This window comes from Nocardia sp. BMG111209 (assembly GCF_000381925.1).
Lineage (GTDB): Bacteria > Actinomycetota > Actinomycetes > Mycobacteriales > Mycobacteriaceae > Nocardia.
This window is the reverse complement of the sequence record NZ_KB907307.1, coordinates 4,647,820-4,705,490: the sequence shown is the minus strand read 5'-3', so window position 1 is coordinate 4,705,490 and position 57,671 is coordinate 4,647,820. Positions and strand designations below refer to the sequence as shown.

The window sequence follows — 57,671 nt, the reverse complement described above, 5'->3', positions numbered from 1 at the left end:
ACCCCCTTGCTGGAGCTGTACGTGATGTACCACGAGGTGGCGCGGATCCTGCACGGTCACGGTGTGCAGATCGCCCGCTCCCTCGTCGGCCCGTACATCACGTCGCTGGACATGGCCGGCTGCTCGGTCACCCTGACCCGGGTGGACGACGAACTACTGGACCTGTGGGACGCGCCGGTACGAACACCGGCCCTGCGCTGGGGAGTGTGAACCGTGGTGACAGAAGCGAACTCGGCGCTCGACCCGATCGCCTGGCTACGCGAATTCGCCGCACTGATCGACGAGAACGCCGATCGCCTCACCGCACTCGACGCCGCCATCGGCGACGCCGACCACGGCAGCAATATGCGTCGCGGCACCGCCGCCGTCACCGCGGCTTTCACCGACACACCCCCGGCGACCGCCGCCGAGGCGCTGAAACAGGCGGGCATGGTGCTGATCCGCTCGGTCGGCGGCGCGAGCGGACCCCTGTACGGCACCTTCTTCCTACGCGCCGCCGCCGCTGTCCCCGGCGAAAAAGCCCTGGACGCAACAGTTTTCGCCGAGGCCTTCCGCGCCGGCCTGGCCGGTGTCGCCGCCCGAGGCAAGGCCGAACCCGGCGACAAGACCATGCTCGACGCCCTGACCCCCGCCGCCGACGCCCTCACCGAATCCCTCGCCGCCGGCGCCACCCTGCCCGCCGCCCTGGACGCGGCACTGGCCGCCGCCGAATCCGGCCGCGACGCCACGATCCCACTACAAGCCCGCAAGGGCCGCGCCTCATACCTCGGCGAACGCAGCGTGGGCCACCAGGATCCAGGCGCCACCAGCGCAACCCTCCTCCTCCGCGCCGCCCGGCAGGCACTCGGATGAGCGGGGAGACGCGGGTGATCGGTCCGCCGCCGCAGGTCCGGATGTGTTGTGGTGGTTCGGATATGCCCGGTGCGATAGTGACGGTTCGCCGGATCGGGCGGCTGGAGGCGGCACGGTGATAGGCGTCGTCGTCTCGCACAGCCGCGCCCTGGGACGCGCGGCCGTGGCACTGGCGTCGGAGATGGTGCCCGGCAGCGGGATTCGCATCGAGATCGCGGCCGGATTGGACGAGCAGACGTTCGGCACCGATGCCGTCGCGGTGGCGGAAGCGATCGGCGCGGCCGACACCGGCGACGGTGTGTTGGTGCTGATGGACCTGGGCAGCGCGGTGTTGTCGGCCGAACTCGCTCTCGAGCTGCTGGAGACGCCGCACGAGGTGCGGTTGTGCGCCGCGCCGATCGTCGAGGGGCTGGTCGCGGCCGCTGTCGCGGCGGCCGGCGGCGCGGATCTGGCGGAGGCGGCCGCCGAGGCGGAGCACTCGCTGCTGGCCAAATCTACTCAGCTGAGTCCGGCCTCGCCTGATCGAGGTGACGAAAACACAAGCGAGACAGCCCTTCCGGCGGCGGGGGTGCGGGAGGTTCCGTCGGAGGTTCGGGAGCCTGCGGCGGTGAGGGCGGGGGAAGTTGTTGCGCAGAGGGAGCGGGCGGTTGGGGGTGCGGAGGTGCGGGGCGTTTTCGTGGTTACCAATCCGCACGGGTTGCATGCGCGGCCTGCGGCGCGCTTGGTCGCCGAAGTGCGCACGTTGGACGCCATCGTCGACCTGCGCAATCTCACCACCGGTGCCGGTCCGGTACCGGGACGGAGTCTCAGCCGGGTGGCCGCTCTCGGTGCGCTGTCCGGCCACTGGATCGAGGTGGTCGCGACCGGGCCCGAGGCCGAGGCGGCTGTGTATCGGTTACGGGAGTTGGCGGAACGGCGCTTCGATGAGGGGGCGGACGTCGCGGTATCCGGGATGGGGGAACCGATCGCTGCCGCTACGGCAACCTCGCATTCGAGTCGACCGGCCGGTGCCTCCCCGGCGATCTCGCATGGGAGTCCACCGGCCGGTGCGGTTGCGACGGTATCGGCCGGTGGCATGGGTGATCGATCCGAAGGCGGGCGTGCAGTGCTTGCGGTGCCCGGTTCCACCGGAGAGCAAGTGGCGGAGAGTATTTCGGCCGATCGGAGCGCCGGGTCGGCCGGGGGTGGCTTCGACAGAGTGAGCAGGGGTCCGTTGCCGGCCTCGGGTGGGATCGCGATCGGGCCGGTGTGGCATGCCGGGGTGGGGGAGTTCGTGCTGCCGGCGAAACCCGAGGGGTCGCCGGAGGCCGAGTGGGAGCGGCTGGTGGTGGCGATTGCCGCGGTGCGCAGGCGAATCGAGGCCATCGTGGCGCAGACGGGGCCGGCGGAGGCGGCGATCTTCCGGGCCCACCTGTTACTGCTGGACGACGATGAACTGGTCGGGGTGGCGCGGCAGCGGATCGGGGCGGGTGCGCACGCGGCGTCGGCGTGGTCGATCGAATCGAGCCGGGCGGCAGCGGATCTGGCGCGTTTGCCCGACGACTATCAGCGTGCGCGGGCCGCGGATCTGGTGGCCGTGCGCGATCAGGTGCTCGGTGAACTGCTCGGTAGCAGTACCGAGATCGTCAGCCGTCCGGGCATTCTCGTGGCCGTTGAGCTCACACCCGCACAGGTTGCCGCGCTGGATCGGTCGCTGGTGACCGGAATGGTGCTGACGCAGGGGAGTCCGACCGCGCACAGTGCGATCCTGGCCCGCTCCAGAGGTATTCCGGCGGTGGTGGCGGCCGGATCGGATCTGCTGACGGTGCCGGAGGGCACCACCGTGGCGTTCGACGGCGGCAACGGGCAGTTGGTCGTCGATCCGGGGCCCGCGATGCTGGCCGAATTCGCCGCGCGCGCAGCGGGACAGCGCGCGCGGCAGCGGGCCGCCGAGGCGGCGGCGAACCGGCCCGCCGTCACCATCGACGGGGTGACCGTCGAGGTCGCGGGCAATGTGGGCAGCCTCGTGGATGCGGTCGAGGCGGTCGCGCACGGCGCCGATTCGGCGGGACTGGTCCGCACCGAATTCCTGTTCCTGGACCGGGATCACGCGCCGACGGTCGCGGAACAGGAGCAGGTGTACCGGGAGATCGCGAAGGCGTTCGACGGTCGCCGAATCGTGTTGCGCACCTTGGATGCCGGGGGTGACAAGCCGCTGCCGTACCTCGCGCGGCCGCCGGAGGCGAATCCGTTCCTCGGGGTACGTGGCATCCGGCTGGCGGCGGGCCACGCGGATCTGCTGCGCGATCAGTTGCAGGCGATGGCCGCCGTCGCCGCCGATCACCCGGTGCGCGTGATGTTCCCGATGGTGAGCACCGTGGACGAGGTGCGCGCGGCGCGAGCGATAGTGAAAGAGGTTGCGCCGCAGGATCTTCGGATCGAGGTGGGGATCATGGTGGAGGTGCCCGCCACCGCGGCCAAGGCGGCCGCGTTCGCCGGGCACGTCGATTTCTTCTGCATCGGCACCAACGATCTCACCCAGTACGCGCTGGCCGCCGAGCGCGGCAACGACGCCCTCGCCGCTCTCGCGGATCCGCTGGATCCCGGGGTGCTGCGCCTGATCGACCTGGTGTGCCGGGGTGCGGGCGGGCTCCCGGTGGCCGTGTGCGGCGAGATCGCCTCGGATCCGGTGGCGGTTCCGGTGCTGCTCGGGCTGGGTGTCACCGAGTTGAGCGTGGCGGTGCCCATGATCGCACTGGTCAAAGCCGTAATTCGGGAGCTGGATCTGGCGCATTGCCGGGCCCTGTCCATTGCGGCACTCGGCGCCGAGTCGGCAGCGGCGGTCCGTGCGATGGTCACCGGTGGTTCCTGAAGAACATTGCCGCGCAATACCTTCGATCATGACGGATACGGCCGCGCACTCTCGACCACGTCAGCGTCCGCTGCCTACCCACCCGAATACGCACCGGCGGCCGAGCGATAACGCTCGGCCGCCGGGCTCTCGGGAAGGTATCGGTGCCTATCCGACCGGTCCGGTCGCCAGCTTCACCCGCGCGGACTGGTTGCTGCCGGACTGGTCGACCCAGCTCAGCGAGACCGTATCGCCCGGGTGGTGCAGGTCCATGGTGTTGGTCAGGCCGGTCGCGGAGCCGACCGCGCGGCCGTCCACCCCGGTGATCACATCACCGGAGGCGAGGCCCGCGTCCTCCGCCGGACCGCCGCTGACCAGGTTGCGGATCAGCGCGCCGCCACCGTTGTTGGCATCGCTGACCGAGACGCCGAGGAATGCCGACGCACCGATGTGCACCAGCTCGGAGGCCTGGCCGGTCTGGATCTGCTTCGCGATGGTGAGCGCCTGGTCGATCGGGATGGCGAAGCCCACGCCGCCGCCGCTGCCCATCCGGAAGCCCTGGGAGGCAGCGGTATCCATGCCGATCACCTGTCCGACCGAATTCACCAGCGGGCCACCGGAATCGCCGGGCTGGATATTCGCCGCGATCTGGATCAGGCCGGTGAGCTGCTCGGAACTGCCGGACGCGTCGTCGCTGGCGGTGATGGAGCGGTTCAGCGCGGTGACCCGGCCGCTGGCGGCCGTCGGGCTGCCGGTGCCGCCGGCGTTGCCGACGCCGACCACGTTGTCGCCCACCGCGACCAGGTTGGAATCACCGAGCGGCGCGGTGGTCAGTCCCGAGGCGCCGGACAGGTGCACGACCGCGACATCCTCCTGGCGGTCGTAGCCGACGACGGTGCCGGGGTAGGTGCGGCCGTTGCCGAGGTCGGTGACGGAGATCTTCGTGGCGCCCTCCACCACGTGGTTGTTGGTGAGAATGTCGCCGGTGGAGGTGAGGACGATCCCGGTTCCGGCGCCTTGGCCGTTCTGCAGCCCGAGTTGGGTGTTCACGATCGCGATACTCGGTATGACCGAATTCGCGGCGTCGTTGAGGTCGGCAGGCGAGAGATGCGAGCTCACCGGCTGGCCGTATCCGCCGGGGGACTGTGCGACCGGATGGCCCGGGGACCCGCCGTTCGGCGACAGCAATCGTGTCCCTACCAGGCCGATCACGACGGCCAGGACGGCCACGAGCGCGGCGACCGCGGTGAAGGACAACCCGTGCCGCGGCGGGCGGCTGGGCGGGGGTCCGTACGGTCGTGCCGGTTGCCCCGGCCAGCTGGTCGAATTCGGGTACACGATCATCACGTCCTCATCAGGCTCGAGACTGCTCTTATCAGCATTACCCGCCTTTCTGAGAGCGTGCTGGGTGAATTCCGTGTTGTGACCGAGTCCTCTTCCGATCGGGATCCGATGCGGCCGATCGGAACCCGCTGCGGGTGGCCCGGCCGGGGGTGTTCCGGCGGTGACGAATCCGTGACGTCCCGTTCCACCGGGATTCCCGCGCATACGCGCGCGCAGTACGCTCGCGATATGGCCGAGTCTGGACTGCGGGCGGCGTGCGGTGTGGTGTCCGCGGGGCTGGCGCTGGGAATTGCCGAACTGGTGGCGTTGCCGATCGGGACCGAGAGCACGCCTCTGGCGGCACTGGGATCCACGGTCGTGGACCGGACGCCCGACGGCGTCCGGGAACAGGTGATCCGGCTGGTCGGCACCGACGACAAACTGCTGCTGTTCGTCCTCATGGGTGTGGTCGCCTTCGTCGTGGCGACGGTCGTCGGCCGGGTGGAACGGGTCGGGCGGCCGATCGGCAGCGCCGTACTGGCCGCGTTCGGCGTCCTCGCGGCGCTGGCGGCGGTGACCCGGCCGGCGGCGGCGTGGACCTGGGCGCTGCCCACACTGCTCGGTGTCGCGGCCGGAATTCTCGTGCTGCGCATGCTGATTCGGCGGCTGGAGGTCGGATCGCCGCATCCCGCAACGGAAGAGGAGCAGGGCCCGGCGGTTCGCGCACTACCGGTCCTGTTCGGCACCGCCGCGGCGACGACGGCGCTGCGCAGGCGGATCCGGCCCGTACCGGTCGGCGCGGGTGCCCGGGTGGGTGGCTCGCCGCCCCCGCCGGATATCGCCGGAATGCCTGGGCCCGAGCCGGATTCGGAACCGACGCCCGAATCCGGGGTCGATCGCCGGACCATGGTGCGCGGCATCGTGGGCATCGGGATCCTGGCCGTGGTGACGGGAGTCGCGGGCCGATTGCTCGGCCTGAAGGCGCACAACGTCTCCGGCGAGCGGGCCGCCGTGCGCCTGCCGGCGCCGAATTCCGTGGAGCCGCCGGTGGATCCGTCCGCGGATCTGCGAATCCCCGGGCTCACTCCGTATGTCACGGCCAACAACGACTTCTACCGGATCGATACCGCCCTGCTGGTGCCGCAGGTGAGCACCGCGACCTGGTCGCTGCGCATCCACGGCCTGGTCGATCGCGAGATGCGCTACAGCTGGTCGGATCTCGCGGCCCGGCCGGTGATCGAGCGGCTGGTGACCCTCACCTGTGTCTCGAATCCGGTCGGTGGCGATCTGATCGGCAACGCGCGCTGGCTGGGCTACAGTCTCGCCGATCTGATCGCCGAGGCCGGGCCGCATCCGGACGCCGATATGGTGCTCTCCCGCAGTATCGACGGCTTCACCGCGGGCAGCCCGCTGGCCACCCTGCTCGACGGCCGGGACGCGATGCTGGCCATCGGCATGAACGGTGAGCCGCTGCCGGTGGAGCACGGCTATCCGGCCCGGCTGGTCGTGCCGGGCCTGTACGGCTACGTCTCGGCCACCAAATGGGTCACCGAACTGGAGATCACCCGCTTCGATCGCGCCCAGGCGTTCTGGACCCAGCGCGGCTGGGCGCCGCGCGGGCCGATCAAGACCGGCACCCGCATCGACACCCCGAGCGACGACGGCAAGGTGAAGCACGGCCGGACCGTCGTCGCCGGGGTCGCGTGGGCGCAGCATCGCGGGATCGGCCGCGTCGAGGTGCAGATCGACAACGGCCCGTGGCAGCCCGCGCGGCTGGCCGCCGAACCATCGATCGACACGTGGCGGCAGTGGGCCTTCGACTGGGACGCCGCCGCCGGTAAACACCTCATCCGGGCCCGGGCCACCGACGGGGCGGGTGCCACCCAGTCCGGCTCGTACGAGGACGTGCTCCCGGACGGGGCCGAGGGCTATCCGTCGATCATCGTCGACGTGGCCTGATCACACACTCGCACTGCGCGGGAATCCGCTTGCCCGGTCACTGTTCCACGCCGTATATTCGGCGTGGAATATTTGACGCGGGATATGTCCGGGGCCGGAGCTACGCTCTCCCCCGTGACGAGCGGTACGAAGGAGGGGCCGGCGATGTCGAAGCAGTCGGGTGCGGTGCTGACGCCATTGGCGCTGGCGGTGCTCGCGCTGCTGGAAGAGCGTCCGATGCATCCCTACGAGATGTATCAACTGCTGCTCAGCCGCAGGGAGGAGTACTTCGTCAAGATCAGGCCCGGCTCGCTGTACCACACCGTGGACCGGCTGGCCGAGCAGGGACTGGTCCGGGCCGAGGGCACCGATCGGGCCGGTAACCGGCCGGAGCGTACGACCTATCGCATCACCAAGCCGGGCACCGCCGCGCTGCGTACCCGGCTGACGGAGATCCTCCGCAAACCGATCCGCGAATACCCGATCTTCCCGCAGGCCCTCTCGGAGGCGCACAACCTGCCCAAGGAAGAGGTCATCGCCCTGCTCACCGAGCGTATCCGCTGGCTGGAGATGGACGTCACCGAACTCGACGCCCTCCAGGAGTGGGCCACCGCCCGCCGGGTGCCGCGCCGGTACTGGATGGTGCTCGAATACCTGCGCGCGCAGACCCACACCGAGGCCACCTGGCTGCGGCGCATCGTGGCCGAACTGGCCGACGGCAGCCTGATCTGGCACGAGTTCGGCCCCGACGGCAGTTTGATACCCCACCACACCGACGACGAGGGCATCGGGCACGACTGGGGGACCGAGGTCACCGACGACGTGCTCGCCTCACTGAAGAGGGGCGGTGCCACTCCTGCCGACCAGTGACCGCCGGCGGTCCCCGGACCGCGGCCTGCCCTCCACCCGACTACCCGCCGGCCGCTCGCCGCGGCCGGGACATTGCGAACGGAAACGAAAGTTATGACGACACAACGTAATCCGTGGCTGGCGCTGGGCGCGCTGGTCGTCGGATTCTTCATGATCCTGCTGGACATGACCATCGTCGCGGTGGCCAATCCGGCGATCATGACCGATCTGCACACCGACATCAACAAGGTCATCTGGGTCACCAGCGCCTACCTGCTCGCCTACGCGGTACCGCTGCTGATCACCGGCCGGCTCGGCGATCGTGTCGGCCCGAAGAACGTCTACCTCATGGGCCTGGTGGTCTTCACCCTGTCCTCGCTGTGGTGCGGTCTGTCCGGCAACATCGAGATGCTCATCGCCGCCCGCGCGGTGCAGGGCCTCGGCGCGGCGCTGATGACCCCGCAGACCATGGCGGTGATCACCCGGACCTTCCCGGCGCATCAGCGCGGCGCGGCCATGGGCGCGTGGGGCGGCGTCGCCGGCCTGGCCACCCTGGTCGGCCCGATCCTCGGCGGCGTGCTGGTCGACGGCCTGGGCTGGAACTGGATCTTCTACATCAACGTGCCGATCGGCGTGATCGCCTTCGCCATGGCCTGGGCGCTGGTACCGAAGCTGGAGACCCACCGGCACAAGTTCGACCTCACCGGCGTCGTCCTGTCGGCCGCCGGCATGCTGCTGCTGGTGTTCGGTATCCAGGAGGGCAACGACCGGCACTGGGATGCCACGATCTGGGGCCTGATCATCGGCGGCGTGGTGGTACTGGGCGTATTCCTCTACACCCAGGCCCGCAACACCGGTGAGCCGCTGGTACCGCTGAGTTTGTTCGGCGACCGCAACTTCGCGCTGGCCAACCTCGGCATCGCGGCGATGGGCGCCACCATGACCACCCTGATGGTGCCCGCCTACTTCTGGCTGGAGGCGGTGCGCGGCTACACCCCGTCGCAGTCGGGTCTGGTGTTCGCGCCGATGGCCGTCGCAACCGGTGTCTTCGGCCCGATCGTCGGCAAGATCTCCGACCGGATGAACCCGAAGATCCTGCCCACCGTCGGCTTCGCGGTGTTCTCGGCGGTCGTGTTCACCTACGCCGCGATGATGACCCCGCACAGCCCGATCGCGCTGTTCATGATCATCGGAGTGGCCTCCGGCTTCGCCAACGCCTGCATCTGGGCCCCGCTGGCCTCGACCGCCACCCGCAACCTGCCGATCCAGCAGGCCGGCGCCGCGGCGGGCGTCTACAACACCACCCGCCAGATCGGCTCGGTACTCGGCAGCGCCGCGATCAGCGCCCTGGTGTCGTCCCGGGTCAGCGCGCAGGGCCTGGTCACCGGCAAGATGTCCGAAGGCGCCGGCGCCCACATCCCGCCCGCCATCGCCGACAAGTTCAGCACCGCACTGAGCCAGTCGATGCTGCTCCCCGGTTTCATCCTGCTGATCGGCGTGGCCGCCTCCATCGGCTTCGTCCGCTCCAAGTCCGCCCCGGCCGGCGCCCCCGCGCCGACCACCGCGGTCCCGGTCGACGCCGGCCACTGAGCCGCACCGACCGCGCAGGCCCGGATGAGTTCGCCCATCCGGGCCCGCACGGGCTGACCTTCATCCCGTACGCCCCGGGCCGCCCTGCTTCTGCATGCCACCCGGGGCATTTCCCTGTCCAGCAAGGTCGACGGGCAGGACCCGGAATGCCTTGTGCGCGCTTGCGCGGTCAGGAAACGACCCGGGCCGGGACGCTCGGTGAGCGTCCCGGCCCGGGATCGGACTGCGGAGGGATCAGGCGGTCGGGGCGAAGGCCTCGCCGACGATCTCCGCCTGTTCGACGGCGTGCACCTTGCCGGAGCCCGAGGACGGGGCCGACATGGCGCGGCGCGAGATGCGGCGGAGCTTGCCGAAGCGTTCCGGCAGGATCTCCGGCAGGTTCAGGCCGAAGAACGGCCAGGCGCCCTGGTTGGCCGGCTCCTCCTGCACCCACACCAGGTCGGTGGCGTTGGGGTAGGTGGCCAGCTTCTCGTTGAGGCGGTACGACGGGATCGGGTACAGCTGCTCGATCCGGACGATCGCCACGTCGTCACGGTTCTTCTTGGCCTTCTCGGCGGCCAGCTCGTAGTAGAGCTTGCCGGAGGTCAGCAGGATCCGCTTCACCTTCGAACGGTCGCCGTCGCCGGTCTCGTAGGTCGGCTCCTCGAGCACCGAGCGGAACTTGTTGTCGGTGAAGTCCTCGATATCGGAGACCACGGCCTTGTTGCGCAGCATCGACTTCGGGGTGAAGACGATCAGCGGGCGGCGGATGCCGTCGAGCACGTGCCGGCGCAGCAGGTGGAAGTAGTTCGACGGGGTGGACGGGACCGCCACCGTCATCGAACCCTCGGCGCACAGCTGCAGGAACCGCTCGATGCGGCCGGAGGTGTGGTCCGGGCCCTGACCCTCGTGACCGTGCGGCAGCAGCAGCACGACCTCCGACAGCTGACCCCACTTGGCCTCACCGGAGGAGATGAACTCGTCGATGATCGACTGGGCGCCGTTGACGAAGTCGCCGAACTGCGCCTCCCAGAGCACCAGCGCTTCCGGATTGCCCAGGGAGTAGCCGTATTCGAAGCCGACCGCGGCGTACTCGGACAGCGCCGAGTCGTGCACCGCGAACCAGCCCGGGTTGGCGCTGCCGATGTTGTGCAGCGGGGTGTACTCGGCGCCGGACTTACGGTCGATGACCACCGAATGCCGCTGCGAGAAGGTGCCGCGGCGGGAGTCCTGACCGGTCAGCCGCACCGCGCGGCCCTCGTCGACCAGGGTGCCGAACGCCAGCAGCTCGCCGAACGCCCAGTCCACCTTGCCCTCGTAGGCCATCTCGCGGCGCTTCTCCAGCACCGGCTTCACGCGCGGATGCACGGAGAAGCCCTCGGGCACGTTCAGGAAGGCGTCGCCGATGCGCTGCAGCACGGTCTTGTCGACGGCGGTGACGACCGTCGTCGGGACGGTCTGCTCCGTCTCGACCGAGTGGCTCGGGGACGGCGGGTACTTCTCCAGTTCGCGGACCTCGTTGAACACCCGCTCCAGCTGGCCCTGGTAGTCGCGCAGCGCGTCCTCGGCCTCCTTCATGGAGATGTCACCACGGCCGATCAGGGCCTCGGTGTAGGACTTGCGGACGCTGCGCTTGGTGTCGATGACGTCGTACATGTACGGCTGGGTCATCGACGGGTCGTCGCCCTCGTTGTGGCCGCGGCGGCGGTAGCAGATGAGGTCGATCACCACGTCCTTGTGGAACTGCTCGCGGAAGTCGACCGCCAGCTGCGCCACCCAGACACACGCCTCCGGATCGTCGCCGTTGACGTGGAACACCGGCGCGCCGATGAACTTGGCGATATCGGTGGAGTATTCGGTGGACCGGCTGTTCTCCGGCGCGGTGGTGAAACCGATCTGGTTGTTCACCACGATGTGCACGGTGCCGCCGACCCGATAGCCGCGCAGGCCACCGAGATTCAGCGTCTCGGCGACCACACCCTGGCCCGCGAAGGCCGCGTCGCCGTGCAGCATCATCGGCACGACGGAGAAGGTGCGCGCCTCCTCACCCTTGGTGATCAGGTCTTCCTTGGTGAGCAGGTCCTGCTTGGCGCGGACCAGACCCTCCACGACCGGGTCGACCGCCTCCAGATGCGACGGATTCGCGGTCAGCGACACCTTGATGTCGTTGTCGCCGAACATCTGGATGTAGGTGCCCTCGGCGCCGAGGTGGTACTTCACGTCGCCGGAGCCGTGGGTGGCGGCCGGGTTCATGTTGCCCTCGAACTCGGTGAAGATCTGCGAGTAGGGCTTGCCGACGATATTGGCCAGCACGTTCAGGCGGCCGCGGTGCGGCATACCGATGACGACCTCGTCGAGCGCGTGCTCGGCGCACTGGTCGATGACCGCGTCCATCATCGGGATGGTGGTCTCGGCGCCCTCCAGCGAGAAGCGCTTCTGGCCGACGTACTTGGTCTGCAGGAAGGTCTCGAAGGCCTCGGCCGCGTTCAGCCGGGACAGGATGTACTTCTGCTGTGCGACGGTCGGCTTGTCGTGCTTCTGCTCGACCCGGTCCTGGATCCACTTGCGCTGCTCGGGATCGAGGATGTGGGTGTACTCGACACCGACGTGCCGGCAGTACGCGTCGCGCAGGATGGACAGCACGTCGCGCAGTTTCATGCGCTCCTGGCCGTGGAAGCCCGCGACGTTGAACTCGCGGTCCAGATCCCACAGGGTCAGGCCGTGCTGGGTGACGTCGAGGTCCGGGTGGCTGCGGAACTTGTCCTTGACCAGCCGCAGCGGATCGGTGTCGGCCATCAGGTGACCGCGGTCGCGATAGGCGGCGATCATCTCCTGGACGCGCACGCTCTTGTCGACGCCGCGTTCCTTGATGTCCTTGCGCCACCGCACCGGCTCGTACGGCACACCCATCGTGTGGAAGACCTCGTCGTAGAACTCGTCCGCGATGAGGAGCTGATGGATGGTGCGCAGGAAGTCGCCGGACTCCGCGCCCTGGATGATGCGATGATCGTAGGTCGAGGTCAGCGTCATCAGCTTGCCGACGCCGATCTCGGCGAGCTGTTCGTCGCTCATACCCTGGAATTCGGCCGGGTACTCCATCGCGCCGGCGCCGACGATGGCGCCCTGGCCCGGCATCAGCCGCGGCACCGAATGATTGGTGCCGATGGTGCCCGGGTTGGTCAGCGAGATGGTGACCCCGGTGAAGTCCTCGGTGGTCAGCTTGCCGTCACGGGCGCGGCGGACGATGTCCTCGTAGGCGGAGTGGAACTGCCCGAAGGTCATGGTCTCGGTGTTCTTGATGGCCGCGACCACGAGCGTGCGGCTGCCGTTCTTCCCGGGTAGGTCGATGGCCAGGCCGAGATTGGTGTGCGCGGGGGTGACCGCGTTCGGCTTGCCGTCGATCTCGGCGAAGTGCCGGTTCATGTTCGGGAACGACTTGACCGCCTGCACGATCGCGTAACCGAGCAGATGGGTGAACGAGATCTTGCCGCCGCGGGTGCGGGCCAGATGGTTGTTGATGACCACCCGGTTGTCGATCATCAGTTTCGCCGGGAGGGCCCGCACGCTGGTCGCGGTCGGGATGGTCAGCGAGGCCGACATGTTCTTCACGATGGCGGCGGCCGGGCCGCGCAGCACCTGCGACTCGTCGGCGGCCGGCTCGGCGGGCTTCGGGGTGGTGGTCGGCGCGGCGGCCGCGGCGGGCTGCGCGGTGCGCGCCTGCGGCGGCGCGGCGGCGGTCGAGGCCGGGGCGGCGATCTTCGGAGCGGGCACCGCGGACGCGGCGGGGGCCACGGGTGCGGCGGGTGCGGCGGCTGGCTTGGGGGCCGAAGCGGCGGCGGGCTTGGGGGCCGGGGCGGCGGCAGGCTTCGGGGCCGGGGTGGAGGCGGCGGGCGCGGCAGCGGGCTTCGGCGCCGGGGCGGGCGCGGCGGTCGCCGGGGCGGCGACAGCGGACTGCCCGTTGGCCGTGGTGTCGGCCGTGGCATCCGGGGTGTAGTCGGCCAGAAACTCGTGCCAGCTCTCATCGACGGACGAGGGGTCTTGTTTGTACCTTTGGTACATCTCGTCGACGAGCCACTGGTTCTGTCCGAACTGGGATGTTGAGCTGCTCACAGCAGGTGTTCGCCTCATTTCGTTCTTCGCGCTGCGACGTTTTTGACGTGCTCGGCACGGGTAATCGGCATGCTGCGCGCCGATGCGCCCTTCTGAGGATAGGCCCAGCCCCGACTCCGAGGTCACCGACCACCGGATGGATCCAGCCTCATTGGTGACGACTCGTCCGCAGACGAGAATATTCCTCAGCTCTGCTGTGCAGCGAGCCACATGCGGGAATAGTGACCGCGCGCCGACAGGAGCTCCTGGTGGGTGCCGATTTCGACAATTCGGCCACGGTCGACGACGGCGATCCGGTCGGCGCGGGCGGCGGTCGCCAGCCGGTGCGCGACGATCACCGAGGTCCGGCCGCGCATCACCGAACGGCCCGCGGCCAGCACTTTCTCCTCGGTTTCCGGGTCGAGTACCGCGGTCGCCTCGTCGAGCAGCAGCAGATCCGGGTCGACCAGTTCGGCCCGGGCCAGCGCGATCAGCTGCCGCTGACCGGCCGACAGGCCGCGACCGCCCTCGCCGACCGGGTGCCGCATGCCCGTCGGCAGCCCGGCGATCAGCTCCAGCGCACCCACCGCCGCGGCCGCCTGCTCGATCTCCGTCCTGGTCGCGGCCGGTTTCCCGAAGGCGATATTGCTCGCGACATCGCCGGTGAACAGATGCGCCTCCTGCGGCACCATGCCGAGGCGGGAGCGGTAGCCGGCGAGGCGATAGTCCCGGATGTCCGTACCGGCGACACGAATCACACCCGGATGGGGTGCGGTATCAATCGGATCGGCGGGATCCGGACGCGGCAGGTCGTACAGCCGGGCCAGCAGCTTCACGATCGTCGACTTGCCCGCACCGGTCGCGCCGACCAGCGCCAGACTGGTTCCCGGCGGGATGTGCAGTGAAACATCATCCAGCGCAATGGTTTTCGCGTCGGCATAGCGGAAGTGCACGGTGTCGAATTCGACCTCGGCCGATATCCGGTCACCCGCCTCGGCCGGATGCGGGGGATCGGCGGCGATCGACGACGGCGTGCGCAGCAGCGCGGCGATCCGCTGCAACCCGACTCGGGCCTGCTGATATCCGTCGAAGACCTGCGACAACTGCACGATCGGGTTGAACAACAGGCTCAGATACAGCACGAACGCGACCAGGGTGCCGGCCGTGGTGGTCCCGTGCGCGACGGCCCGCGCACCCACGTAGACCACCGCGGCCTGCGCCAGATCCGCCCAGCCGATCACGAAGGCGAAATACAGCGCGATCGCCTTCTGCGCCCGCAACCGGCTGCGGCGGTACCCGTCCGAATAGTCGGTGAACCGGCGGCCCGCGGCGGCCTCGTTCCGATACGCCTGGGTGGCCCGCAGCCCGGCGACGTTCTCCTGGAAGTCGGCGTTCACGGTCGCCACCCGCTCCCGCGACTGCGAATAGGCGGCGGCGGCCACGCGGCGGAACACCAGCGTCGCCGCGATCAGCGGCGGCAGCGTCGACAACACCACCACGGCCAGCTCGGTATCGATCGCCAGCAGCGCCACCACGATGCCGGCCGCGGTGACCAGGCTGATCAGCGCGGTACCGAGCCCGGTCTGCAGGAAGGTGGACAGCGCGTCGATATCCGTGGTCATCCGGGTCATGATGCGACCGGACAACTCCCGCTCGTAGTAATCGAGTCCCAGCCGCTGCAGGTGGGCGTAGCTGCGCACCCGCAATCCGTAGAGCACCCGTTCACCGGCACGCGCCGAGAGGATCGTGCCGATCGCCTCGTCCACCCAGCTCAGCAGGACCAGTACCGCGCCCAGTCCGGCCGCTGCCACCAGGGCGCCCGCGTCGCCGACGGCCACGCCGTGGTCCAGCGCGTACCGGGACAGCGCCGGGAAGGCCACGCCGATCGCCCCGTCGGCGGCCAGCAGCGCCACGACCCCCGCCAGCAGCCATCGCACGGGCCGCAGCAGCCGGATCAGCCGGAATTTCGGATCGGGCCGCTCCAACTCCCGATCGTCGAGCCCCGGCACTTCGCGAATCTCCGGCAGCGCCGCCAGCGTCTCCCGGATCTCCGGCGGCACATCGGCGGCCGCGTGCCCGGCGATCTCGGGTCCGGAACGAATGCTCCCCATCCCGTCACCGGCGACGCCCGGCCGGTCCGCCGCTGAACCGGCAGCCCGCCGCACCTCGACCCCGGCGTCGGCTCGCCGCTGTTCGTCCGGCGCACTGCCGTTCCCACCGAGACGATTCGATCGGCCGGTCGTAGCGTCGGCGCTCGTCGGGAGGCCGGTGCCGTTGACACCGTTCGTCCGGTCCGGCACGGCGTCGACGCTCGTCGTGAGGTTGGTGTCGTCGGTTCCGCTGGCACCATTCGTCCGGTCGGTCGCGGAGTCGGCGGTTGTCGTGAGGTCGGTCTCGCTGGCACCGTTCGTCCGGTCGGTCGCGGAGTCGGTCGTTGTCGTGAGGTCGGTGCCGTCGGTTCCGCCGACGCCGTTCGGCCGGTCCGTCGCGGCGTCGGCTCGGCCGGGATTGCCGCGGGCAGAGGTGAATTCGTTCCTGGGGACGGCTGTGGAGGAAACGTGTTCGGCGTCGTCCGCTGTCGGGTCGGGGCGGGCCGGGTTCGATCCGTTCGTCACCGGTTCGGCGGGCATCGGGAATGCGCCGTCGAAATTTCCCGGGATTCGTTGCAGCGCAATGATTTCCGGCGCGGTGGCGATCGCCTGCTCGCCCAGGAAGGCGACGGGCTCGGGTACGGTCGCGACGACCGGGTGCCGGGCAGCCGCCTCCGGCGCCGGTTCGGCCGAGGTCGGGGCGTCCGGTTCCGGGGGCGCATCGTCCCAGAGATCACCGGTTCCGGCGGGTGCGGGTGCGGGGAGGCGGATCACCCGGTCGGCGTGGGCCAGGGTGGATTCGCGGTGGGCCAGGATCACCGTGGTGCGGCCCGCGCGGGCGGGCAGGGCCTCGAAGATCGCGGCTTCGGTGACGGCGTCGACGGCGGAGGTCGCGTCGTCCAGGATCAGGATGCGCGGATTCGCCAGCAACGCGCGAGCCAGGGCCAGGCGCTGGCGCTGACCGCCGGACAGGGTCAGCCCGCGCTCGCCGACCACGGTGTCGTACCCGTCGGGCAGTTCGGCGATGAACTCGTCCGCGGCGGCCTGTTCGGCCGCCCGGCGGATCTCGTCCGGCGTGGCGCCGGGATGACCGAGCGCGATATTGGCGGCGATGGTGTCGGAGAACAGGAACGGGTCGTCGAAGGCCACCCCGATCGCCGCCCGCAGGTCGTCGGCCCGCACCTCGGCGATATCGGCCTCGCCGTCGCTGCCGCGCAGCACGATCTGCCCGCTGTCGGGGGAGTAGAACCGGGGCAGCAGCAACGCCAGCGTCGACTTGCCGGAGCCGGCGGGCCCGATGATCGCGACCGTCTCACCGGGCCGGACGCTCAGGTCGAAATTCCGCAGCACCGGCCGGTCCGGATCGAATCCGAAGGTGAGCGAACGCAATTCGATACCCAGCGGCCCGTCCGGCAGCGACCGCGGCTCGGGCGGGTCGATGGTCGCGGGCGCCTCGTCGACCACCTGGTACACCCGCTCGGCGGCGGCCCTGGTCAGCTGGGCCATCACGACCACGCTCGACACGATGCGGGTGTTGGACGACAGCATGGTCACGTACGCGGCGAAGGCGAGGAAGGTGCCGATACCGATACCGCCGTGCAGCGCCAGCGCGCCGCCGAGCCCGATCACCGCGACCAGTCCGGCCTGCGGGATCGCCGTGATCGTGGGGGCCATCCGAGCGTCGATCCGGGCGGCCCGCATCCGTTCCGCGTAGAGGGTGCGGCCGTGCTGCTCCAGCACCCGCACCATCCGGGCCTCCTGCCCGAACCCCTTCACCACCCGCACGCCGGTGACGGTCTCCTCGACGTGCTGCGCCAGATCGGCGGCCCGCTGCTGCGCCGACCAGGTCGCCGCGTGCAGTCTGGGCCGGATCCGGTAGACCACGACCGCGATGGCCGGCACGGTCAGCAGCGCCACGATCGCCAGGATCGGTGACAGCACCAGCATCACGATCGCGGCGAGCATCGACATGAACACCGACATCCCGGCCAGCGGCGCCATCGCCAGCAGCCCCTGCACCAGCTGCAGATCGCTGATCGACCGCGACACCACCTGCCCGGTCCGCAGCCCGTCCTGCCGTGGCCCGTCGTAGCGGTGCAGCGCGGTCAGCAGATCCACCCGCAGCGAGTGCTGCACATTCAGCGCGAGCCGGCCCGCGAGCCAGCGCCGCCCGTACGAGGTCGCGAACCGGATCACCGCCAGCAGTACCAGCACCCCGGCCAGCACACCGATGACCCGTACGTTCCCCGCGCGAGCGTTGTCCAGCGCCTGTTTGGCGGCCAGCGGCGCCGCCACCTCAGCGACGGCCCCCGCCGCCAGTGATCCCGCCACCCCCGCGAGCAGCCCCGGTTGTGCCCGGCACGCCGACCACAACCGCCTGATCCACCCCGGGCCCGCCTGTGCCTGCATCTCGTTCATTCCGATTCGACAGTACCCAGCCCCACCGACAGCCCCCGGGCCCCCGAGCCCGCCCGCCGCCAGACGCGTCGCATCGCCCCCTCGCACCCGGGCCCGCCCCACCGAAACGGCAGTGACGGCCCCGACCGGCCGTGACCTGCGCAGGCCCTACAGGTCGCGCTGCCGCACGTACCACCAGGCGGCCGCGGAGATACCGGCCGTCCACAGCAGCAGGACGATCGCGGAGGCCGCGGTGGGGGCGAGGAAGTGGCTCTTCGAGAAGGAGCCGGTCATCACCGTGCCGACGGTCGCCGACAGCGGGAACAGCACCGCGAATCCGGGGACGCCGACGAAACGCGCGACGTACCAGAGGGCGGGTTCGGCGATCAGCGGCCAGAGGATCAAGGTGGTGATCGCCGGACCGGGCGCGCGGAACAGCAGACCGAGCCCGGTGCCGATCAGCCCCCAGCACACGATCGCGAGCAGCCCGCCGCCGAACACCGACAGCAGGGTCAGCCCGAACTCGATGCGATGCCGGCCCGCGGCCAGCAGGCCGAGCAGTGCGCCGGCCTCCACGGCCACCGCGAGGATCAGCGAATAGAGCGCGCCGACCCCGAATTTCGCGCCGAGCAGCAGATCGCGATCGGTGGTGAACAGCGCGGTCAGCGGCAGGCTCTGATGGCGGTATTCGTCCCCGGCGGCCAGTGCGGCGAGGATCGCGGCGGCCGCGAGCGTGACGAACAGCGCGATGTACAGGCCGACACTCGCCGTGCCGGTGGCCAGGGTGCCGTGCGGTTGCGGCCCGCTGCCGCGCAGCGCGGAGATGCCGCCGACCACCAGGCCCAGCACCGCGGCCACCGGTACCGCCTGCCGGCCGAGGCGAGACGTGGTGATCTTGCGGATCTCGGCGGTCGCGGCCCGGCTGATCTCCGGAGGCACGGTGAGGTTCATCGAGGTACCCCGTACGGGCTCGTCGGGACGGGGGATACCGGCGCCGGCCCGCCGCGGGTGAGCGCGGCCAGCACCCGATCCGGGTGCACCGGTTCGGGAACCAGTTCGGTCAGCTGCACCCGGGCGGCGACGGCGGCGTTCTCGATATCCTTGCGGCCGGCCTCGGCGACGGCCAAGCGGCCGTCGGAACGCATCACGGTATCGGTGAATCCGTAGGCGGCCAGCGCCGTGGCCAGCGCGATCGGGCTGGAGGCGCCGACGATGAGCCGGTCGGGATGGCTGCGGCGCAGCTTGCGCGGGGTGCCCTGGTACACCACGACACCCTCGCTCACCACGATCAGCTGATCGGCGATCGGCACGACCGCGGCCAGGCTCTGCGAGGTGAGCACCGCCGTGCCGCCCCGGCGGGTGTATCCGCGCAGCAGGTCCGCCAGCCAGCTCCGATCGGCGGCGTCGAGTTGGTCGAACGGATCGTCGAGGACGAGCACCGGCGGATCGCCGAGCAGGGCGATCGCGGCGGCCAGCCGGGTCTGCTGCGCGACGGTGAGCGTGCGCACCCGCTGCTCCTCGACCTCGTGCAGCCCGGTCCGGAGCAGCAGCGCGTCGACCTGTTCGTCGGGCGCCCCGGCGGCCCCGGCGTAGATCCGCAACTGACCGCGGACCGTGCTGCCCGGCTGCAGCCCGCGCGGGTCCAGCACCGCCCCGGCCCGCCCCTCGACGGTGCGGGTGCCGGAGGTCGGCGTCACCAGTCCGAGCAGCATCCCGGCGACGGTCGTCTTCCCCGACCCGGGCGGTCCGACCAGCGCGGCGACCGTACCGCCGGCGACGGTGAAACTCACGTCGTGCACCGCGACCGTGGTGTCGAAGCGCTTGGTGAGCCCCGTGGCGGTGACCACGGGCGGGCGGGCTCGGCTCATCGCGACTCGTCCAGTGGCGGTAGCGGATCGGCGTCGATGACCATGGGTCTGGGCCAGGCGGCCGGGGCCGGCCCGAATGCCCCGTGCGAGTTGTCGATCACGCGCCGGCCCAGTGCCCGGTTGCCGAAACCGCCGATGGCCGCGCCGATTCCGGCCGGGATCACCTTGCCGACCATCAGCGCGCTGCGCTTGGCCAGGAACTGCACCATGAACCGCTTCACCAGCGAATCGTTCATCGATCTGATCCCGGGAATCCGCTCGGCGAGCAGATCCCCCCAGTTCTTCGCGGAGCGGCCGACGTTCTTCTCGACGATCTGCATACCGCTCTCACCCAGCACCACCGCGAGGACCAGCGCCCGGCGGCGCTCCGCGTCCTCGGGCGCGATGCCGTGCACCGCGGCGACCGCGAGGGTGAACAGCGCCGACGCCTCCAGGAAGAACGCCGTCTCGGCGCTCATCGCGGCCAGCGCGGTGAACGTGCCCACGCCGGGAACGGCGGCGGTGGCGCCGACCGCGGTTCCGCTGCCGGTGACGGTGGTGAGATATGTCCGCTCCAGCCGGGCGACGATCCGATCCGGCCCTTCCTCCGGGTGCGCGCGACGCAACCGCTCGACGTACTTCGCGACCGCAGGTGCCTGTAGCTGTGACGCATTGTCCAGCCCCGACACAACGGCCTTCTCCAGGCCGGCCTTGAACATGGCAACCCCTCTCGTGCGGTGCGCTCCCGAAACTCTATCGGGATCCGCCGACACTTTCCGTGATGCCCACGGCCGCCTACGGTGAACCTGTGACCGGCACGTCCGATGGGGCGAAGGGAATCCCGCATCCGCGGCTGCGGCCCTACATCCGCGGCTACGACGGGTACCTGCTGCACGGCTTCGAGCCGGGTGTGCACATCGGGATGCCGGCGACCACGCTGACGGTGATCGTGACCATCGACGAGCCCATCGAACTGCCGGTCTCCCCGCATCCCGGCCAGCCCGGCGGCCGCTGGGACGCACTGGCCGGCGGCCTCACCACCCGGCCCGCGCTGATCGCACACCGCGGCCGGCAGCACGGTGTGCAGCTGGCGCTGACCCCGCTGGGTTCGCGGGCCCTGTTCGGGATGCCGGCCGCCGAACTCGGTTCCTGGCTGGTCGATCTCGCCGATCTGCTCGGCCCGCGCGCGGCGGAACTGCGGGAACGGCTCGCGGCCACCGCGGACTGGTCGCGGCGGTTCGCGATCCTGGACGAGATCCTGCTGCGCCGCGTCGACGACATCGAACTCGACGCGAACCTGCGCCGCGCCTGGCGCCTGCTCACGGATCCGGCCCGGCCGTATCCGGTCGCCGCGGTGGCCGACGAAATCGGCTGGAGCAGAAGGAATCTCGCCATCCGGTTCGGCGCCGAATTCGGTATCACACCGAAGGACGCGGACCGCCTGACCCGCTTCGAACGCTCACATCGCCTGCTGCGCCGGCCGGAGGTCACCGTCGCGGCGGTGGCCGCGGCGGCGGGCTACTACGACCAGGCCCACATGGCCCGGGAGTGGCGCGAGATGGCGGGCCTGCCACCGTCGCAGTGGCTGGCCCGGGAGGTTTTCCCATTCGTCCAAGACCCCGACCCCGACCCGGTGAGAGGCTGACGCCATGACCGAGCACACCACCGTGGCCACCGCATTGTGGCCCTCCTTCGTCTACCGCGACGCGCCCGCCGCGATCGCCTTCCTGCAGAACGCGTTCGGCTTCGTGGAACGCGCCCGCTACGGCGACGGCGACACCGTCGACCACGCCGAACTGTCCTGGCCGGCCGGGGGCGGCATCATGCTCGGCTCGGTCCGCGAGGGGATGGCCCTGGACCAGCTGCCGCCGGGCACCGGCTCGGTGTACATCGTCATCGACGATCCGGACGCGCTGTACGCCCGCGCGAAGGCCGCTGGTGCCACCATCACCCGCGAACTGCGCGACGAGGATTACGGCTCCCGCGGATTCACCTGCCGCGATCCGGAGGGCGTGTACTGGAGTTTCGGTACCTACGCGGGCGTCGGCGACCAGGGCTGAGCTCGGCGTCGGCCTACTCGCCGGGGACCAGCTCCGGCGCCGGCGGCGGGCCCGGCGGGGTTCCGTCGCCGAAGGGCCTGCCGCCCAACGACTCCCGGCCGTGCGGGGTGTGCCAGCCGGACAGATCGGGGCCCTTCGGCACGATGCCCGTCGGGTTGATCCCCGTATGCACGACGTAGTAGTGCCGTTTGATCTGCGCGAAGTCGACGGTGTCCCCGAAACCGGGTGTCTGGAACAGATCTCGCGCATAGGCCCACAGCACCGGCAGCTCGGTGAGCTTCTCGCGATTGCACTTGAAGTGCCCGTGATACACCGCGTCGAACCGGACCAGCGTGGTGAACAGCCGGACATCCGCCTCGGTGACGGCCTCGCCGACCAGATAGCGTCGCCGGGACAGCCGCTCCGACAACTGATCCAGCGCGGTGAACAGCCGGTCGTACGCGGCCTCGTACGCGTCCTGGCCACTGGCGAAACCACAACGGTAGACACCATTGTTGACCTCGCTGTACACCAGCCGGTTCACCTCGTCGATCTCGTCGCGCAGCGCGTCCGGATACAGCTCCGGCGCGCCGGGCCGGTGCTGCGCGGTCCATTCGGTGGCGAAGTCGAGGGTCATCTGCGCGTAGTCGTTGGTGACCACCTGCCCGGTCGGCACGTCGACGATCGCGGGCACGGTGATTCCGCGCGGGTAGTCGGGGAACCGGGCCAGATACGCGTCGCGCAGGAAGTGGATGCCGAGCACCGGATCGACCTCGCCCGGGTCCAAATCGAAGGTCCAGCTGCGCTGATCGTGCGTCGGCCCGCACAGGCCCAGCGACAGCGCGTCCTCCAGCCCGAGCAGCCGCCGGACGATCAGGGTCCGATTGGCCCAGGGGCAGGCCCGCGCCGCGACCAGCCGGTACCGGCCCGGTTCGACCGGATAGCCGTCGCGGCCGTCGGCGGTGATCCGGGTGCCGATGTAGTTGGTGTCCCGCGTAAACGCGCCGCGCTCGGCGGCGGTGCCGGTAGTTCCCGAACTCTCCACCCGGCCAGTCTCGCAGATCGGCCGCCGTCCGGAGATCGCCGCGGCGGTTCCGGCCGCCCGCCGGGTCCGGCTAGATTCGCCGCATGAGCGAAACCAAACCCACTCGGCTGGAGCGCATCGAGACCGCGGGCGGCGCGGAGGTGGCGGTGATCAGCGTCGACCACCCGCCGCTGAACCTGTTCGACACGGCGTTGCTCGACTCGCTCGCCGCCGATCTCGCGGCGCTGACCGCGGCGCCGCCGCGCGCGGTGCTGCTGCGCGCGGACGGCAAGGTGGTCTCCGGCGGGGTGGACGTACACGTCTTCGAGGGGCTGAGTGCGGCCGAGGGCGCGCAACTGTGGCGCCGGCTGTTCGCCGGCGTGATCCACCCGATCGAGGCGCTGCCCTGTCCGGTGGTGTTCGCCGCGCACGGCCTCACCCTGACCGCGGCCTTCGAGATCGCCCTGGCCTGCGACATCATCCTGGCCGCACCGAAGGCGAAGTTCGGCCTGGTGGAGACCGTGGTGGGCCTGACCCCCTCGATGGGCGGCCCGCAGCGGCTGGCCGAGCGCGCCGGCTCGGGCCGCGCCCGCGAACTGGTCATGACCGCCGATCTCTACGGCGCGGCCACACTGGCCGAGTGGGGTGTGGTCAACGCCGTGCACGACGATGTCGACGCCGCCGCCCGCGCACTGGTGACGCGCCTGGCCGACGGCCCCACCCGGGCCCACGCGGCCACCAAGAAGATCATCGAGGCCTGGCGTTCCGGCGGTGTGGCGCAAGCGGATTCGGTGACCCCGGAGGTCTCCGGCGAACTCTTCGCGACCGCGGATCTGTGCGGCGCGGTGCGGAGTTTCCTCACCGACGGTCCGGGCAAGGCGCAGTACACCGGAAGGTGACATGGTCTTTACGTAACTATGCCGACATAGCTGTGATCTGCGTCATATAGTCGAAAGTGCCGCCGCATCGAGGCACTCGGAGGGACGCATGTCGCACTTGTTGGTGGAGTACCCCGTGCCGCGAGATCCATGGTGCGACAACCCCCTTGCCCGCGGCGCCGACGGCGTGCTGCGGTACGGCAACCTCAGTCCCGCGGTCACGGAACTGCTCGACGTCCAGGTGCACGCGTTCGGCAACCGGGAGGCCGTGGTCGAGATCGGCGGGCCGCGGCTGACGTATCGCCAGTTGTGGCATTCGGCCTCCCGGATCGCCGGCGGGCTGCAGGAACGCGGCATCGGTTACGGCGACCGGGTCGCCATCCGGATGCCGGTCGGCGCCCGCTGGGTGCGCGCCTTCCTCGGTGCGATGCTGTCCGGCGCGGTGCCGGTGCTGGTACCCGACGGGCTGTCCGAAGCCGCTGCGGCCCAAGTACTCTCGGACAGCTGCGCGGATTTCGTGCTCGAGGCCGGCGGATCGCTGCCGGACGGCGCCGCCTACATCGACGACGGCGCGTCCCTGTCCGAGCTGGCACTGCTGTGCTACACCGCCGACGGCGACGCGGGCCCGCCGAGGGGTGTGGAGCTGACCAACGAGAATCTGCTGTCGGCCATCCGCTCGATGGTGGGCGCGCTGGATCTGCCCACCGACGGACTGCGCAATCTGGTGCTGCTGCCGCTGGCCCATGCGGGCGGATGCGTGGACCAACTGCTGCCCACCTTCGCCGTGGGCGGCACGGTGGTGCTCGCTCCCGACCCCGCCCGTGCCGCGGAAGCCGTTGTGGCGGAACGGATCGACCAGGTCTCGGCGACCCGCCGGATGTTCGCCGGGCTGCTGCCCGCGCTGGCCGGACTGCACGCCGAGGGGGTGCGGCAGATCTGTACCGCCGGGCAGCGCGCCGAACCGCCCGGAGCGGGCGCCGACGCCTCGGACCGGATGGCGACCGCGTTGCGCGAGCTGTTCCCGCTGGCCCGGCAGTGGTCGGTATGGGGCGCCACCGAGACCAGCGGTATCGGCCTGGCGACCATCGACGGCGCCGCGCTGCCCGGCGCCGGCATCCTCGGATTCCCTTTCGGCGGAACGGAACTGGCGCTGTGGGGACCGGGCGCCGAGGCCGGCCGGGGCGAATTGCTGTGCCGCGGGCCGAATGTCTCCCGCCGCTACTGGAAAGATCCGGCGGCCACCGAATCCCGGTTCACCGGAACCTGGTTCCACACCGGCAACCAGGTCAGCATCGATGGCACCGGCCTGGTCCGGTGCACCTCCCGCCCCGAACCGCGGCGGTGACCGATCACTGCAACAGGCGCGCGCGCAGTGCGGTGCGCAGCTGCTCGGTGAGCCCGATCGCCTCCAGGTAGCCGTCCAGATCGCCGTAGTGGGTCTGCATGGAATCCGTTGCGGCGGCGAGGTAGTCGGCGCTGACCCCGAGCACGTCCAGCGGCAGGCTGCCGCCGCTGTTGCGGGCCACGTCCTCGCGCAGCGCGTCGACGGCGGCATTGCTGCGCAGATAGTCCTCGACGGTGGCGGCCTCGATCACGCCGACCGCGCGCAGCAGGGTGGCGACGGCCCAGCCGGTGCGGTCCTTACCCGCGGCGCAGTGCACCAGCACCGCACCGTCCGCGCGGACCAGCGATTCGGCGATACCGGTGATGGCCACGCCGGCCTGCGGCATCAGCGGGAAGGAGCGGTACACCTCCTGCATCTCGTGGCGGCCGTCGCGCGGGGCGACCTGGACCTCCTGCGGCGGGATCTCGTGCGGGGGCGTCTGGCCGAGGTTCGGGTCGAACGGCGCCACGACCAGTCGCACCCCGTCGGGCAGCGCGTCGGCGCCCAGATGTTCGATCTCCGTCGGGCCGCGTAGATCGTGCACGGTGGCGACGTCCAGTTTGCGCAGGGTGGCCCGGCCGTCGTCGTCGAGCCGGGTCAACTGCGCCGAGCGCAGCAGCACCCCGCTGCGAACCTTCGCGCCGTCGGCGGCGCGCAGCCCGCCGACGTCGCGGAAGTTGAAGGTGCCGGACAGGAGGAACTGATCGTGACTCACCAATCCAGGCTAGGTCTCCGGCGGTGTCGCCCGGGTGTCGTTCCCCGAAACAGTGGGCGCGACACCTGCCTCCGGCACCGGGAATATGTGTTCTACGCCACAGAACGGGGGGTGCCCGTCTGGTAGTCTGCGCGCTTTCATACGATTGTCCAGGTGGCGCCGGTGCGCCTCGCCGCGAATGTGGACATCGCGTCTCCGGTCGGTCGCGGCAGGGTACCGAATAGGTAACAAAACATTCTTACGGTCTGTTATCGGTATCGATCCTGGTCACGAATCCAGAAAAATCGTTAACATTGACGGATGGTGAACGGGTCGGCCGGGTTGGCGACCGGGGCGATCAACGAGGATCGATGCCCGTCGCCTGAGACGCGCAGGCAAGCCAGTGCTTCGGAAGAGGTAAGTGCGCGAGAGTTGTCCGCCCGAGGGAGTCAGCGTTGAGTGCAAGCAGAGAAGTGATCGTCCGGCCCCGGCCGTCGATCGAAATCGCGGTCGAGAAGGCGGCCGAAGCACTCGACTGCACCGGCACGAGGGCGTTGCGGGTTCTGCTCCACGCCGGCGTGAGTGCCTTCTGGCCGTCGATCACCGACGAGCCGGAGAAGCAGATCCGCGGCTACGAGTCCACGATCGCCGCATTGCGGCGGCGCTGGGAGAACCGCGGCAGCTGTTTCTCGGATCCGGGGATCACCGCCCGGTTCCGCGATATGGACGCCGAGGCCGTGGCCTTCCTGAACATGTGCGCGCAGCGCTCGGGCACCCAGTGGCTGGAGCCGGTCGATTCGATCGCCGCGTACTCCATGTCGGTCATGCAGGGCGCGATACTGCGCTGGCTGGCCACCAACGACGAGGAGACCCTGCTGGTGGTCTTCGACGATCTGGTGACTTGCCTGTCGGCCAAGGCCGTCGACCGCTGACCAGCCCGGCCCATGAAACTGGACGCATGACCAGTTTCATGCTTCAGTGGGACTCGTGACAGAGCTTCAGTGGGACTCGTGACAGACGTGTCCACGATCGCCGGCCTGCACGCGGCGACCGCCGATCTGGATCCGCCGCTGGCCGCGCTGGATCTCACCGCCCTGCGTGCCAATGCCGCGGACCTGGTCCGCCGCGCCCGCGGCGTGCCGATCCGGGTGGCCAGCAAATCGGTGCGCTGCCGCGCGGTCCTCGCCGAGGTGCTCGGCGACGATCTCACCGCCGCCGGTGGATTCGCCGGCATCATGGGCTATTCGCTGCCGGAGGCGATCTGGCTGGTCCGCGGGGGCGCCCGCGACGTCCTCCTGGGTTATCCCACGGTGCACCGCGCCGCGCTGGCCGAATTCGGCGCCGACGCCACCCTGCTGGCGTCCGTCACGCTGATGATCGACGATATCGCCCAGCTGGAGCTGATCCGGGCCGCCGTCGGCACCGACCTGGTGCGTCCCCGGATCTGCCTGGACATCGACGCCTCCCTGCGCGTCGGCCGATTCCACCTCGGCGTGCGCCGTTCGCCGATCCGCACCCCCGACCAGGCAGCGCGGCTGGCACAAGCGGCCGTCGACCGCGGCTTCGACGTCGTCGGCATCATGACCTACGAGGCGCAGATCGCCGGGCTGCCGGACACCAGCCCCGCGGTGCGGCTGGTCAAGCGCGCCTCGGCGGCCGAGATCGGCGGCCGGCGGCGGCAGGTGCTGGACGCGGTGCGCTCGGTGACCGGCCCGCTGGAGATCGTCAACAGCGGCGGCAGCGGCTCGGTCGAGGTGAGCGTCGCCGACTCCGAGGTGACCGAGGTGACCGCCGGATCCGGGCTGTACGCGCCCACGCTGTTCGACGGCTACCGCAGTTTCCACCCGCGCCCGGCGCTGTTCTTCGCGCAGCCGGTGCTGCGGCTGCCGGCGCCGGGCATCGCCACCGTCTACTCCGGCGGCTATATCGCCTCCGGCCCCGCGGGTGCGTCCCGGGTGCCGAAGCCGGTGTGGCCCAAGGCATTACAGCTCATCGGCACCGAGGGAGCCGGTGAGGTGCAGACCCCGCTGAGCAATGCCGGCGCGCTGACCACCATCGGCGACCGGGTCTGGTTCCGGCACGCCAAGGCCGGTGAACTCTGCGAGCGGTTCGACACCGTGCACCTCGTCGACGCCGACGGCGCCCGTACCCCGGTGCCGACCTACCGCGGCGAGGGCCGCAACTTCGGCTAGCCGTTCAGCCCGCGGACAGCTCCAGGAAGGCGGCGAGGTCGTCGAGTTGCTCCGGGGTCTCGGGCAGATATTCCGCGAGCAGCGGCGAATGCACGATGACCGCCGTCCACATCGCGCGCGAGACCGCGCCGGTGAGCCAGTGCCGCGACAGCAGCGCATCGATACCGTGCGGTGCGTCGGCGGGCGAGGAGGTGGTCATCGAGATCAGCACCACCGCCGCCTCGCGACCGCGGAACCGGTCCGCGGTGCCGACCAGTACATCCTCGATGCGGGCGCGGGACAACATGGTCCGGATGCGCGCCACCTGAGCGTGATACGGCGTGATCACCAGGATGTCGTGCGGGTGCAGCCGCCGGGTCACCGCACCCTGCCGCCACGGCAGGCCGAGCAGCGCGCGCACCCGGCGCACGATTTCCCTTGCCTCCTCGGCGGATTCGGTGCTGTTGCCGTGATGCTGGACCGCCGCGGTCCGTACCCCCGCCGGCACCCCGGCCAGATCGCGTGCCAGCGTGACGATCTCGTTCGAGCGCAGCCGATTGCCGTAGCGCAGCCGCGACACCGGGCCGCACAGCCGCGGATGCATCCGCCAGGTGCGATCCAGGAAGTAGCCGAATTCCCCGGGCAGCGTGGGCGCGTCGCCGACCAGGCGGCCGAGCGCCGATTCCTGTACCGGTTCGGGATGAATACCGTTGCCGGACAACGGCGCCGGATCGCCCAGCAACAGCAGATTGCGGGCCCCGGCGGCCACGGCCAGGGTGTCGGCCAGCGGGAACCCGCCCGCGTCGGCGATCACCAGCAGATCCAGCGCACCGGCGGCGACCCGCTCGTCGTCGGCGAAATCGCCCGGCAGCCCGCCGATCACGCAGCCGTTGACCGCGTTGTCCAGGAAGCGGGCATAGCGCGCCGGGGCGATCGCCAGCCACTCCGCCGCCACCGCCTGCGCCTCCGATTTCGCCACCAGTTCGGGCAGCACCCCGACCCGCACCAGCGCGTCCAGGAGTTGTTCGACGGTCGAATGGGTCTGCGCCACAACGCCGATGCGCCATTTGTGCCGGGTGACCAGCCGCTCGATCACCCGCGCCGCGGTATCGGTCCGCCCGGTGCCGGACGGGCCCTGCACCGCCAGATACGAATCGTCCAGGTCGAGTACCGCGGCGGTGATCGCGGCCGCGTGGTCGCCGAACACCTCGGGCAGCGCGGCGCCGGAACGCCGCCGCGGCGGCCGCCGGCACAGCAGATCGAAGGCCGCGGTGGCCGGTATCCCGGGCAGGCTGACCAGCAGTTGGTGTGCGGTGAATTCCAGTGTGGCCGCGATGTTCTCGTCGCGACCGGGCGGACCGGGCACGATCGCGACCGGTAGTTCGTCGTACGGGTCGCAGTCGCCGGGCAACTGCTCCTCGATCCGGACCGCATCGTCGAAATTGCCGTCCAGCGCGCAGCCGAGGATGGTGGCGCGGGCCACGGCCCGGCGGCCGGGTTCGGCGCGCATACCCGGCGCGGGCCGGTCGTAGAGGGTCAGCACCGGCGAACCCGGCGACGGGGTGCTGCCGCTGCCGAGCCGGCCGGTGAGGGTCAGATAGCGGCGCATCGGCGGGCGGCCGGTGCTGTGCCATTTGGTGTCCACGCTGCCCCAGTCCGACACCAGCACGCCCGGGGCGTCGTCCCATTCGTCCACCGGGCCGTGCAGCCGATCGGCGTGCGCCCAGTGCAGCGGCTGCCGTTCCCGCCGGTGATAGCCGAGTACCGCGGCCATCAGGGCGGCCGCCCGGCGGCCCGGCGCCCGGTCGGCGCCGAGGTCGGTGCCGTCGTCCGGCCCGGTGGACAGGGCGAATTCCCGCAGCGCGGCCTCGACGGCGGGTACCGGCTCGGCGACCGTGGTGATCGGCGCGTGCCCCAGCGGAATGTGGTGCGCCGCAGCCAGTTCGCCGAGCCGGCCGCGTAACCAGCGCAACCGGGCACAGTCCGACTCCGGATCCTCGCCCGCCGGACCGGTTTCCGCGGCGAGGTGCGCGACCACCGCCGGCAGATCGTAGGACCGCAGGCCGATGATCGTCGCGGTGCGCACCACCGGATACAGATCGACCAGCAGGCCCAGCAGTTCGGCGGTGGCGTCCTCGTCGGCGCCGTAGCGGGCCGACAGTTCGGTCAGCAGTCGCCGGGCATCGCTGCGGTAGTGGTAGATCCGCAGGCCGGGATGGCGCTGGCAGCGGTCGATCAGGAACTGCGGCAGCGTCGCCGGATCGTCGTACACATCGAACGGATGGAACAACAGCGCGGGCGAACCGCCCTCCGGCGTGTGCGCGGCGAGTACGCCGACGCCGGCCGAGGATCCGGCGACGGCGAGGAACACGTCACCGGGCGAGGGGTCCGGCAGCGTGCCGAGGGCGTTCGCGTCGGTCACCGTGTAGGCGGCGCGGCCGGTCCGCTCGCGCTGCACCTGGAGTTCGGCCTGCCGCCGCAGCGCGCCGAAGGTGTGCGCCGCGACCCGGGTGACGGCCCCGTCGGCGGCGGCCAGCCGCTCGACCGTGGTGATCCCGGCCTCGCGCAACTGCGCCCGGACCGCCGGTCGCATCCCGGCGACCAGGAGCAGATCGCGCCCGGCCACCAGTTCGGCGGTACAGGTCGGGCATCGCCCGCACGCCAGATAGCGGCGATCACCCCACTGCACCGGCAGCAGTTCGTTCTGTTTCTCGTCGAGGATGCGCTCCAGCCGGCGGCGGCGCGCGGCGTACACCGTCACCGCCCGGTCCAGCGACCGGGCCCGCCGGGTGCCGTCCGGCAACAGCAGCCGGACCTCCGGATCGGCCACGAAACCGTTGCGCCGCAACATCTCCGCGCAGGCGGCCAGTTCGATCAGCGCGGCCACCTCACCGTCGCCGCGCACCGCCGCGTACAGCAGATAACGGTCCCCGTCGTGCGCGTCGCCGTCGGCCACGGGCTCCTCGACCGGCTGATCGACCACACCGGAACCGGTGGCCCCCAACGCATCTCCGTCGATGATCCGGTCCACGGCATACCCGTCGCCGACCAGCATCGACATCGTCCACTGCCCGTCGACCCGGCCCGGCTCCACCTCCGCCGGTATCCCGGGCACCTCGAACATCCCCTGCGCCGGATGCATCGCCTCACGCTCCGGACGCCCGCCGGACTCGTCCGCACCCGCGGCGTCGGCACCTGCACTGACTCGATCCGCACCTGCTCCTTGCGCACCGGCTCGGTCCGCACCCGCACCGACCGCACCCGCACCGACCGCACCGACTCCGTCCGCACCTGTGGAGTCGGCACCAACTTCGACCGCACCCGCTCGGTCGGTGCTTGCTCCGTGCGCACCCGCGATGCCCGCACGCGCGATGCCCGCACGCGCGATGCCCGCACTCGCGATGCCCGCACGCGCGATGCCCGCACCCGCGACGTCCGCACCCGCGACGTCCGCACCCGTGGCGTTCGCACTCGCGACGTCCGCACCCGTGGCGTTCGCACTCGCGACGTTCGCACTCGCGACGTTCGCACTCGCGACGTTCGCACTCGCGACGTTCGCACTCGCGACGTCCGTACCCGCGACGTCCGTACCCGCGGCGTGCGCACTCCGCTGTGGTGACACATCACCATCCGGCCGGTCGGTATCGAATTCGCGGATCCGGAATTCGGCCGGCCGGCCGGCGAAATACCGCGCGGCCGTACCGCGTTCGAGCTCGGCGGTCGTGAACGGACCGGTCGCGGTCCCCGCATACTCGCCCGGCACCGATCGGGTGTGCGCCGGATCGCCGGGAACCGATGCCGCGGGTTCCGGCACGAACGACTCCGGAAAAGAAATAGCCGGGAAATCGCCGAACGAGTGCGCTTCGGAACGGCCGGCGACCGTTCCCGATGAACCACCGCCGTCGATCCGAGGGACCACCGGGCCGGGCACCAGGGGCGGCGTGTCGAGGGACGACTCGTTGCCCGGGGTCGGCAGCGGCGGGTGCATCTGATGGGGACCGGTGGCGGGCAGGCGGACCAACGCGGTGGCGGTGGCGACGAAATCACCGTCGAGGAAGGTTGCGCCGAGGACGACATCCGCCCCGGCGTGCAGGGCGTCGAGGGTGCGCCGGTGGGCCTCGAGCCGGGCGGCGACCGAATCGCCGGGGGAGCCGGCGGCCGGTGGCGCGATACGGACCACCCGGTCGGCGTCGCCGGTATGACCGGCGCCGAATAGTTCGCTGTCCGATAGCTCCCGTGTTTCGACCGGTTCGGGAACGGCCGCGGGGCCCGACGACATCGGACCCACTTCGGCGTCGAGCGCGCGCAACAGCGCGAACTCGCATCGAGCCGCGGCCGCCAGATCACCGGCGGTGCACACGACCCGATCACCGAACAGCATCACTCGCGGCCTCCTGTGTCCGGACACCCGCACGCGGCCGTCGCACCTTGGCGTGCGTCGGTCGCGACCAGCGTAATCAGTCGAGGTCGCACGGCGTGGCGCGCGGGGGGTGTGTCGCCACCGCGCGTCGGTAGCGGCCCCGAACGCGGCGGGATATCGGTAGGCTCGCCCCGAGCGTAGCAAAAGGAGTGCCCGTGCAGACCGGAGAACCGAGCCGCACCGCCTACAGCGCCGCACGGTATCGCGCGGACCATCAGGAACTCGAGCGCGGTGCGGTCTTCCGTGACCCGCTGGCCCGGGTCATCGCCGGCGACGGCGCGGCGGGTGAGTACCTCGACGAGGACGCGCGCCGGCGGATGCGCCTGTTCATCGCGGCGCGGTCCCGGTACGCCGAGGACGCGCTGGCCGAGGCGGTCGAGGCCGGCGTCGGCCAGGTGGTGGTGCTGGGCGCGGGCCTGGACACCTTCGCCTACCGCAATCCGTTCCCGGGGCTGCGGGTGTTCGAGGTGGACCATCCGGCCACCCAGGAGTGGAAGCGGCAGCGGCTCGCGGACGCGGGTATCGAGGTCCCGGCGTCGGTGACGTACGTACCGGTCGACTTCGAGCGCGACGCACTCGAATCGGCCCTGCCCGCAGCCGGTCTCGACGAACGCAGCCCGGTGTTCGTGATCTGGCTGGGGGTCACCGTGTACCTCACCGCCGACGCGATCTCGGACACACTTCGGGCGCTCGGCGGGCTCGCCGGTGGCAGCGAAGTTGTCTTCGACTATGGTCTGCCACGGCCGGATCCGACGCCGGAACAGCAGGCGGCGGCCGCCGCGCGGGATCGCCGGCTGGCTGCCATCGGGGAACGCTGGATCAGCTTCTTCACCCCTGATGATGTCTCGGAACTGTTGCAGGACAACGGATTCCGTGTGATGGAAAACGTCCCCGCGGTAGCGCTGGCACAGCGCTACCTGGGGCGGCCACCGACCGCGACCGCGGGCCCGCAACTGGTGCGCGCGCGACTCGGCGGCTGAGGCCGGCCGGACCGGTCGTGCCCCTCGAGCTCGTCGCGGTCCCGATACGGCGGGGGTTGGCGACGGGGGGTTGAACGCCGGATGATGTTCGGCGCAACAAGCGGCTTCGAAAGGATAGTTGGTAATGCCGTTTTTCGAGGGTGCCCGTGGCCGGATGCATTATCGGCGGTGGGCGGTCGAGGATCCGGAGGTGGTGGTCGCACTGCTGCCGGGGATCGGCCAGCACACGGGTCACTACCATCGGTTCGCACGCGCTCTGGGCGCGGCGCAATTCGAGGTGTGGGGCCTGGATACCGCGGGTCAGGGTCTCAGCGAGGGTGATCCCGAATCACCCGGTGTGGTGGACGATCTCGCGGTCGACGCCCAGCAGCTGCTCGACCTGATCCGGTCCGCGCGGCCGAATCTGCCGCTGGTCGTGGTGGGTCATTCACTCGGCGCGGGCACCGCGCTGTACGGCCGGTTCGCGTGCGCGGGCGTGGTGGCCTCCGGGGTCCCGGAGCGGGCGACCGTCGTCGTCCCCGACATGCAGGAGGGGGTGCCGGCGCTGATCCTGCACGGGTCCGACGACCGGCGCGCACCGATCGAGCCGGTACGGGGCTGGACCGGGCAGCAGCCGCTGGCCAGGTTCCGCGAGTATGCCGACGCCGGGCACGATCTGCTCCACGAACCGGTGCATGCCCAGGTGACCGCCGATATCATCGAGTGGATTCGGGATGTCGTGGTGGCGCAGCCGGTGCGGCGCCGATGAGGTGAGCCCGACGAACAAGGGGGACCGGTGCAATCACAGGAGCCCGGGAGTCTGCGCAACGACGTCGCGGCACTGACGCGCGCGGTCGGCGACGGTGAGCTGTGGGTCGACGGGATGCTCGTCGCCGACGGCACGATGGAGCGCTGCGCGCATCGCTACGACGAGCTCGCCGACCAGATCGAGGCACAGCTGCGGATCGTGCGAACGGCGGTGTCGCTGCCCGGTTTCGGCGGTTTCGGATCCGGCGACGCGCTGCGGCACGGCTTCGAGGAGAAGGCGGTGCAGGCCGCCGATCGGTTGCAGGACTACGCCGATGCCGCGCGTCGGCTGGCGCAGACCCTGCGCGCCGGCGCCACCGCCTACACCGATCACGACACCGCGATGGCCACCGCCATCGGGCGGCTCGGCGCCGCAACGGATTTCGCGTCGGACGGAGCGGGGATCGCGCATGCATAAGATCGACGGCCCCGGCGCCACCGACCGGACCGATCCCGATTACGCGCCCACCGCGGAGGTTTTCGAGCATCTCGCCTACGCGGACATCCATCGTGGTGTGGCACAGCTGAATCCGACCGTGCTGACCGCGGGCCGGCAGGCCTGGGAGGGTGCGGCGACGGCCGTCGCGGAGGCGGTGGAGCAGGCGCACGCCGAGATTCGCGACGCGGCGGCCGACGGCTGGCGCGGCCGCGCGGCGACCACCGCCGCCGGTGCGGTGCGCGCGTTCGAGGAACTGGGCCGGCACCTGTCCGATGTGATGGCCGAAGTGGGCCACCGGCTCGGCGAGGCCAACGACGCGGCGGAGACGCTGCGGGCCTCGATCTCGCAACCGCCATCCGGCCCCCCGGATCTCGAAGGGGCCCTGCTGGATCCGCGCCGCGCGGTCACCAACGTCGCCGGGCAGAAGGCGGCCGAGGACGCCCGTCAGGAGGCCGTGCGGGTGATGAACACGGTCTACGCCGGGGTGTTCCTGCCGACCGGCAGCGGGGTGCCCGCCTTCGACGACACCGGCCTCTATCCATCACCCCCGGCGGCGTCCGCCCCGCCCGAAACCCCCTCCGGCGGTGACGGTCCGGTGTCGTCCGCGACCGCGGCCGCACCGGCCGGGCAGTCCGCTCCCGGCCCGGCCGCGGCCCCGGCGGACCGGTACCGCGCCGAAACCGCCTCGCCGGACGGCGATTTCCGCACGGTCGGCAGCCACGCGGAGACGGTTCCGAACGCCGACGCGACGCAGGTTTCCCCGCCGCCGTCGGTGGTCCCGGCGGCCGCCACCGACCCTGCCCTGGCGGTCCTCGGCCGGAACGCGAAACCGGTTGCGGCACAGCCCGTTCGATCGACCGGCGAGCCGGCCGCACCGCCGCCGGCCCTACCCGGCCCGGCCACCCCGATCCGCACCCGGACCTCCGACACCCAGCGCGACCGCGAAAACCGGGACCGCCGTAACGAATCCGCTCCGGCGAGTACCGGCGCCGGTGTCGACGGCGCGGCCGCCGGCATCATCGGCGGACTCGCGGGCGGCATCTACGCCTCCGGGGATTCGGTCCGGTCCGGCGGCGGCGCGGCCGCGGTCCGGCCGCTGCCCTTCGAGGAGGAGGACGAGGACGAGTTCTACGACGACGACCTCACCTTCCTCGAACCGGCCGAACCCGGGACCGACCTGATCGGTGAATTCGATCCGACCACGCCGCCGGTGCTAGGCGAATGGTCCGGGAATGAGTGACCGCGGGATGTGCCGGCCGGGCCCGCGCTCGTGAAATGGACCCTCACCCCCGACCGGTTCGCGCTGGCGTGGGAGTGCACCGGCGGCGACCGGATCCCGTATCCGCTGGCCGTGCGGTCCGGCGCGCGCGACACCGACGAGCGCGCCGCACAGCTGCCGGAGCTGCTCGCCTGGCGCGACCACGCCCTGGACGCGGATCTGCAGGCGGCGCTGCGGGTGCTGGCCCGACCGGCGATTCGGGTCGAGGTGTACGGCGAACAGGGCCACGGCGCCCACGCGCTGCCGGTCCGGGTGCTGGGCACGGTATCCGGCGAGGTGATGGTGGTCGCCGCGCAGCGCCCGCACGTGCGCCCCGATCGCGGCGACGACATCCGGGTGTTCGCCGGCCACGCCACCGCGCTCGCGGCCCGCGTGGTGTCACTGCTGCCGGAATATCCGCCCGGCACCGGACCCCGCTACACCGCCCCGGTGGAACGGGTGCGGGAGGACAGCCGTGATCTGGTCACCGTGCCGGTCTCCGGGCCCACCACCTCCGCGATGATGCGCCGGCTGCTGCGGCAGCCCCGGGACGGCATCGGCCAGATCGTCGTCTCGGTGCGGATGGGCCGCGGCGACGACCCGGCCGGGGAACCCCAGCCGATCGGCGTGCTGTGCTGGATCGACGTGGCCGGTGACGGCCGGTACGCCGTCCGCACCCGCGCCGAGGTCGAGATCGTCCCGGTCACCGCGGAGGCGTGCGCCGACGCCCTGCGTCCGCTGATCGCCGCGGCCGAGCGCACGGTGGCCGACCGGCTGGTGGCCGAGCACATCGAATACTGAGAGCGCGGATGCCGATACCGGCGGCTCGAATCACGCACCGCGCCAAGGCGGGTCGTGGACGGCACCCGGTGCGGGCCGTACGGTGATCTCGTGCCACTGTACGAATTCGAGGGTAAGCGCCCGCAGGTCGACCCCACGGCGTTCATCGCGCCCACCGCGACCCTGGTCGGCGACGTCCGCGTCGAGGCCGGGGCATCGGTCTGGTACGGCGCGGTACTGCGCGCCGATTTCGCGCCGATCATCCTGCGGGAACGGTCGAACGTGCAGGACAACGCCGTCATCCACACCGCCCCCGATGTGCCGGTAGAGATCGGCGCCGGCGCCACCATCGCGCACAGCGTCATGTTGCACGGCGCGAGTGTCGGCGAGTCGACGGTGATCGGCAACGCGGCCACGGTCCTCGACGGCGCCCGCATCGGCGCCGGCTCGATGATCGCCGCCGACTCCCTGGTCCCGCCGGGCGCCGAGATCCCGGACGGCGTACTGGCGGCGGGCAGCCCGGCCCAGGTCAAGAAGCCGATCGCCGGATCCAGCGCGGAGCTGTGGGTCCGGGTCAATCCGGTCGCCTATGCGGAACTGGCACAGCGGCACCGGGAGACCATCGTCGAAGTGCCGCGCTGACATCAGCGTGACGTCAGGCGTCCGGCAGTCAGCGTGACGTCGGGCGTCCGGCAGCCGTCAGCGTGACATCAGGGGTCCGGCAGCCGTCAGCGTGACGCCGGGGTCCGGCAGCCGTCAGCGTGACGTCAGGCGTCCGGCAGCTTGACGTCAGGCGTCCGACAGCCGTCAGCGTGACATCAGGTGTCCAGCAGCCCCACGGTGACGTCAGGTCCAGCAGTTGCCAGGCGTGGTGTCAGGATGCAGCAGACTCAGCAGCTGCCAGGGTGACGTTCAGCGGACAAAGTGCCGGGTTTGTCATTCCAGGACAAGATGCAGCAGACGCAGCAGCTGTCAGGGTGACGTTCAGGGTTCAACAGCCGTCACGGTGACGCGGGGTCCAGCAGCGCCAAGACCTCCTCGTCGGCGAGCTGATGGAAGTCCGCGTATACGGCCCCGACCCCGCCGAGCATCTCCGGAACCAGCGGGCACACCACCTCGTCGGCGATGCTGCCCACCCGGTGCAGCGCCTCGTACGAGGACACCGGCACCGCCACCACGAGCCGCCGCGGCCGGTGCGCGCGCACGACCTCGCAGGCCGCCGCCATCGTGGCGCCGGTGGCCATGCCGTCGTCGACGACCACCACGACGCGCGCGGCGATCGGGATCGGCTCGCGCCCGGCCCGCAGCATCCGGCCGCGCCGGTCCAGCTCCACGATCTCGTCGCGTTCGACCGCGGCCAGTTGCTGCTCGGTTGCCCCGACGTGCCGCAGCACATCCTCGTTCAGCACCCGCACCCCGCCCTCGCCGATCGCACCCATCGCCAGTTCCGGCTGCCAGGGCACGCCGAGCTTGCGGACCAGCAGGATGTCGAGATCGCCGCCGATCGCCCCACGAACCGCGGCCGCCACCGGCACCCCGCCGCGCGGCAGCCCCAGAACCAGCGGATTCGCGGTGCGCAACGGCCTGAGCAGTTCGCCCAGCACCCAGCCGGCCGCCTCCCGATCGGGATACGGATCCATTGTTGCCGTGTCCTTCCGGCCGGATCCGCCGGAACGTCGATGCTCGGTCACAGATCACCTCGATGCCACTCGGGTCGAGTCTTCCGTGGACTACCCGCCGGGTCGCGCATCATGCGTGCGAATTCGGTTGTGCCACCGTATTGCCCGAGCGGATGAGGGCCACCGGGACGGCGGAACCGGGCGCACGAGCCTCGCCCGTACGCCCCGAGTCTACGCCCGCCGCGGCGCCCCGGAACCGCTCAATCGGCCGGTCGGGGCACGATATCGAAGCGCCGCAGGCTCAGACTGGGGTTGGTGGTGCGGACCTGGTCGACCTGCGCCAGATCGATACCCGCGGCCGCGACCCCCGGCGCGTCACCGAGTTCGGCGAGCACCGTCCCGCCGGGATCCACGATCATCGAGGCGCCGGAACCGCGCGGGGCGGCATGGTCGGCGGCGGCGACGTAGACGGTGTTCTCGATGGCCCGCGCCCGCAGCAGCGTGGTCCACTGATCGACCTTGCCCGGTCCCGGAATCCATTGCGCCGGTAGCAGCAACACGTGCGCACCCGCTGCGGCGACCCGTCGGCAACCCTCCGGGAAGCGCAGGTCGAAACAGGTCTGCAGTCCGAACACGACTCCGTCGACGGTGAAGACCGCCGGCTCCACGATCTCGCCGGGCGCGACCACGTCCGATTCCTCGAAACCGAAGGCGTCGTACAGATGAACCTTCCGGTACACGGCCACGAAATCCGCGTCCGGACCGGCGATGACCAGGGTGTTGTGGATGCGATCGGGCCGTTCGCCACCGGGCGACTCGACCACACCGGCCACCAGGTGCACACCGAATTCCGCGGCCAGCCCACGCAGACCCGTGACGTATTCGCCGGTGAGCGGTTCGGCGGCGGCGAGCACGCGATCGTCCAGCCGCATCACCGCGAACATCGAGTACTCCGGCGCCACGACCACCCGGGCCCCCAGCGCGGCCGCCTCGCGCACATGCTCGCGCAGCGCGGCGAGATTCGCGGACTTGTCGGTGTAGGGGGCGAACTGGACCACCGCGACGGCGGTGCGCCCGGAGGCGCCGGGCAGCACCGCCGGATCGGTGGCGATCTCCGACTCGAGCGCCGCCGTGGCGAGCGCGACCGGATCGTCCGCTTCCGGTGCGGGCACGGTGGTGACGGTGACCACGGTCGGCTCGGGGGTGGCGCGTTCGTGCTGCATGGCTATCACGGTATTGGCCCGACGTCGGGGGCGGCTACCGGGAGGCAGTAAAATCCTAGCCAATATGAGCACCTCACCGGTCGACAGCGTTTCTTCCTTCGACGACGAGAGGGACGCCGCCGACCCGTCCTTCGCCGATCTCGGCATCGATGACCGCCTGCTGGCGGCCATTGCCGACGTCGGCTACGAATCGCCGTCGCCGATCCAGGCCGCGACGATTCCGCCGCTGCTGGCCGGTTCCGATGTGGTCGGACTGGCCCAGACGGGCACCGGCAAGACCGCCGCCTTCGCCATCCCGATCCTGATGGGTATCGGGGCGCGGGCCGAGAAGGGCAAGGCGCCGCAGGCGCTGGTTCTGGCTCCCACCCGCGAACTCGCGATCCAGGTGGCCGAGGCGTTCGGCCGCTACTCCGCGCATCTGCCCGGGGTACACGTGCTGCCGGTGTACGGCGGCCAGAATTACGCCGTGCAGCTGTCCGGGCTGCGTCGCGGCGCCCAGGTCGTGGTGGGCACTCCCGGTCGCGTCATCGACCATCTGGAGCGCGGCACGCTCGATCTGACGCAGCTGCGGTACCTCGTGCTCGACGAGGCCGACGAGATGCTCAAGATGGGCTTCCAGGAGGACGTCGAGCGGATCCTCGCCGACACCCCCGCCGAGAAGCAGGTGGCGCTGTTCTCCGCGACCATGCCGAGCGTGATCCGGAAGATCTCCAAGCAGTACCTCAAGGATCCGGTCGAGATCACGGTCAAGGCCAAGACGACCACCGCCACCAACATCGGCCAGCGCTACCTGTACGTCTCGCATCAGCGCAAGCTCGACGCCCTGACGCGCATCCTCGAGGTCGAGACCTTCGAGGCGATGATCATCTTCGTGCGCACCAAGCAGGTCACCGAGGAATTGGCCGAGAAGCTGCGCGCCCGTGGGTATTCCGCGGCGGCCATCAACGGCGACATCGCGCAGGCCCAGCGCGAGCGCACGATCGGCCAGCTGAAATCCGGGCAGCTGGACATCCTGGTCGCCACCGACGTGGCCGCGCGCGGCCTCGACGTGGAACGCATCTCGCACGTGGTCAACTACGACATCCCGCACGACACCGAGTCGTACGTGCACCGCATCGGCCGCACCGGCCGCGCCGGGCGCTCCGGTGAGGCGCTGCTGTTCGTCACCCCGCGCGAGCGCCGCCTGCTGGACGCCATCGAGCGGGCCACCCGGCAGCCGCTCACCGAGATCCCGTTGCCCAGCGTCGAGGACGTGAACGCGCAGCGCGTGGTGAAATTCCACGACCAGATCACCGAGAACCTGAATTCGGAGAATCTGGCGCTGTTCCGGAAGCTGATCGAGGACTACGAGGCCGAGCACAACATCCCGCTCGCCGATATCGCCGCCGCCCTGGCCGCCTCGGCCCACGAGGGCGACAACTTCTTCATGGAGCCCGAGCCGGAACCGCAACGGCGGGAACGTGGTTCGCGCAAGTTCGAGGAGCGCGGCTACGACGACCGTTCGGGCGAACGGCATTTCGAGGATCGGACCCCGCGCGAACCGGGTGTGAATCGCACCACCGGCGTGGAGATGGCCACCTACCGGATCTCGGTCGGCAAGCGGCACCGCGTGGTGCCGGGCGCCATCGTCGGCGCCATCGCCAACGAAGGTGGTTTGCGCCGAAGCGATTTCGGTCACATCAGCATCCGCCCCGACCACAGTCTCGTCGAGCTGCCCGCGCAGTTGTCGCCGGAGACCCTGGACGCGTTGCGCGACACCAGGATCAGCGGGGTGCTGATCGATCTGCAACCGGATCAGGGCCCGCCCGGCTTCCGGCCGACCAACCGGGCGCCGCGCCGCGACCACAAGCGCCCGGACTACAAGCGGCCGGACCGCCGCAAGCCCCGCAGTTAGCCGGTTTGTTCCGGCGCCGGTACCGGCGCCGGCGCCGCGGGGGCGGGGGCGGCCGGTGGGAGGGCCGGGCCGGGGGAGACGGGGGCCGGGGCCGGCGCGTTCGGGTCGGTGGTCGCCGGTGGGGCGTAGGGGTCGATCTGCGGGTCCGCGTCGACCGTGATCACACCCAGGGCCGGAGTGAGCGAACAACGCTGACCCGGGTAGTCGATGGTGCCCCAGACGGCGGCGGCCACGGTGCCGGGCCCGGTGTCGACGGTCTTGGACAGCGCGGGGGTGCCGAAATCGGTGGGATCGTCGAGTTCGGCGATGCCGCTGCGGCCGTTGGCGATGTTCACCCAGGCCAGGGCGAGGCCGGCCGCGATCGGAAATCCGGTCACCATCGGGCTGGCCTGGAAGCGGACGGTGCCGGCCGGGCCGGCGATGCCGTGATCCGGCCCGGGGACACCCGCGGCGCCGGTGACGACCGTGGTGGTCACCGGGAAATCCCGGCCGCAGCCCATCGTGGTGGACTGGGTCAGGAACGGGGTGAAACCGCCTGCGATGGCATCGATCCGGCTCGCGGCGGCCAGCCGGGCCGTCTGCGCGACCTCGTCGACCGCCGCGCGACTCGCCGGATCGGTCCCGGCGGCCGCGGTGAGACGGTCGATCGCACTGTCGAGCGGGGTGGGGGTCGGTTGCGCGAGAGTGCTGCCGACGGTCGCCGCCGCGCCGATACCGAGCGCGGCGGTGGTCGCGGCCAGACGCGCCATGGTCCTGCCGTTCACGCGAATTGCTCCACATCTGTTCGTGCACCAAGTGACCGGGCCGGTGAATCGCGGGCTCGGCCTGTTCCCGCAGCAACGTACCAGCCCCCCTCCCGGCCGGTACCGGCAAGCAGGTGGGCGGCGCGGTCCGACATGTGAACCCCGACTCGAGTTACCGAGAGGTAAGTTTGACCTCGGACATTCGAGCACGGTGGGAGACGCCATGAAACTTGCCCTGTCACCCGAAGAGGTGGCCTTCCGGGACGACTTGAACCGGTTCTACCGGACCGAGATCCCGCAGGAGATCCGGGACAAGGTCCAATACGGCCTGGACCTCACCCGGGACGATGTCGTCACCTCGCACAAGATTCTCAACGACGCCGGGCTCGCGGTGCCGCGCTGGCCGGTCGAATGGGGTGGCAAGAACTGGACCCCGATGCAGCTGCACCTCTGGGAGGACGAGTTGCAGCTGGCCAGTGTGCCCGATCCACTGACCTTCAACGCCAACATGATCGGCCCGGTGATCGCCCAGTTCGGCTCGCCGGAGCTGAAGCAGCGGTTCCTGCCCGCCACCGCCGCGCTGGACATCTGGTGGTGCCAGGGCTTCTCCGAACCCGACGCCGGCTCCGATCTGGCCTCGCTGCGCACCACCGCGGTGCGCGACGGCGATTCGTACATCGTGAACGGGCAGAAGATCTGGACCACGATGGCCCAGTGGGCCGACTGGATCTTCTGTCTCGTGCGCACCGACCCGAACGCGCCGAAGCGGCAGGCGGGTATCTCCCTGGTGCTGTTCGACGTCAAGACCCCGGGTGTGACCATCCGCCCGATCAAGCTGATCGACGGCCGGCACGAGGTCAACGAGGTCTTCTTCGAGAACGTCCGGGTGCCCGCCGATCAACTGGTCGGCGAGGAGAATCAGGGCTGGACCTACGCGAAGTTCCTGCTCGGCAACGAGCGCACCGGCATCACGGCCGTCGGCCGGACCAAGGTCCGGCTCGCGGTGGCGAAAGAATATGCCGCACAGGCGAAGTCGGGCAAGAGCACGCTGCTCGACGATCCGCGGTTCGCCGCCCGTCTGGCCGGGATCGAGAACGAATTGCTGGCGCTGGAGCTGACTCTGCTGCGCGTGGTCGCCAATTCCAGTGAGGGCAGGCCGAATCCGGCCTCCTCGGTGCTGAAGATGCGCGGCTCGGAACTACAGCAGGCCGCCACCGAACTGCTGCTCGACATCGCCGGGCCGGACGCGCTCCCGGTGGGGGGCGCCGAAACCGCCTCGCCGGACTGGGCGCAGCGCACCGGCCCGAGTTATCTGAATTTCCGCAAGACCACCATCTACGGAGGTTCGAGCGAAGTGCAGCGCACCATCATCGCCTCCACCATCCTCGGATTGTGAGGCACTGACATGGATTTCGAACTCACCGAGGAGCAGGTGCTGCTCGGCGCCACCGTGCGCGATCTGCTGGCCCGCGCCTACGACCAGGAGTCGCGGCTGAAGACGCTCGAGACCGAATCGGGCTGGAGCCGCGAGGTCTGGTCCCAGCTGGCCGAATTGGGCGTGCTGGGCCTGAGTTTCGACGAGGAGGACGGCGGCGCCGGCGCGGGGCCGGTGGAGACGATGGTCGTGCTCGAGGAGCTGGGCCGCCGTCAGGCGCCGGAGCCGCTGCTGGACGCGGTGCTGCTGCCCGGCGGGCTGGTGCGCGCGGTCGGCACCGCCGAACAGCGGCAGCGGATCCTGCCGGAGGTGGCCGGCGGCGCCCGGCTGCTGGCCTTCGCGCACGACGAGCCGGGCTCGCGCTGGCCGGATACCGAGGTGGCGGTCACCGCCGTCGCCGACGGTTCCGGATTCCGGCTGTCCGGCGTGAAAAACCCGGTGGCCCACGGCGATTGCGCCGACGAGCTGGTGGTCAGCGCCGTGCTGCCGACCGGCGGCACCGGGCTGTTCCTGGTCGCCGCGACGGCCGAGGGGGTGCGGCGCACGCCGTACCGCACCTACGACGAGCGGCGCGGCGCGCAGATCGACTTCGAGTCCGCCCCGGCGGAACTGCTCGGCGGGCCGGAGGCCGGCGACGCGAGCGGCGCGATCGCGGCGGCGATCGTGGCCGCGCAGGCGAGCCTGAACGCCGAGGCGGTCGGCGCGATGACCGAGGCGCTACGGCTGACCAGTGAATATCTCAAGACCCGCAAGCAGTTCGGCGTGACCCTGTCGAAGTTCCAGGCGCTGACCCACCGCGCCGCGGACATGTACGTATCGCTGGAACTGGCCCGCAGCATGAGCTACTACGCCACCGCCGCACTGGCCGACGGCGTCACGGATCCGATGATCGCGTCGCGGGCCAAACTCCAGGTGGATCGCAGCGGCCGGCACATCGGGCAGGAGGCGGTCCAGATGCACGGCGGGATCGGCATCACCACCGAATATCCGGTGAGCCACTACGTCGCCCGGCTGACCGCCATCGGCCGGACCTTCGGCTCGGATCTCGAACATCTGCGGCTGCTCGCCGACCGGGTGGCGGGATACGGCCTGGCCGAACTCTGACCCGATTCCGGCCGGGGCGCACGCGTGCTCCGGCCGGAATTCGGCCGGGCACGGTGCGATCAGCGCGACCAGTAGTCGGTGAGCGGCGAACCCGGACGCGGTGTGATCAGCGCGACCAGTAATCGGTGAGTGGCGAACCCGGACGCGGTGTGATCAACGCGACCAGTAGTCGGTGAGCGGCGAACCCGGACGTGGCGTGACCGTGGCCGTGGGGACCACCACACCGGGCGCACCTACACCGGCCGCTCCTATACCGGCTGCACCGACATTGGGCGCGACTACACCAGCAGCACCGGCGCTGGGTGCGACCACACCGGCTGCACCGGCACTGGGTGCGACCACACCGGCTGCACCGGCGCTGGGTGCGACCACACCGGCTGTACCGGCACTGGGTGCACCCACACCGGGTGCACTCATGCCAGGTGAGACCACGTCGGTTGTACCCGCGCCTGGCGCACCCACACCGGGTGCGACGACGCCGGACGCATGGACGTCGGGCGTGACCACGTCCGTTGCCCCCACACCGGCTGCACCCACACCGGCTGCCCCCACGCCGGGTGAAACCGCGTCGGCCGCCGCCACACCCGGCGCCACCACCTCCGGCGTGACCGCCGGCCGCAGCGTCGCCGACGGCTTCGGGGCCGTGGAACGGTTGGGCGCGAGGTTGTCGTAGAGCGGCTGCTGCGCGGTCGGTGCGGCCTCGACCGGTGCGGCCGGGGCCGGTCCGACGATGGCCAGGCCCGACGGGTTGGCTGGCGTACTGCTCTCGGTGTGCAGCCGCGGCGGCTGCGCGGCGACCCGCCAGCTCGGCGAGGGTGGGATGACCACCTGGAAGGACGAGGTGACCCCCGCGCGCACGACCTCCGCCGGGGCCTGCTGCAGATCCGCGTTCAGCGGCGGCGGCGCGACGTAGGTGTCCTGATGTCCGAGGCCGCAGGCGCCGATCAGGACCAGGCCCAGCGAGACCGCGCCGGCGGCGATCGCGGGACCCGCCACCCTGGCGTTCAGGCGGTTCGGGACCTGATCGGCTCGTTCACCGGAGCCCGCCTTGCTGCCATCCATCGGTACACTGCTCCTCAATTGTCTCGAGTCGGCCTCACGATATCGGAGGCTGGTGTACGGGGCCAGACGGGCGATGTGCGCCGCACGTTACCCGCCGATTGTCTCAAACATGCCTGATTCAGATAACGATTCGATCACATGGGCGTGTCGCGGGCACGTGTCGCATTGAGAATCGGCAACGAAGACGTAGCGTGTGAGCAACGTTACACATGAGACGCCCGAAGTTTGCTGAGGGACACTCCGTGTTTCGCGGGCCCCATTCGCCACTGTCGTTGATGGTTTCCGCGTCGCGCGGGTCTCGGTGGTCGGGTGTCATCGAGGAGTAGTGATGGGAGCTTTCTCGACATCCCCGCTGCGTGCCATGGCGCAGCAGGATTCGTCGGCCGTGCAATCCCCGCGCTCGGCGTGGGTGATGGCACCCCGGGTCGTGGCCTGGGTGATCTTTCTCGGCGGAATGGTCGGCGCGGGGCTCGGCATCGCCGAGCTACGGGTCATGGTCACGGTGGCCGGGTTGATCCTGGCGTGTACCACGGGCCTGGTCCTGCTCAAGCTGCGCGCCGACGCCCAGCAACGCGACGCCTGACCGGCGGCCGGCCGCGCGGATCCGCGTGCCCGGCCGCTGCTCCCGTTCACGCGAAAATCGGTGGGCGCATCCGGTATTCGCGACTAGCGTGCTGATCATGAGGTTCGAGCCGACCGAAGATCCGGCCGAGTTCCAGCGTCGCGCCGGAGCGTTCCTGTCCCGTGACCCGTTGCCGCACACGGTGATCATCGCCGTGCTGCAGCGATTGCTGCACGGCACCGGCGAGACCGAGACCACGTTCGTCTCGGTACACGACGGCGACACGGTGACCGGGGTCGCCATGCACACCCGCGGCTACGACGCCTGCCTCGGCACCGTGCCCGCCGCCGCGATCCCGGGCCTGGTGGCGCTGTTCGCCGATCGCCCGGTGGCGCTCAGTGGCGTACAGGGCCGCACCGAATCCGCGACGGATTTCGCCCGCCGGTGGACCGCGTTGCGCGGCATCGGTTTCCGGCAGAAGGCCGCCATGCTGCTGTACCGGCTCGACGACCTGCGCCTGCCGCGGGTGCCCGGATCCGCCCGGCGCGCCACCGCCGCCGACATCGACCTGTGCACGCGCTGGATGGCGGCGATGAACGAGGAGGTCGGCGCCGGCTACCCGCCCGAGGCCGTGCCCGGCCGGATCGCCGACGGTCTGGTGTGGTTGTGGGAGTACGACGGCATCCCGGTCTCGCTGGCCGGGGAGCAGATCCCGGTGTACGGCTGGAGCCGGATCGGCCCGGTCTACACCCCGCCCGCAGCGCGCGGCCGCGGCTACGGCTCGGCGGTCACCGCGGACGCCTCGAAGCGGTTGCGCGACAGCGGATGCCGGGTGTGCCTGTTCACCGATACCGCGAATCCGACCTCGAACAAGATCTATCGGGACATCGGCTACGTGCCGGTCGGCGACTTCGTGCACTACCGCTTCGGCGCCGCGGCATAGGAGGGAAATCACAACGCGCCCCCCGTGGCCGTCCGGAGCCGGATAATGGGGTATGGCGGTCCACCGTGAGCGAGAGTTGCGCGAACTGACGGACGGGGACTCGCTGCGACTGCTCGCCACGGTGCGCTTCGGCCGGCTGGTCGTCAACCGGCATTCCGTGCCGATGATCCGTCCCGCCAACCATCTCGTGGAGGGCGACGATCTGATCATCTACGCCGCCCACGGCGGCGGCCCGCACTATCCCGACCGGCAGGTGGTCGCCTACGAGGCCGACACCATCGACCACGAGACCCAGCTGGGCTGGTGCGTGATTCTCACCGGCCCGGTCGTGGTGATCGGCGACGACGAGGCGGCGGCCCGGTACGAACGGCTGACCGATCCGTGGCTGCCCGGCGCGCGGCACCGGATCCTGCGGATGCGCCCCGATGTCGTCACCGGTATCGAACTGGTCGGCGCGGCCGGTGCGCCGCGTCCGGCGAACGGCGCTCGGCCCTGACGCTCGAATCCGGACCATAAAACAGAAACGTGTTCTAATCTGTGGCTGGGCCGATACGAGGAGGTGCCGACCATGGATCTCGTTGCCTTGGAGCAGATCCGTACGCTCAAGTACCGCTATCTGCGCGCGCTGGACCTGAAGAACTGGGACGAGTTCGGCGATACGCTCGCCGCCGACGCGGTCGGGCGCTACGGTTCGCCGTCGGGCGGGCAGCCGCTGCACTTCACCGGCCGCGACGAGATCGTCGGCTATATGCGCACCGCGCTGGACGCCAACATCATCACCGTGCACGTGTGCAGTCATCCGATCATCGAGATCGCCGGCGACACCGCCACCGGCAGCTGGTGCCTGGAGGACACGGTGATCGTGCCCGAGCACGGCGTGGCCATCCGCGGCGCCGCCTACTACGAGGACCGCTACCGGCGCGAGGACGGCCGCTGGTGGATCGCCCACACCGGATATCGGCGGCTCTACGAGGGCATGCTGCCCCTGACCGGATTCACCCTCACCGCCAACCGCTGGGACCCGGCCGCCACCCACTGATGCCGGACCCCGCGACATTGGCCAGACTGGGAGTATGGAACATCTCGACGTCGTGATCGTGGGGGCCGGCCTGTCCGGGATCGGTGCCGCCTACCGGCTGCAGACCGAACTGCCCGGTAAGAGTTACGCCGTGCTGGAGGCCCGCGACACACTCGGCGGCACCTGGGACCTGTTCCGCTATCCCGGCGTGCGGTCGGATTCCGACATGTTCACCCTCGGATATCCGTTCAAGCCGTGGCGGGCGGCGAAGTCGATCGCCGACGGCGCCGCGATCCTCGAATATCTCACCGAGACCGCCGCGCAGTTCGATATCGATCGGCGAATCCGCTACGGCGTCAAGGTGATCGCCGCCGACTGGGACGGCGCGGCGGCCCGCTGGACGCTGACCCTGGCCCGCGACGGCCGGACCGAGACCCTCACCTGTGGCTTCCTCTACTGCTGCGCGGGCTACTACGACTACGAACAGCCGCACGCCCCGCAGTTCCCCGGCGTCGAGGACTTCGCCGGGACGCTGGTCCATCCGCAGTTCTGGCCCGCGGACCTGGACTACACGGGTGCGCGGGTCGTGGTGATCGGCAGCGGCGCCACCGCCGTCACCCTGGTGCCGGCGATGGCGGAGACGGCCGGCCGGGTCACCATGTTGCAGCGCACCCCCACCTGGATCTCGCCGGTGCCCGGCCGCGACAAGTACGCCGACCGGATCCGCGCGCTGTTGCCGGCCGGACCGGCCCACCGCCTGATCCGCACCAAGAACATCCTGTTCAACGTCGGCTTCTACCAGTACTGCCGGCGCCGCCCGGAATCGGCGCGCCGGCTGCTGACCGGCCTGGCCACCCGCATCCTGAAGGACGAACGGCTGGTCGCCGAGCATTTCACCCCCACCTACGGGGTATGGGATCAGCGGTTGTGCGCGGTGCCGGACGCCGATTTCTTCAAGGCGCTGAAGCGGGACCGGGCCGAGGTGGTCACCGATCAGATCGACCGGTTCGTGCCGGAGGGTATCCGCCTGGCCTCGGGCCGGACCCTGCCCGCCGATGTGGTGGTGTCCGCGACCGGCTTGCGGCTGCTGGCCTTCGGCGGCATCACGCTGTCGGTGGACGGCGCGCCGGTGCGGCTGCCGGACCATTACGTCTGGCAGGGCGCGATGCTCACCGGCATCCCCAACTTCGCGGTCTGCATCGGTTACACCAATTCGTCCTGGACGCTGCGCGCCGACCTCACCTCGCGACTGGTGTGCCGGGTACTGGCCTTCGCCGACCGCCGCGGCTACCGGGCCGTGGTGCCGGAACCGGACGGGCCGCTGGGTGAGCATCCACTGCTGGATCTGAGCTCCGGCTACATCCAGCGCTCGATCGGGGAATTCCCGCGCCAGGGCGATCGGCGGCCGTGGCGGGTGCGGCAGAACTATCTGCTGGACGCGGCGACCACGCTGCGCACCCGGATGGGTCGGACGCTGAAGCCGGTCCGCGATCAGGAACGGGTCGGCGTGTAGCGCAACTGGGTGACGCCGGATTCGTAGATCTTGGCGTCGATCAGCGTCAGCGGCAGGTGGATGCCGTCCGGGAACAGCCGCTTACCCTTGCCCAGGATCAGCGGTGCCAGCAGGAAGCGGTATTCGTCGATCTGGTCGGCCGCGGTGAGCCGCCGGACCAGTTCCGGGCTGCCGATCACGAGCAGCAGTCCGTCGCCCGCGGCCTTCAACTCGCGCACCCGGTCGGTCACCGGATCGGCGAGCACCTGCGAATGCCGCCACGACGGCTGCCGCAGCGTATTCGACACCACGTACTTCGGGGTGGTGTTGTAGAGGTCGGCCATCGGCCCGGTGCGCTGCTGCCAGGTACCGGCCATCTCCTGGAAGGTGTTGCGGCCGAAGAGGAATCCGTCGGCCTCGTCGAGCAGGTCGAGCATCTCCTCGTCGATCGCGGGGGTCAGGTAGGGCCGCATCCAGTCGCCGGGGGACTCGGCGACGCCGTCGAAACTGAGAAACGCCGCGGCGCACAAGGTTCGCATGGTGGCTGACTTCCGGTCGGAGGGCAGGGCGGGTGCCTACCGGTAGGACGGCGTGCCGCGCGCGAAATGATCGGTGCGCCGGGAGAAATCGTCGCACCACGGGGGAAATCGGCGTCCCGCGGCCGATCGTCGCAGGTCCCCGCGGTGCGGCCGGCCCGTCTTCACGGCGGATTCCCGCCAGCTGAGCGCGCGGCGGTCCGGCAGCATGGCTGCATGACCATCTACACGACGTGGCAGAGCCCCCTGTGTGAACTGTTGCTGGTCGGGGAGCGGACCTCGGCCGGGGCAGCGGTGAGCGCGATCGCCATGGCCGGCGGCCGGCGCACGGCCGTCTCGCCGCAGTGGACTCCGGACGCGGACGCGTTCGCTCCCGTCGTCACGCAACTGTCGGAGTACCTCGCAGGCGTTCGGCAGGAGTTCGATCTCGAATTCGCGGTGTCCGGCACCGCTTTTCAGCATCGGGTGTGGCAGGCCCTCGACGCGATCCCCTACGGCACCACGGTCACCTACAGCGATATCGCCGATCGGATCGGCGCGCCGCGCTCGGTCCGGGCCGTCGGCACGGCGAACGGCGCCAATCCGCTGATGATCGTCCGGCCGTGCCACCGCGTGATCGGCCGCGACGGATCGCTGCACGGGTATGCCGGCGGCCTGGAACGCAAACGGCAACTGCTGGCCCTGGAGGGTGCGGGCCGCCTCGTGGCGGCGGATTCGCTGCTCAGCGCCGGGCTCGGCGCAGGATCGGGGTCGGGTGTGGCGTGAAGCGCCGGTGGACGTATTGCAGAGCCGCCAGCAGCAGCAGGGCCACGCCGGCCGCGGCGTATTCGCCCGCGCGGACGCTCAGCAGCACCAGCGCCCCGAACAGCGGCAGCTCGAGCATCGTGCACCAGCCGAGCAGCCGCAGTCGCGCGGAATGCGCGTCCAGCCAGGCCAATCCGTCGTCGATGATGTCCCCGGCGGTCTCCGGCTGGATCATCCCGTCGCCGAACTGGACGAACATGTGCACCGCCTCGTCCCGGCTGATCCTGCCCAGCCACGCCGCATCGATGAGCCGCTTGCCCTCGACCGCGACCTGCGTGATGACGGTCTCCATACCGAGATCCCTTTCCTGCCGGTCCAGAGATTCTAGGCAGCGGTCCGTCCGGCCGCCCGGCCGCGCCACGAATACCCGCCGGTAATGGCGGGTTTCGGCCCGCGGCGGATCAGCGGTGCGGCGCGGCGGTATCGAATGCGCTGCCACCGGCGACAGCGACGAGCGCACCGTGCTGCTCGATCAGCCACCGGCCGCAGACGCAGCGCAGATAGCGCACGGCGCCGTGCGCCGAGACGACCGCGGGCGCGGGCCAGGCGCAGGACGGGCAGCTCGGCGGCGCGTGCTCGGGGATGGGGGCGGGACAGCTGGAAATCATGTCCTCCACCCTGATGTAATGGGTCAGTGCATCTCAACCCTTACGGAGGATCCGCCGCCGAACTGGCCGCCCTGCTGGTCAACGCCGGCCCGGACGCGGACCCGCTCGCACTGCTCGGCGATTTCGGCTACCGCCCGCTGGCCGACCTCGACGACCGGCAGCGGGCGGCCCTGCGCCGCTGGATCGAGCGCCTCGACGCGATCTTCACCGCGCCGGAGATCGGGCCGCTGAATGCGCTGCTGGCCGAAACCACCAGCCGCCCTTACATTTCCACGCACGACGGCCGGCCGCCGCATCTGCACTACGCGCTCGAGGACGCGCCGCTGGACGAGCGGGTGAAGGCCTACACCGCCGCCGGTCTGGCCAGCCTGTTCTGCGAGGATCCCGGCCGGATCGGGCGGTGCGCCCGGCCGGGCTGCCGCCTCGTCTTCGTCGACACCTCGCGCAACGGGCGGCGGCGCTTCTGCTCGACCCGGTGCTCCACCCGCGTGCACGTGGCGGAGCACCGGTCACGCGCCGCGGTGCGCTGAATTCAGTTCTGCGGGACGACCGTGAACATCGTGCTGCCCCGCAGCTGCGAACCGGCGACCGCGGCGACCCAGTGGTAGCTGGCCGGCGGCAGCAGCAGGCCGGGTCCGAGGTTGGCGACCGCGGCCAGGCGGCGGGCGCCGGGCACGCCGTTGGGCGGCGGGGCCGGCAGCGTGATGTCCAGGGAGAGCGAGTGTTTGCCGGTCTCGGTCTCGAATTCGTATGCGGCGCCGTCCCGATCGCACAGCGTGACCGTGAAGCTGTACTGCTCCTCACGATCCTCGTCGTCGAGATCCGACAGCACGATGACCGACATCGGTGCCGTCGGCGTGCCGATGGTCGACCATCCGATGCCGAGCGCGTGCACCTTGCCGTCCGCACCGGCCTGCGCCGAGTCGGCGAGGAGTACCGAGATCTTCACTGGACCACACCTTCCTGTTCGGGGACTCCGCCCGTGCGCAGACTAACCACACTCCGGTCGCCGCGCTCGCCGGTGCGCGGGAAAGGCGGAAAATCGGGTTTGTAAACCCTTGCCTGACAATGTTTTCCCCAGCCTTACCTAATTTCGGCAAGCCTTCCTTTGCTGGTGGCGGCGGCCGGAAAACGTTACCGTGACGGCGTGCTGCCGAGTGTTCGAACCGATGTGGAAAAAACCGGAAGGCCGCCGCTCCCGGATTCCCGGCCCGTTCCGGAACCGCACGGCGACGGATTGTCCGGTCGGCTGAATTGGTTGCGCGCGGGCGTGCTCGGCGCCAACGACGGCATCGTCTCGGTCGCGGGCATCGTGGTGGGCGTGGCTGCGGCGACGACGAATCAGACCGCGATCCTGACCGCGGGGGCCGCCGGTCTGGTGGCCGGCGCGGTATCGATGGCGCTCGGCGAATACGTCTCGGTGAGTACCCAGCGCGACAGCGAGCGGGCCCTGCTGGCCGTCGAGCGGCGCGAACTGGCCGAACAGCCCGAACTGGAACTCGCCGAACTCGCGGCCATCTACGAGGGCAAGGGGCTCAGCCCGGCGACCGCGTGGAAGGTGGCCGAGGAGCTCACCGCGCAGGACGCCTTCACCGCGCACGCCGAGGCCGAATTGGGTATCGATCCCACGGATCTCACCGATCCCCGGCTGGCCGCGGGATCGTCGGCGCTGTCGTTCACCCTCGGCGCGTTGCTGCCGCTGCTGGCGATCCTGACGCCGGTGGCGATCCGGCTACCGGTCACCGTCGCGGCGGTGCTGGCGGCGCTGGCCGTGACGGGCGCGACCGGCGCGCGGCTGGGCCGGGCGCCGGTCGCGCGGGCGACGATGCGGGTACTCGTCGGCGGCGCGCTGGCGATGGCGACCACCTATCTCATCGGCGGGGCGGTCGGACTCGCCGTCTGATCGAATCATGATGCGCGCCGGGATATCTCAGGCCCGGTTGCTCACCAGATCGCCGGCCTTCTCCCGCCGTGCGGCCTCCCGGGCCAGCGAGCGGTCGCGCTGTTCCTCGAAGCGTTCGCAGTCGCGCTTCAGGTTCTCCAGGAACTCGCCGAGCTCCTCCCGCGCCGCCTCGCCCCGAGGCCCGAAGTCGTTGCGCTCGAACACCTGCCACTTCCGCAGCACCGGCCAGAGCACCTCCTCCAGATGCTGGCGCAGGTCGTAGATGCCGTGCTTGGCCATCAGCACACCGTTGCGCCGCCAGTTCGGCATACCGGCGCCGGGCATCTGGAACTGCATGATGATGTCCTTGACCACCGGCATCGCCTGATTCGGCACGAGATCCAGTGCGGCGCCGCAGATGTTGCGATAGAAGATCATGTGCAGGTTCTCGTCGGCGGCGATGCGCTGCAGCAGACGGTCGGCGTTCGGCTCGTCGCACACCCGGCCGGTGTTGCGGTGGCTGACCCGGGTGGCCAGCTCCTGGAAGGTGACGTACGTGACCGATTGCAGCAGACCGGTATTCATCAGCAGATCGGGCCGGCCCTGCTCGCGCACGAGCGTGTACGGACTGTAGCCGTTGGTCATGTGGACCATGCGCGCGTTCTCGAGTTGCACCGGATCGACGCTGCGGGTGACCATGAGATAGTCGCGGATCGCGATGCCGTGCCGATTCTCCTCGGCGGTCCAGCGATTCACCCAGGTGCCCCAGGCACTGTCGCGGGAGAAGCCCTCGGCGATGGTGCGGTGATAGGAGGGCAGATTGTCCTCGGTGAGCAGATTGGTGATCATCGCCGCGCGGGCCACCTCGTTGAGTCCGGATTGTCCCGGCTCCCAATCGGTTCCGTCCAGCGCGGCGAAATTCCGGCCCTCGTCCCACGGCACGTAGTCGTGCGGATGCCATTCCTTCGCCATCGACAGGTGCCGGTTCACGTTCTGCTCGGCCACGGCTTCCATCTCGATCAGCAGTTCGAGCTGCGTCAGATTCCTGGCCACGATTCACCCCTTCCTCGCTCGGATCGGCGGCCGACGCTGATGCATTCGACGTAGCGACCCAGTTGCTGCGTGTCATGCGGTTGGGTCCGCAAGCTTCGCCACGATAATGTAGACCGGTCACGGCCGAACCCGGTAAGGATCGGGGGCGCGTCGCAATAAAGAGGATGAAGCTCCTGTTGAAGGTGTCCCGGGTGATCCGGGCGACGGCGTGGAGGTGTCCGCTTCCCACCGTTTTCGCCGGATTCGGCGTCACCTTCAGTGTGTATTCGCCGCAGTGTTGCCACCGAAAGTGAGCCGAGTATGACGATTTCCAGCACCATGAGCTATCCAGATGTCGTCGTCACCAGTGTCGCGGCAACAACGTCGATCGCCGGCGATGTCGACTCCACGTGGAAGGGCCTTCTCAACGGAGAGAGCGGCATCGACGTCCTCGAGGACGATTTCGTGGACAGGTTCGGTCTGCCGGTGCGAATCGGCGGGCACCTCAAGGTGAATCCCGACACGCTGCTGCCGAACGAGGAGTACCGCAGGCACTCCTACCTGCAGCGGATGGCGCTGGTCCTGGGGCGGGAGGTGTGGAGCAACGCCGGTCGCCCGGAGGTGGATCCGGAGCGGCTGGGCGTATCGATCGGGACCGGGCTCGGTGGCGCCGAGGTCTTCATCGAAGCTCACCTCCGGATGGAGAAGAGCGGCTACCGCCGGGTGCGGCCGCTGGCCGTGCCGATGATCATGCCGAACGGGCCGGCGGCGACCGTCGGCATCGAACTCGGCGCCAAGGCCGGGTATTCCACGCCGGTCTCGGCCTGTTCGTCGGGTTCGGAGGCGATCGCCAACGCCTGGAAGATGGTGGTCATGGGCGACGCCGACATGGTCGTCACCGGTGGCGTCGAGGGGTCGATCCAGGCCCTGCCGATCGCGGCGTTCTCGATGATGCGCGCGATGAGCACCCGCAACGACGATCCCAAGCGGGCCTCCCGCCCGTTCGACGCGGCGCGCGACGGCTTCGTCTTCGGCGAGGCGGCGGCGCTGATGGTCGTCGAGACCGAGGCGCACGCGAAGGCGCGCGGCGCCAACATCATCGCGCGGCTGCTCGGCGCGGGCGTCACCTCCGACGGATTCCATCTGGTGGCCCCCGATCCGGAGGGCCGCGGCGCGGCGCGGTCGATCACCCGCGCACTCGAGACCGCGGGCCTGTCGAAAAAGGATGTGGCACATGTGAACGCGCACGCCACCGGCACGCCGATCGGCGATACCGCCGAGGCGCGCGCGATCTCGTCCGCGATCGGCGCGCACGCCTCGGTGTACGCGCCCAAATCGGCACTCGGACATTCCATCGGCGCGGTGGGCGCGCTGGAGTCGGTATTGACCGTTCTGACCATTCGGGACGGAATCGTCCCGCCCACACTGAATCTGGACAATCAGGATCCGGAAATCGATCTCGACGTCGTATCCGGGCAGGCCAGGCCCGGTCGAATCGACTACGCCGTCAACAACTCCTTCGGCTTCGGCGGCCACAACGTCTCCCTGGCATTCGGACGATATTGAGTAGCATCGGCAAACACTGCCCAACATTGCATGACGCCGCCGAACTCCTGCTAATCTTCGGACTTCGGTGTCGATCTGTGTTCGTTTTCGTGTCATCGTCCGGCCGAGAGCCGTGCGTGAAAAAGGATAGGAAATGATCGGCGAGACATTTGAAGACTTCTTGGACGAATCGGGCAATATCGTGGTCCAGAGCGAATGGACCATGATCGATTTCGTCGACTGCAACGCGGCCGAGCGCGGCGACCTGCTCGCCTACCGCTTCATCGACTATTCGCGCGAACGCGACGGTGAGGTGCACGAGCTCACCTGGGCGCAGTTCGCCCGGCGCGCACGAGCGGTGGCGGCGCGGCTGCAACAGGTGACGAAACCGGGTGAGCGGGTGGCGATTCTGGCGCCGCAGGGCCTGGACTACGTCGTGTCGCTGTTCGCCGCCGTCTTCGCCGGCAACATCGCGGTGCCGCTGTTCGATCCGGGCGAACCCGGGCATATCGACCGGCTGCACACGGTGCTGCGCGACTGCGCGCCGATCGCCATCCTCACGACGGCGGGATCCGCGGCCGGGGTCCGCGAGTTCTTCGCGGCCTATCCGGCGGCCCGGCGGCCGCGGGTGATCGCCGTCGACGCGATACCCGACAGCGTGGCCGGGCAGTGGGCGCGGCCGGACATCGACAACGAGAGCGTCGCCTACCTGCAGTACACCTCGGGATCCACCCGCACCCCCACGGGTGTCGAGATCACGCACCGCTCGGTGGGCACCAACCTCCTGCAGATGATCGACGCGCTCGACCTCGAGGAGGGCACCACCGGGGTCAGCTGGCTGCCGTTGTTCCACGACATGGGCCTGCTGTTCGTGATCCTGCCCGTGGTCCGGGCCGGTTCGGTCACCCTGATGTCGCCCAGCGCGTTCGTGCGGCGGCCGTACCGGTGGCTGTGGGCGATGAGCGCCGAGGCCAACGACGGCGCCGCGATCTTCTCCGCCGCACCGAATTTCGCCTTCGAGCACGCCGCGCTACGCGGCCTGCCGAAGGGCGGCGACACGCTCGACCTGTCGAATGTGATCGGCATCATCAACGGCAGCGAGCCGGTGTCACCGTCGTCGATGAAGAAGTTCAACGACGCGTTCGTGGCCTTCGGGCTGCCGAAGACGGCGATCATGCCGTGCTACGGCATGGCCGAGGCCACGCTGTTCGTCTCGTCGCAGCGGATCCAGGACGAGCCCAAGGTGATCTACGTCGATCGCGCCGAACTGAACGCCGGGCGCATGGTCGAGGTCGACGCCGACGCGGACAGCGCGGTGGCACAGGTGTCGTGCGGGTACATGGCGCGTTCGGAGTGGGGCGTGATCGTCGATCCCGCCACCGGTTCCGAACTGCCCGACGGCGATATCGGCGAAATCTGGTTGCACGGAAACAATCTCGGCATCGGCTACTGGGGCAGACCCGAGGAGTCCGAGGCCACCTTCCGCAACCGGCTCAGCGCGCGCCAGCCCACCAGTCATGCCGAAGGTGTTG

At 70.3% G+C, this 57,671-nt stretch carries 49 protein-coding genes (2 of these 49 only partly in view); 31 read left to right on the top strand and 18 right to left on the bottom strand.

The window, feature by feature from the left end; all coding sequences use genetic code 11:
• The 3 genes from dhaK to ptsP form a co-directional block, all read left to right on the top strand.
• A protein-coding gene (gene dhaK, locus G361_RS0121830) for a dihydroxyacetone kinase subunit DhaK (protein WP_026343338.1) crosses the window boundary here: on the top strand, positions 1–210 show its final stretch. It extends 792 nt beyond the left edge of the window; only the last 210 of its 1,002 coding nucleotides appear in the window; its start codon lies off the left edge, out of view; its stop codon occupies positions 208–210.
• Between the two features lie 3 nt (positions 211–213).
• Positions 214–852 carry a dihydroxyacetone kinase subunit DhaL gene (dhaL, locus tag G361_RS0121825; protein ID WP_019929241.1) on the top strand — a complete coding sequence of 213 codons (639 nt, stop codon included), beginning with the start codon at positions 214–216 and terminating at the stop codon, positions 850–852.
• Positions 853–967: 115 nt separating this feature from the next.
• Positions 968–3,703, top strand: coding sequence for a phosphoenolpyruvate--protein phosphotransferase (gene ptsP, locus G361_RS0121820; RefSeq protein WP_026343336.1), 2,736 nt, complete (start codon positions 968–970; stop codon positions 3,701–3,703).
• A gap of 147 nt (positions 3,704–3,850) precedes the next feature.
• Here the strand turns inward: ptsP and G361_RS0121815 are convergent, their stop codons facing one another.
• A complete protein-coding gene (locus G361_RS0121815; protein ID WP_155981541.1) occupies positions 3,851–5,026 on the bottom strand; it encodes a S1C family serine protease in 1,176 nt (391 codons plus the stop codon).
• A gap of 228 nt (positions 5,027–5,254) precedes the next feature.
• Here G361_RS0121815 and G361_RS0121810 point away from each other — a divergent pair, with 228 nt between their 5' ends.
• From G361_RS0121810 to G361_RS0121800, 3 genes are all read left to right on the top strand, one after another.
• Complete coding sequence (locus G361_RS0121810) at positions 5,255–6,964, top strand: molybdopterin-dependent oxidoreductase (RefSeq protein ID WP_026343335.1); 1,710 nt, start codon at positions 5,255–5,257, stop codon at positions 6,962–6,964.
• A 114-nt stretch (positions 6,965–7,078) separates the two neighbouring features.
• On the top strand, positions 7,079–7,813 hold the full coding sequence (locus G361_RS0121805) for a helix-turn-helix transcriptional regulator (RefSeq protein ID WP_369797905.1): 735 nt from the start codon (positions 7,079–7,081) through the stop codon (positions 7,811–7,813).
• A gap of 93 nt (positions 7,814–7,906) precedes the next feature.
• Positions 7,907–9,382, top strand: a complete 1,476-nt coding sequence (locus G361_RS0121800) for a DHA2 family efflux MFS transporter permease subunit (RefSeq protein WP_019929236.1) — start codon at positions 7,907–7,909, stop codon at positions 9,380–9,382.
• A 234-nt stretch (positions 9,383–9,616) separates the two neighbouring features.
• On the opposite strand, the gene G361_RS0121795 is transcribed toward G361_RS0121800, so the two are convergent.
• The 5 genes from G361_RS0121795 to G361_RS0121775 all read right to left on the bottom strand — a co-directional run bounded on the left by G361_RS0121795 (position 9,617) and on the right by G361_RS0121775 (position 20,503).
• The gene (locus G361_RS0121795) at positions 9,617–13,489 is read right to left on the bottom strand and encodes a multifunctional oxoglutarate decarboxylase/oxoglutarate dehydrogenase thiamine pyrophosphate-binding subunit/dihydrolipoyllysine-residue succinyltransferase subunit (RefSeq protein WP_081635446.1); all 3,873 of its coding nucleotides are present in this window, start codon (positions 13,487–13,489) and stop codon (positions 9,617–9,619) included.
• Positions 13,490–13,656: 167 nt separating this feature from the next.
• On the bottom strand, positions 13,657–17,958 hold the full coding sequence (locus G361_RS51050; RefSeq protein ID WP_019929234.1) for an ABC transporter ATP-binding protein: 4,302 nt from the start codon (positions 17,956–17,958) through the stop codon (positions 13,657–13,659).
• A 147-nt stretch (positions 17,959–18,105) separates the two neighbouring features.
• Positions 18,106–18,888, bottom strand: coding sequence for a hypothetical protein (locus tag G361_RS0121785; protein WP_019929233.1), 783 nt, complete (start codon positions 18,886–18,888; stop codon positions 18,106–18,108).
• Positions 18,885–19,805 (bottom strand): ATP-binding cassette domain-containing protein, encoded by a 921-nt coding sequence (locus tag G361_RS44410; protein WP_019929232.1) that lies wholly within the window; start codon positions 19,803–19,805, stop codon positions 18,885–18,887. Before G361_RS44410 ends, G361_RS0121785 begins: the two co-directional genes overlap by 4 nt.
• Entirely contained in the window at positions 19,802–20,503 is a 702-nt protein-coding gene (locus G361_RS0121775) for a hypothetical protein (RefSeq protein ID WP_019929231.1), read from the bottom strand. The genes G361_RS44410 and G361_RS0121775 overlap by 4 nt, the downstream gene beginning before the upstream one ends.
• Positions 20,504–20,565: 62 nt before the next feature.
• On the opposite strand from G361_RS0121775, the gene G361_RS0121770 reads away from it, so the two are divergent.
• On the top strand, positions 20,566–21,429 hold the full coding sequence (locus G361_RS0121770; RefSeq protein ID WP_019929230.1) for a helix-turn-helix domain-containing protein: 864 nt from the start codon (positions 20,566–20,568) through the stop codon (positions 21,427–21,429).
• 4 nt (positions 21,430–21,433) lie between these two features.
• Positions 21,434–21,844 (top strand): VOC family protein, encoded by a 411-nt coding sequence (locus G361_RS0121765; RefSeq protein WP_019929229.1) that lies wholly within the window; start codon positions 21,434–21,436, stop codon positions 21,842–21,844.
• Positions 21,845–21,857: 13 nt separating this feature from the next.
• On the opposite strand, the gene G361_RS0121760 is transcribed toward G361_RS0121765, so the two are convergent.
• Positions 21,858–22,868 carry a glutathione S-transferase family protein gene (locus tag G361_RS0121760; protein ID WP_019929228.1) on the bottom strand — a complete coding sequence of 337 codons (1,011 nt, stop codon included), beginning with the start codon at positions 22,866–22,868 and terminating at the stop codon, positions 21,858–21,860.
• Between the two features lie 83 nt (positions 22,869–22,951).
• On the opposite strand from G361_RS0121760, the gene G361_RS0121755 reads away from it, so the two are divergent.
• Together G361_RS0121755 and G361_RS0121750 are read left to right on the top strand one after the other, a co-directional pair.
• The gene (locus tag G361_RS0121755; protein ID WP_019929227.1) at positions 22,952–23,746 is read left to right on the top strand and encodes an enoyl-CoA hydratase/isomerase family protein; all 795 of its coding nucleotides are present in this window, start codon (positions 22,952–22,954) and stop codon (positions 23,744–23,746) included.
• Between the two features lie 88 nt (positions 23,747–23,834).
• Complete coding sequence (locus G361_RS0121750; protein WP_019929226.1) at positions 23,835–25,070, top strand: class I adenylate-forming enzyme family protein; 1,236 nt, start codon at positions 23,835–23,837, stop codon at positions 25,068–25,070.
• Between the two features lie 4 nt (positions 25,071–25,074).
• Here the strand turns inward: G361_RS0121750 and G361_RS0121745 are convergent, their stop codons facing one another.
• A complete protein-coding gene (locus G361_RS0121745; RefSeq protein WP_019929225.1) occupies positions 25,075–25,824 on the bottom strand; it encodes a tyrosine-protein phosphatase in 750 nt (249 codons plus the stop codon).
• A 434-nt stretch (positions 25,825–26,258) separates the two neighbouring features.
• Between G361_RS0121745 and G361_RS0121740 the strand changes: the two genes are divergently transcribed.
• Together G361_RS0121740 and G361_RS0121735 are read left to right on the top strand one after the other, a co-directional pair.
• Positions 26,259–26,735, top strand: a complete 477-nt coding sequence (locus G361_RS0121740) for a TetR family transcriptional regulator (protein WP_231386940.1) — start codon at positions 26,259–26,261, stop codon at positions 26,733–26,735.
• Between the two features lie 87 nt (positions 26,736–26,822).
• Positions 26,823–27,995: an amino acid deaminase/aldolase gene (locus G361_RS0121735; RefSeq protein ID WP_019929223.1), complete on the top strand. Its 1,173-nt coding sequence runs from the start codon at positions 26,823–26,825 to the stop codon at positions 27,993–27,995.
• 4 nt (positions 27,996–27,999) lie between these two features.
• On the opposite strand, the gene G361_RS44405 is transcribed toward G361_RS0121735, so the two are convergent.
• Positions 28,000–32,355 (bottom strand): bifunctional RecB family nuclease/DEAD/DEAH box helicase, encoded by a 4,356-nt coding sequence (locus G361_RS44405; protein WP_019929222.1) that lies wholly within the window; start codon positions 32,353–32,355, stop codon positions 28,000–28,002.
• A 194-nt stretch (positions 32,356–32,549) separates the two neighbouring features.
• Between G361_RS44405 and G361_RS0121725 the strand changes: the two genes are divergently transcribed.
• The 6 genes from G361_RS0121725 (at position 32,550) to G361_RS0121700 (ending at position 37,279) form a co-directional block, all read left to right on the top strand.
• On the top strand, positions 32,550–33,374 hold the full coding sequence (locus G361_RS0121725; RefSeq protein WP_026343332.1) for an SAM-dependent methyltransferase: 825 nt from the start codon (positions 32,550–32,552) through the stop codon (positions 33,372–33,374).
• Between the two features lie 124 nt (positions 33,375–33,498).
• Positions 33,499–34,122 carry an alpha/beta hydrolase gene (locus tag G361_RS0121720; RefSeq protein ID WP_019929220.1) on the top strand — a complete coding sequence of 208 codons (624 nt, stop codon included), beginning with the start codon at positions 33,499–33,501 and terminating at the stop codon, positions 34,120–34,122.
• A 27-nt stretch (positions 34,123–34,149) separates the two neighbouring features.
• The gene (locus tag G361_RS0121715; protein WP_019929219.1) at positions 34,150–34,578 is read left to right on the top strand and encodes a type VII secretion target; all 429 of its coding nucleotides are present in this window, start codon (positions 34,150–34,152) and stop codon (positions 34,576–34,578) included.
• The gene (locus tag G361_RS0121710; protein WP_019929218.1) at positions 34,571–35,839 is read left to right on the top strand and encodes a hypothetical protein; all 1,269 of its coding nucleotides are present in this window, start codon (positions 34,571–34,573) and stop codon (positions 35,837–35,839) included. Before G361_RS0121715 ends, G361_RS0121710 begins: the two co-directional genes overlap by 8 nt.
• A 9-nt stretch (positions 35,840–35,848) precedes the next feature.
• On the top strand, positions 35,849–36,658 hold the full coding sequence (locus G361_RS0121705) for an ESX secretion-associated protein EspG (RefSeq protein ID WP_019929217.1): 810 nt from the start codon (positions 35,849–35,851) through the stop codon (positions 36,656–36,658).
• 90 nt (positions 36,659–36,748) lie between these two features.
• Positions 36,749–37,279, top strand: a complete 531-nt coding sequence (locus G361_RS0121700) for a gamma carbonic anhydrase family protein (RefSeq protein WP_026343331.1) — start codon at positions 36,749–36,751, stop codon at positions 37,277–37,279.
• Positions 37,280–37,638: 359 nt separating this feature from the next.
• On the opposite strand, the gene G361_RS0121695 is transcribed toward G361_RS0121700, so the two are convergent.
• Complete coding sequence (locus G361_RS0121695; protein WP_019929215.1) at positions 37,639–38,277, bottom strand: phosphoribosyltransferase; 639 nt, start codon at positions 38,275–38,277, stop codon at positions 37,639–37,641.
• Positions 38,278–38,516: 239 nt separating this feature from the next.
• On the bottom strand, positions 38,517–39,479 hold the full coding sequence (locus tag G361_RS0121690; RefSeq protein ID WP_019929214.1) for a carbon-nitrogen hydrolase family protein: 963 nt from the start codon (positions 39,477–39,479) through the stop codon (positions 38,517–38,519).
• Positions 39,480–39,543: 64 nt separating this feature from the next.
• On the opposite strand from G361_RS0121690, the gene G361_RS0121685 reads away from it, so the two are divergent.
• Complete coding sequence (locus G361_RS0121685) at positions 39,544–41,373, top strand: DEAD/DEAH box helicase (RefSeq protein WP_019929213.1); 1,830 nt, start codon at positions 39,544–39,546, stop codon at positions 41,371–41,373.
• On the opposite strand, the gene G361_RS44400 is transcribed toward G361_RS0121685, so the two are convergent.
• Positions 41,370–42,137: a hypothetical protein gene (locus G361_RS44400; RefSeq protein WP_036494201.1), complete on the bottom strand. Its 768-nt coding sequence runs from the start codon at positions 42,135–42,137 to the stop codon at positions 41,370–41,372. The two genes, G361_RS0121685 and G361_RS44400, sit on opposite strands and share 4 nt — an antisense overlap.
• A 202-nt stretch (positions 42,138–42,339) precedes the next feature.
• On the opposite strand from G361_RS44400, the gene G361_RS0121675 reads away from it, so the two are divergent.
• Both G361_RS0121675 and G361_RS0121670 read left to right on the top strand, forming a co-directional pair.
• Positions 42,340–43,512 (top strand): acyl-CoA dehydrogenase family protein, encoded by a 1,173-nt coding sequence (locus G361_RS0121675; protein WP_019929211.1) that lies wholly within the window; start codon positions 42,340–42,342, stop codon positions 43,510–43,512.
• A 9-nt stretch (positions 43,513–43,521) separates the two neighbouring features.
• Positions 43,522–44,655: an acyl-CoA dehydrogenase family protein gene (locus G361_RS0121670; protein ID WP_019929210.1), complete on the top strand. Its 1,134-nt coding sequence runs from the start codon at positions 43,522–43,524 to the stop codon at positions 44,653–44,655.
• A gap of 153 nt (positions 44,656–44,808) precedes the next feature.
• On the opposite strand, the gene G361_RS0121665 is transcribed toward G361_RS0121670, so the two are convergent.
• Entirely contained in the window at positions 44,809–45,717 is a 909-nt protein-coding gene (locus tag G361_RS0121665) for a hypothetical protein (protein ID WP_019929209.1), read from the bottom strand.
• A 328-nt stretch (positions 45,718–46,045) separates the two neighbouring features.
• Here G361_RS0121665 and G361_RS44395 point away from each other — a divergent pair, with 328 nt between their 5' ends.
• From G361_RS44395 to G361_RS0121640, 5 genes are all read left to right on the top strand, one after another.
• Positions 46,046–46,300 carry a hypothetical protein gene (locus tag G361_RS44395; protein WP_155981539.1) on the top strand — a complete coding sequence of 85 codons (255 nt, stop codon included), beginning with the start codon at positions 46,046–46,048 and terminating at the stop codon, positions 46,298–46,300.
• A gap of 97 nt (positions 46,301–46,397) precedes the next feature.
• A complete protein-coding gene (locus G361_RS47115; RefSeq protein WP_155981538.1) occupies positions 46,398–47,222 on the top strand; it encodes a GNAT family N-acetyltransferase in 825 nt (274 codons plus the stop codon).
• Positions 47,223–47,274: 52 nt separating this feature from the next.
• Positions 47,275–47,718, top strand: a complete 444-nt coding sequence (locus G361_RS0121650) for a pyridoxamine 5'-phosphate oxidase family protein (RefSeq protein ID WP_019929206.1) — start codon at positions 47,275–47,277, stop codon at positions 47,716–47,718.
• A 72-nt stretch (positions 47,719–47,790) separates the two neighbouring features.
• The gene (locus G361_RS0121645) at positions 47,791–48,261 is read left to right on the top strand and encodes a nuclear transport factor 2 family protein (RefSeq protein WP_019929205.1); all 471 of its coding nucleotides are present in this window, start codon (positions 47,791–47,793) and stop codon (positions 48,259–48,261) included.
• Positions 48,262–48,295: 34 nt separating this feature from the next.
• Positions 48,296–49,753 carry an NAD(P)/FAD-dependent oxidoreductase gene (locus tag G361_RS0121640; RefSeq protein ID WP_019929204.1) on the top strand — a complete coding sequence of 486 codons (1,458 nt, stop codon included), beginning with the start codon at positions 48,296–48,298 and terminating at the stop codon, positions 49,751–49,753.
• On the opposite strand, the gene G361_RS44385 is transcribed toward G361_RS0121640, so the two are convergent.
• Positions 49,732–50,271, bottom strand: a complete 540-nt coding sequence (locus G361_RS44385) for a dihydrofolate reductase family protein (protein ID WP_019929203.1) — start codon at positions 50,269–50,271, stop codon at positions 49,732–49,734. The two genes, G361_RS0121640 and G361_RS44385, sit on opposite strands and share 22 nt — an antisense overlap.
• Positions 50,272–50,484: 213 nt before the next feature.
• On the opposite strand from G361_RS44385, the gene G361_RS0121625 reads away from it, so the two are divergent.
• Positions 50,485–51,033: a methylated-DNA--[protein]-cysteine S-methyltransferase gene (locus G361_RS0121625; RefSeq protein WP_019929201.1), complete on the top strand. Its 549-nt coding sequence runs from the start codon at positions 50,485–50,487 to the stop codon at positions 51,031–51,033.
• Here the strand turns inward: G361_RS0121625 and G361_RS0121620 are convergent.
• Both G361_RS0121620 and G361_RS0121615 read right to left on the bottom strand, forming a co-directional pair.
• Positions 50,990–51,364 carry a hypothetical protein gene (locus G361_RS0121620; RefSeq protein ID WP_019929200.1) on the bottom strand — a complete coding sequence of 125 codons (375 nt, stop codon included), beginning with the start codon at positions 51,362–51,364 and terminating at the stop codon, positions 50,990–50,992. The genes G361_RS0121625 and G361_RS0121620 overlap by 44 nt on opposite strands.
• A 109-nt stretch (positions 51,365–51,473) precedes the next feature.
• The gene (locus G361_RS0121615) at positions 51,474–51,680 is read right to left on the bottom strand and encodes a hypothetical protein (protein WP_155981537.1); all 207 of its coding nucleotides are present in this window, start codon (positions 51,678–51,680) and stop codon (positions 51,474–51,476) included.
• Between the two features lie 26 nt (positions 51,681–51,706).
• On the opposite strand from G361_RS0121615, the gene G361_RS0121610 reads away from it, so the two are divergent.
• Positions 51,707–52,210 carry a CGNR zinc finger domain-containing protein gene (locus tag G361_RS0121610; RefSeq protein ID WP_019929198.1) on the top strand — a complete coding sequence of 168 codons (504 nt, stop codon included), beginning with the start codon at positions 51,707–51,709 and terminating at the stop codon, positions 52,208–52,210.
• A gap of 2 nt (positions 52,211–52,212) precedes the next feature.
• Here G361_RS0121610 and G361_RS0121605 read toward each other — a convergent pair whose 3' ends face one another.
• Positions 52,213–52,629, bottom strand: coding sequence for a DUF6941 family protein (locus tag G361_RS0121605; RefSeq protein WP_019929197.1), 417 nt, complete (start codon positions 52,627–52,629; stop codon positions 52,213–52,215).
• Positions 52,630–52,917: 288 nt separating this feature from the next.
• On the opposite strand from G361_RS0121605, the gene G361_RS0121600 reads away from it, so the two are divergent.
• Positions 52,918–53,583 carry a VIT family protein gene (locus G361_RS0121600; protein WP_231386939.1) on the top strand — a complete coding sequence of 222 codons (666 nt, stop codon included), beginning with the start codon at positions 52,918–52,920 and terminating at the stop codon, positions 53,581–53,583.
• A gap of 27 nt (positions 53,584–53,610) precedes the next feature.
• On the opposite strand, the gene G361_RS0121595 is transcribed toward G361_RS0121600, so the two are convergent.
• The gene (locus G361_RS0121595) at positions 53,611–54,615 is read right to left on the bottom strand and encodes an acyl-ACP desaturase (RefSeq protein WP_019929195.1); all 1,005 of its coding nucleotides are present in this window, start codon (positions 54,613–54,615) and stop codon (positions 53,611–53,613) included.
• Positions 54,616–54,915: 300 nt separating this feature from the next.
• Between G361_RS0121595 and G361_RS0121590 the strand changes: the two genes are divergently transcribed.
• Together G361_RS0121590 and fadD32 are read left to right on the top strand one after the other, a co-directional pair.
• Positions 54,916–56,160, top strand: coding sequence for a KasA/KasB family beta-ketoacyl-ACP synthase (locus G361_RS0121590; RefSeq protein ID WP_019929194.1), 1,245 nt, complete (start codon positions 54,916–54,918; stop codon positions 56,158–56,160).
• A 136-nt stretch (positions 56,161–56,296) separates the two neighbouring features.
• Positions 56,297–57,671: the 5' portion of a long-chain-fatty-acid--AMP ligase FadD32 gene (gene fadD32, locus G361_RS0121585; protein WP_155981728.1), read on the top strand. It continues 497 nt past the right edge of the window; 1,375 of the gene's 1,872 nt are visible here — the first part of the coding sequence; the start codon lies at positions 56,297–56,299; its stop codon lies beyond the right edge, outside the window.

What these genes read in the sequence shown, in the direction of transcription:
- G361_RS0121620 (WP_019929200.1), bottom strand. Translation starts at nt 51,364, where the DNA reads ATGGAGACCGTCATCACGCAGGTCGCGGTCGAGGGCAAGCGGCTCATC.
- G361_RS0121665 (WP_019929209.1), bottom strand. Translation starts at nt 45,717, where the DNA reads ATGGATGGCAGCAAGGCGGGCTCCGGTGAACGAGCCGATCAGGTCCCG.
- G361_RS44385 (WP_019929203.1), bottom strand. Translation starts at nt 50,271, where the DNA reads ATGCGAACCTTGTGCGCCGCGGCGTTTCTCAGTTTCGACGGCGTCGCC.
- G361_RS44395 (WP_155981539.1), top strand. Translation starts at nt 46,046, where the DNA reads ATGGGAGCTTTCTCGACATCCCCGCTGCGTGCCATGGCGCAGCAGGAT.
- G361_RS0121690 (WP_019929214.1), bottom strand. Translation starts at nt 39,479, where the DNA reads ATGCAGCACGAACGCGCCACCCCCGAGCCGACCGTGGTCACCGTCACC.
- G361_RS0121765 (WP_019929229.1), top strand. Translation starts at nt 21,434, where the DNA reads ATGACCGAGCACACCACCGTGGCCACCGCATTGTGGCCCTCCTTCGTC.
- G361_RS0121640 (WP_019929204.1), top strand. Translation starts at nt 48,296, where the DNA reads ATGGAACATCTCGACGTCGTGATCGTGGGGGCCGGCCTGTCCGGGATC.
- G361_RS0121670 (WP_019929210.1), top strand. Translation starts at nt 43,522, where the DNA reads ATGGATTTCGAACTCACCGAGGAGCAGGTGCTGCTCGGCGCCACCGTG.
- G361_RS0121710 (WP_019929218.1), top strand. Translation starts at nt 34,571, where the DNA reads ATGCATAAGATCGACGGCCCCGGCGCCACCGACCGGACCGATCCCGAT.
- G361_RS0121590 (WP_019929194.1), top strand. Translation starts at nt 54,916, where the DNA reads ATGACGATTTCCAGCACCATGAGCTATCCAGATGTCGTCGTCACCAGT.
- G361_RS0121795 (WP_081635446.1), bottom strand. Translation starts at nt 13,489, where the DNA reads ATGAGGCGAACACCTGCTGTGAGCAGCTCAACATCCCAGTTCGGACAG.
- G361_RS0121720 (WP_019929220.1), top strand. Translation starts at nt 33,499, where the DNA reads ATGCCGTTTTTCGAGGGTGCCCGTGGCCGGATGCATTATCGGCGGTGG.
- G361_RS44405 (WP_019929222.1), bottom strand. Translation starts at nt 32,355, where the DNA reads ATGCTGTTCGGTGATCGGGTCGTGTGCACCGCCGGTGATCTGGCGGCC.
- G361_RS0121770 (WP_019929230.1), top strand. Translation starts at nt 20,566, where the DNA reads ATGCCCACGGCCGCCTACGGTGAACCTGTGACCGGCACGTCCGATGGG.
- G361_RS0121750 (WP_019929226.1), top strand. Translation starts at nt 23,835, where the DNA reads ATGTCGCACTTGTTGGTGGAGTACCCCGTGCCGCGAGATCCATGGTGC.
- G361_RS51050 (WP_019929234.1), bottom strand. Translation starts at nt 17,958, where the DNA reads ATGAACGAGATGCAGGCACAGGCGGGCCCGGGGTGGATCAGGCGGTTG.
- G361_RS47115 (WP_155981538.1), top strand. Translation starts at nt 46,398, where the DNA reads ATGAGGTTCGAGCCGACCGAAGATCCGGCCGAGTTCCAGCGTCGCGCC.
- G361_RS0121785 (WP_019929233.1), bottom strand. Translation starts at nt 18,888, where the DNA reads ATGAACCTCACCGTGCCTCCGGAGATCAGCCGGGCCGCGACCGCCGAG.
- G361_RS0121615 (WP_155981537.1), bottom strand. Translation starts at nt 51,680, where the DNA reads ATGATTTCCAGCTGTCCCGCCCCCATCCCCGAGCACGCGCCGCCGAGC.
- G361_RS0121695 (WP_019929215.1), bottom strand. Translation starts at nt 38,277, where the DNA reads ATGGATCCGTATCCCGATCGGGAGGCGGCCGGCTGGGTGCTGGGCGAA.
- G361_RS0121650 (WP_019929206.1), top strand. Translation starts at nt 47,275, where the DNA reads ATGGCGGTCCACCGTGAGCGAGAGTTGCGCGAACTGACGGACGGGGAC.
- G361_RS0121815 (WP_155981541.1), bottom strand. Translation starts at nt 5,026, where the DNA reads ATGATCGTGTACCCGAATTCGACCAGCTGGCCGGGGCAACCGGCACGA.
- G361_RS44410 (WP_019929232.1), bottom strand. Translation starts at nt 19,805, where the DNA reads ATGAGCCGAGCCCGCCCGCCCGTGGTCACCGCCACGGGGCTCACCAAG.
- G361_RS0121625 (WP_019929201.1), top strand. Translation starts at nt 50,485, where the DNA reads ATGACCATCTACACGACGTGGCAGAGCCCCCTGTGTGAACTGTTGCTG.
- G361_RS0121800 (WP_019929236.1), top strand. Translation starts at nt 7,907, where the DNA reads ATGACGACACAACGTAATCCGTGGCTGGCGCTGGGCGCGCTGGTCGTC.
- G361_RS0121675 (WP_019929211.1), top strand. Translation starts at nt 42,340, where the DNA reads ATGAAACTTGCCCTGTCACCCGAAGAGGTGGCCTTCCGGGACGACTTG.
- G361_RS0121645 (WP_019929205.1), top strand. Translation starts at nt 47,791, where the DNA reads ATGGATCTCGTTGCCTTGGAGCAGATCCGTACGCTCAAGTACCGCTAT.
- G361_RS0121685 (WP_019929213.1), top strand. Translation starts at nt 39,544, where the DNA reads ATGAGCACCTCACCGGTCGACAGCGTTTCTTCCTTCGACGACGAGAGG.
- G361_RS0121810 (WP_026343335.1), top strand. Translation starts at nt 5,255, where the DNA reads ATGGCCGAGTCTGGACTGCGGGCGGCGTGCGGTGTGGTGTCCGCGGGG.
- G361_RS0121775 (WP_019929231.1), bottom strand. Translation starts at nt 20,503, where the DNA reads ATGTTCAAGGCCGGCCTGGAGAAGGCCGTTGTGTCGGGGCTGGACAAT.
- G361_RS0121755 (WP_019929227.1), top strand. Translation starts at nt 22,952, where the DNA reads ATGAGCGAAACCAAACCCACTCGGCTGGAGCGCATCGAGACCGCGGGC.